Genomic DNA, 54836 nt, shown 5'->3' on the forward strand with positions numbered 1-54836 from the left:
CGGCAGCGAGCTCGGCGCTTTCGACGCTGGCGCCGAGCAGGAAACGCTCAGGCGCAGTCGGCGGGAAAGGCGTCGCCTGCGCGCCGTCGTAATTCGGGTCGGCGGCGAGATAGATATTGAGATCGGAAAGCTGGCTTGAAAAATCCGGCTTCCTGGCCGGATCGACGGCAAGCTGCAGGGCGCGCGTCGAGAGCGGAAAGCCGCCCGGCGCCTTGCCGACACCGAGATCGACACGGCCGGGCGCAAGCGACGCCAACAAATTGAAGGTCTCGGCAACCTTATAGGCGCTGTAGTGCTGTAGCATGACGCCGCCGGAGCCGATGCGGATCCTCGATGTCCTGGCGAGAAGATAGGCTATCAGCGCCTCCGGCGCGGAACTCGCCAGGTTGGACATGTTATGATGCTCGGCGACCCAGAAACGGTGATAACCGAGTTCCTCGGCCCGGGCGGCAATCTTTACCGTCGCCCGCAGCGCATCCGCGGCCGTCAGACCCTGTTCGATCGGGCTTTTGTCGAGAAGACTGAGGAGGTAGGTCATGGCACCACGATCCGATCCTTGGTTGCAAAGTTTAGTCTATAAAATCAGTAGACAAACTTCATTATAAGAAATGGCATTCTCTTTCGAACGCGTTGAGTGAAAAAAGCGGCCGCAGCCAGGATGGGGAATCGGATGCCGGGAATTGTTCCGCCACCATCGAAAGGCTTCTTTCAATCGACCACTTCATGGTCTATATTCTGGTCGAAATGGAGTAACCGCATGAAGCTGTCAGAACAGGTCAAACCGATCAGCTATCTCAAGGCGCATGCGCCGGAGATCATCCGGACGCTGAAGGATAATCCGCAACCGGTCGTCATTACGCTTCACGGAGAGGCGAAAGCCATCCTTCAGGACGTCGGCCAATACGAAGAAACCCAGGAGACACTGGCGCTCCTGAAGGTGTTGGCGCTCACCAACCGGCAAGTCGAGGACGGCAAACTGCGCCCTGCTGCGGAGTCCTTCGCGCGCATCCGCAAACGTCTGGCCGACAGCCAATCCTGATGCCATATCGTGTTCTTTTCGCCGAGGACGCGGAACGCGACATCGAGGATCTCTATCGCTTCATCGCTAGCCGCGACGGCGCCGAGACGGCGGACCGCATCCTGACGGAAATCGAGAGTGCCTGCGCCGAGCTTGAAGAATTCCCCGCCCGCGGAAATATTCCGAAGGAGTTGGCGGGGATCGGAATTTCCGAATATCGGGAACTGCACCATAAGCCGTGGCGCATGATCTATCGGATATTGGGCACGGATGTTGTCGTCTACTGCGTCGTAGACGGGCGTCGCGACATGCAGAGTTTTCTGGAGCGAAGGCTTATCCGCGCTTAGCCGCACGCTGCCCACACGGAGGCTGAACACTATCCAACCTTCCGCCCGGCCGGCGCATTTGCCCGCAGAAGCGCCATCAGCATCGGGCCGATCGCGAATTCTCCCTTTTCGCTTCGCCGCGTCAGGCCGCGAAGATAGCCACCGGCCGAATTAATGTGGCCGCCGCGCTCCAGGATGCATGCCATCACCGTCGCGGCATTTTCCGGACCCATCACATTGGCGGCCTCTTCGTAAGCCGACGGACTGACGCCCAGCATCGATCGAACTATGACGGCTGCGGCCATCAAATCGCGCCAGTTGCGGATTGCGCCATTCGGCCCATAGGCGAGGATTTCCGGGCAGGCCTGCAGAACCAGGCCGAGCGGGAAGGATTTCAGTCCGCCACCATCGTTGCGGCCGCCCGACTGCCGACTTTCCTCCTGCCGGCTCTGGGCTGCCTCCCCCTCCCCTCTTCCAGCGTCTCCGCCTCTCGCCCTTTGTCTTGCTCAGCCATCGCTCCCTGCTTCGTTTCGAAGCTTGGTTCAAGTTCAGAGGTAGATTCGGGGTTTGAATTCTGTATGTGACGCTCAATATAATTGGCATTGCCGCGCTGTTTTGTTGATTTAATCCGAATTTCCAATCGGTTAAGGATATCGGCCCGCAGAACCTCCAATTCATGCAGCAGCAATTCAAGCTGCGCTGCAGTCGGCGATCGCGGCAGGCCTTCGATCAGGTCCCGAAATTCGCCATAGAGGCCTTGCCAATCCCCAGGGATCTGTTCTTCGACGGCCGCTTCGATCAGTTTTGCAACGTCACGGCGGCAAAGAGTGATGCGTTCGCGCAGATGCTGGACGTGCAGCCGCTCGGCCATTACTGCGGCCGCAAGCTGTTCGATCTCCTCGGCACGGGCAAGCAGCGGCGCCAGCGAGAAGCCGAAAGCCTCGTTGACCTCCCCTGCCCTGTCTCTGCGGACATAACGCTTGCCGTTGGGGCTATCCTTGCGCAGCAGAAGGCCTGCCTCGACGAGCGCGGCAAGATGGCGCCGCACGGTCTGTTCGGCCATGCCATGCGTTCTGAGCGAAAGCTGGACATTCGACGGGAAGACGATCAAGCCGTTTTCCTGGGCCAGCTCGTTCTTCGGATAAAAGCTCAAAAGCGCGTTGAGCACGGCAAGCGCCCGATCGCCGATGCCGAGCAGCGGCTTTGCTTCGCACAGCGCGCGAAACAATTTCCACTTATCGACCGACTGATCCGGCTTGATCTCCCCGGCCATGACTTGATTTGCAAGCATCCCAAGCGTCATCGACCGTCGCCCGAAGGGCGTCGTCACATTCCCGGTTTCCATATCTTTCACCTCAACGAGGCAAAAGAAATCCACTCACCAAAACGGCGCCAAAAACTCTTGACAGCGATTCTCGGAAGTGCGATTCTCGGAGGTGTTCAAGACTACGAGGAAAGCTTCCGTGACGGTGACGTTCGGGGGCTTTTTTCTTTTGCGCGTTATCTCCTTATCCGGATTGTCAGCTGACAACCGGTCTAACTGCCTCATTTCCCCTGATTTTCCTCTTCGAACTCGACGGCGAGGCCTATCAACCGCTGAGCCAGGAATTCCGAAAACGCCGCCGACTTGACGGTAATACGAAAGGTTTTGCCGGAGCGGGCCACCAAAGCAAGCGGCGCGCCCCCTTGGGTCCGAAGCGTCTGCTCGGCCCGCTGCGGTGCGCTCTTCTCCTCCAGTGCCTTCCAGATGACGTCGAAGCGGCTGTTGGTCTCCAACGCGTCAAAACCGGCGGCACTGATTGCGGCCCGCGCCTTTTTCTGTCCGCCCGTTTCCCTGAATTTCTCGGCAAACGCCAACCAGCGTGGACGGCCGACCTTGGGGGCCGGCCCGATGGCGAGAATGAGCTCGGGGTCGATCGTCTGAGCCACCTGCAGGAGCCTTGACGTTTCCGGCTTGTCTGTCGCCAGCGCCTTGGCAATCATGTCGCGGCCGAAGCCATGTTCATCCATGCGGCGCGCAAACAGTGCCCGCTCGATAAAACTCAAGTCGACACGGGGGCCATTTTCCTGACCCTGTGCAAGGATCAGCTCTTCATCCGTGAGCTTTCGTACGACGGCCTTAACTCGAACCCCGATCTCTGCTGCCGCCCGCAGGCGCCTGTGCCCATAGGCGGCCTGGTAGTGCCCGGTCCTTGCCGGGTCCGGCCGCACCAGGATCGGAACCTGCTGTCCGCTTTCCTGGATAGACTGCTTCAATCGCTCGAACTCGGCATCCTTGTCGACCGGAATACGGTCGCGGATGAAGGACATTTCGACGGCAGCCGGATCGATCTCCAGCACCTTGTCGCCGGAGGCCAGCGATTCGCGCAACGCCTTGGCGGCGGCTGCTTCCTCTCCCAGCCGTCCAAGCGACAGGTTCATCGCCTTGACCGCTCCAGATGGCCGATGCGGCTGTTGCACACTCGGTACTTCCGGCCGCGTCGGCTCGACGGCGCCGACCATGCTCTTCAGGATGTCGCGTCCTTTTGGGCTCATGTCCTGCTCCATGCGCTGCGAATGAGTTGCTCGACCTCGGCATTGACGCTGTCGACGGATTCCACCCCGCGGTCATAGGTCTGGCGATGCATCGTCTCGCGTCCCGCCTCGTAGATTGTCTGCTTGGACAGGCCCGCATCCGAGACCGCTGTCGACTTGACCATCATCGAGGTCAGCACGCGCTCGCCGAACAGACTGCGCAGGAAGGCGACGATCTGCGCCTGCGGTCCATCATTGGCCTCATAGCGGGTGATCAGATAGCGCATCCAATCATAATCGAGATTGCCGCCTGCCTGCTTGACCACGGCCAGAAGGTCGGAGGTCATCGTCAGGAACTGGTTCATCGACGCCACGTCGAGCATCTGCGGATGGACGGTGATGAGGACGGAGGTGGCAGCGCAGAGAGCAGACAGTGTCAGGAAGCCGAGGGTCGGCGGGCAATCGATGATGACGACATCGTAGCTCTGCTCCAGCGAATGCAGCGCATTGCCGACCCGCATGAAGAACATGTCCTTGTCGTCGCGGTTGGTGTCGGCAAGCGCCTTTGGAGTATCGTGCTCGAACTCGTGCAGTTCGAGATTGCCGGGAATGAGATCGAGCCCCGGAAAATAGGTCTGGCGGACGATGTCGGCTACGTCGCGGCGCGTTTCGTCATATTTGATGGCACCGTAAAGCGTCTCGTTTTCGCCGACGTCGAATTCGGGCTGATATCCGAGCATCGCCGACATCGATGCCTGCGGATCGAGATCGACGGCGAGCACGCGGTAGCCGCGAAGAGCCAGGAACTGCGCCAGGTGGATGGATGTCGTCGTCTTGCCGGAGCCACCTTTAAAATTGGTGACGGCGATAACCTGGAGATGGTCGCCCGGCCGGCGCATCGGCAGATAGGAGGGTTTGGTGCGCCCGAGATGGTGGCGCATCGCATGAATTTCCTCAAGCGAGAACACCCGTCGACCGGCCGCCGTCTTTTCGGGATTGATGCTTTCCACCTGGGCGGCGAGGTGGCGAACATAGCTGTCGGTAACGCCGAGCAGCTTGGCAGTCTCGGTGCTGCTGAACCGCCGTAGCGATTTGCGGGCGTCGGGCGAAAACAACCGCTCGAACAGCACCTGCAATTGGCTGCTGAGCATCGTCGAGTCCTGCGCGATCGTCTCGTCGATCGAGACTCGACTCGCTCTCTTGGCTTTCTCAACAATCGCGGCCTTGGTCGGCATTCACGCAAATCCTGATAAATCGGGTCATTTTGCGCAAATGATCGTGAGTCTGCCGATTCCGTCAAGCGATTTCTTGGTTAGCCAATGGATAACAAACTGGATTCGACGAAAAAATCATATGGAATTCCGGAATCTTAGCTCAATTGTCAGCTGACAATGGCGGCCGTGTCCGCATCCATCACAGCCAGTCTTAAAGGATCGCAGCACATTTTCGATGCGACTCAGCATCGTTGTCGGCTCATCGAAGAGCACCTTCCGCTGCCTCGCGCCAACCGATCAGGCAATCCCATTTCTCATTTGTAGGCGGACGAACGATATAGATTTTCTGTTTCCAGCCCACGGACGGGTTCATTGCCGGAAGGCTTGTCATTTGCGTCCTGGGCTTCGGGATCGCGGCGTGACGGAGCAACGCCGAGCATTTGTTCCAGACGACCAGCATTGAGCGGAGCGCTTATTCCCTTGAAGTTCATGATCCATCTTTCGTCTGCGCATGGCTTGCGTGAAGCGCAGAGATAAGCGCAATTTGAACCCGCAGAGAACGGCCCGGCGGCGTTATCACCATCTTTTCCAACGCGAGGCAGGATAGGGGAGGGGAGGCCTCCGTCTTCCAAGCGCTGCCCCGAAGCGGCCGCGACGCTAGACATCCCGGTTCGCTTCTGCGCGCCGAGACCGAGGAGGGCCTTGCAGGCAAGGGCCCGACACGCGGAAGGCTGCATCTCTGCCGGCACCGGCGAACCGGCGCTGCCTCGGATCATGCGGCATCGCCAGAATTGCGAAGTGCCGGCTGCGGGTCTTACGACGGGCGAGCGCCGCTGCTGCGCGCTATCGGGGAAGGGGACGTCTAACCTGAATTTTCTCGCCGATCTAAGTCGGCTGAATACTGGGGGCAACTGGCGTTAAAGGGGTGGGAGTTTGTCTATCCGGAGATCCGATTACCGGCCAGGCCGGTAGATGACACCATTGCAATCACATGCCGCAGTTGAACGCGAATAGGGTTGCCGACATCCCGCGGCGGTCATCATCCGCGAAGATCACAACAGCGCATGGTAGGCGAATCAAGTTTCGGCGGGTATCATCGACAGTGCTAGTAACGATCGTGCGTTGGTATCGCAGACGTTGTTGCCAGCCCGGTCGACCAGATCTCACCTCCATGTTTCGCAAAGCGGCCATCCCTCCTAGCGGAACTTATTGGCGAGTTCGCTTCCGTCTACGGAATTCCTTCTTGTTTACCTGCTATTTACCATAATGCCCCACGGCGACGGTCGATCCCGCCTTCCTTGTGAGCCGGCACCGCACGAGGCCAGTTATTCCACTATCGCGCCTTGGATCCCTCGCGATTGGTAAAATGCGCGTTGCCCAACCCCGTGCCGATGGTCAGCACCGCCCATCTCGACACGTCGTTCATAAAAGGGATCTGCGACAATCCCTGCACAACGGCATCGTTGTGCATCATCACGAATGTGCTGTCGTCACCGATCTCAGGAATGGCCTTCATCAGTGCGGCCGGAAGGTTGAAGCTATCACTCTCCCAGTTTCCGGCCGGCAGGTTCTGTCCGCCACGTTCGATGGAGCCATCGGCTTTGATGATGCCGGGGCATGCGATCCCGATGATCGGCGCCGGCTTGAGATTGGCCTTCTCGGCCTTGCCGATCAGATCCCGTAACATTGCAACCAACTTCTCGATGGTGGCGGTGCGGCTTGGCTCATCGTCGGCATGACGCCAGATGGCGGATTCCCAGACGCTTGCATCCGCAAAATTCGGCACGTCGTCCTTTCCGAATTGAACGACGCCGGCGCGAACGTTCGTACCGCCGATATCGACGGCGAGGATCGCCTCGTGACCTTTGAACATCCAGCGCGGCATCAGGTGGACCGCACCGATCAATCCGGCCTCATCGGGGTGGTGAATGATCGGCACGACCTCGACGTCGATGCCGGCCGCCTTGAGAATAACCATCGTCCTGGCGATCGTCAGTTCGCCAAAGTGGCTCCGACGGAAGCCGCCGCCAACGACGATGCGCTCTGTCTTTCCCCAGCGTTTGTCCTTCAGAAACTTGCCTATCACATCGGCAAAGTCTTGCGCAAAATCCTCCACTGCCCCCATGACCAACGCCGCCGCCGCCAAATCATCGCCCTTCAAAATAGCGTCGATTTTTTTCTTGGAGAGTTTCTCCGTCGCGGTCTTGCCGATCGGGTCGTCTCCGACCTTGCGGATGCGTTTTCTCCAATCGTCGAGCTTCTGTTGGAACGTCTTTTTGTTTGCGTTGTCGCCAACGAAACCATCCTTGTCACGCAGTTCGTTGTTGTAGTCGTCGATCGTCACCAATGGCAGGTTTAACGCGCCATGTGCCAGCGGGGCATTGACCTCATCACGAGGATCGGAACTGCTTTTGGCCATCAATGTACCTTCTACGGCGCGAGTGCTCGAACGGGCGGCGAGTTACAACGCGGACGCGTCTCTGGATGTTCCGGAGTCTAAAAAATCACCTTGCCCTCGCCGGCTGGCGACCTAGCTTCAATGATTGCAGAATTTGGAGAATGCCGTGCAGGACGACGACGCTACTCAGGAAATGCTTTCACTGGTCTTGGAAGAGCCGGATCACTGGGCGATGTTTCTCGATATCGACGGGACGCTGCTCAATCTTGCGCCCACGCCGGATGCGATCGAGGTCCCAGAGGCGCTTCCCGGACAACTTCATCGCCTGTCGAACAAGCTTGGCGGTGCCCTGGCGCTGGTCACAGGACGATCGCTTGCCTATGCAGACGAGCTGTTCAAGCCCTTTGCATTTCCGACAGCAGGCCTGCACGGCGCGGAAATCAGGAACGCCGCTGGAATGCAGACGATCGAGGCGACACCTGAATTTCAGGCGCTGAAGCATGCGCTAACCGCGGAAGCCGAGCACTATCCTGGAGTCTTGATCGAGGATAAAGGTGCGGCCGTTGCCGCCCATTACCGGCTCGCGCCCGAATATGAAAAGGTGCTCGAAGACCGCATGCACTACTATGCGGAGCTCGCCGGGCCGAATTGGGCATTGCAGCTCGGCAAGATGGTATTCGAGCTGCGTCCGGCACGGTCGAGCAAGGGCGATGCGCTCGAGCGGTTTTTCCAGTCCGACCCGTTCAAGAACCGCTCCCCGATTACCATCGGCGATGATCTGACCGACGAGTCGATGTTTGCGGTCGCCAATGCGCGTGGCGGCGTTTCGGTGCGTGTCGGTGCGATCGGCGCCCCGAGCTGCGCCACGAGCCGGCTGTCCTCTTCTGCGCTGGTCCGAAATGTCATTGCTGCCTTGGCCGCCTGAGGTACGCTGGTGGACGATGTGCACGCGGATTGCTGTCGTCTTTACGCCGGCTCCGCGGCATTAATTGTCAAAAAAGTATCGGTTTGAGCCGGGAATCGTGGTGGCGGGCGTGACACGAGCCCATTACACTCCCCTTAACAATAAAGCCAAAAAGGGAATTTGGCGGGCGGCTTGGAACCGTCCTCGGAGGAGGAAACAATGGAACCTGACTTGGAAGTCATTCAGATCCGCCCGGGCGAATCTTTCGCAACGAAGGCGCATGGCTATCCCTACCATACGGTTCGTTGGCATTTTCACCCGGAATACGAACTTCATCTCGTCGTGGCGACAACAGGACGGTATTTCGTCGGCGACTTCATCGGCGAGTTCGAGCCTGGTAATCTTCTGCTTGCCGGGCCTAATCTTCCACATAACTGGATCAGCGATGTCCCGACGGGATCGAGCATCCCGCTTCGATGCCAGCTCATCCAGTTCAGCGAGAATTTCATCATCGACACGATGAAGGTGCTGGCCGAACTCGGCCCCTTCGAACCTGTTCTCGAAGCCTCCCGTCGCGGCGTGCTTTTCGGCGCCGAGACCAGCCGGCAGGTCGCACCTTTGATGAACGAGGTGCAGCAGGCGCAGGGTGTGCGCCGTATCGAGCTTTTCATGATGATCGTCGGCCTGCTCAGCCGGGCGCAAGATGCGCAGCTTCTCGCCAGCCCGAGCTATCTGCCCGATCCCTCCGGTTACATGTCGGCTGGCATCAACAAAGCGCTCGCCTATATCGGGGAACACCTGACCAAATCCTTCGACGAAGCCGATCTCGCAGCGATTGCTGGACAATCGACAGGCGCCTTTTCGCGCGGCTTTCGCCGCCATACCGGCATGTCGCTGGTGCAATATGTCAAACGCCTGCGCATCAACCTGGCCTGCCAGATACTGATGAGCGATGACCACGCATCGATCATCGATATCTGCTTCGAGGTCGGCTTCAACAATCTGTCTAACTTCAACCGGCAGTTTCTCGCGGAAAAAGGCATGACGCCTTCCCGTTTCCGACGGTTGTTGGGTGACAATATCAACGTGGCAAAGGCGGCCTAGAGGAGCCGAACGAGCACGTCCATGGGACGAGGAGGAGGAACGAAAACTGACACTGACTTGAACGCGGGCACGCGATGAGCGGCTTGTGATCGGAGATGCTTGTCCTCAAAAACGTCAAACCGCCGGGACAGGCGCGACCGTTCCTTCAGCCGAACGGCCACAGCAGAACAGTGCGATCACTACACAATTTTTTCAATGGGAGGAGATGGAAATGATGAAATTCTCAACACAGGCGGCAGGCGCCGCGGTATTTGTCCTGTCCTTGCTCGGCGGTACTTCCGCCTTTGCGCAAACCGCCGTTTCGGATGCGACAGTGGCATTCCTCATGCCCGACCAGGGCTCGACCCGCTACGAGGAGCACGACCACCCGGGCTTCGTCGCGGAAATGAAGAAACTTTGCGCGTCGTGCAAGGTTCTCTATCAGAACGCCGATGCCGATATCGCAAAACAGCAGCAACAGTTCAATTCGGCCATCACGCAAGGCGCCAAGGTCATCGTGCTGGACCCTGTGGATTCGGCGGCCGCCGCATCGCTCGTCCAGCTCGCACAGAGCCAGGGCGTCAAGGTCATTGCCTATGACCGTCCGATCCCGAAGGGGAAGGCCGATTTCTACGTCTCCTTCGACAACAAGGCGATCGGCAAGGCGATCGCGGAATCGCTCGTCCAGCATCTGAAGGCACAGAAGGTGCCGACCGAAGGCGGCGGCATTCTGCAGATCAACGGTTCACCGACCGATGCGGCTGCCGGGCTGATCAAGGACGGCATTCATGAGGGTCTGGCGAGCGGCGGATACAAGACCCTTGCCGAATTCGACACGCCCAACTGGCAGCCCGCGAACGCCCAGCAATGGGCGGGCGGGCAGATCACCCGCTTCGGCAAACAGATCGTCGGCGTGGTCGCTGCCAATGACGGCACCGGCGGCGGCGCCATCGCAGCTTTCAAGGCGGCGGGTGTGGATCCGGTGCCGCCGGTCACCGGCAATGATGCGACGATCGCTGCGCTGCAGCTGATCATAGCAGGGGATCAGTACAATACGATTTCCAAGCCGAGTGAAATCGTCGCCGCTGCCGCTGCCAACGTCGCCGTGAAGCTCCTGGCCGGAGAAACGATCAAGGCCGAAATGACGCTCTACGACACGCCCGCACAGCTCTTCGTACCGGCTGTCGTTACCGCCGAAAACCTCAAGGCCGAGATCATCGACAAGAAGATCAACACCGCCGAGGAGCTGTGCACCGGCCGCTATGCCGACGGCTGCAAGAAACTCGGCATCACCAAGTAATCGAGCCAAGGGAAAGCGCGGCCGGCCACCGGTCGCGCTTCCGATTTTCGCTTTTTCGAAAGGCCAGGCGATGTCTGAAACCTCTCATACTCCTGACCCTTCCCGTCAGCCTGTCCTCAGTCTGCGTGGAATATCGAAGAACTTTGGAGCAGTGTCGGCGCTCACCGATATCGAACTCGATGTGTATGCCGGCGAGGTCGTGGCGCTCGTGGGCGACAACGGCGCCGGCAAATCGACGCTTGTCAAGATCCTGGCCGGCGTGCACCAGCCAAGCTCGGGCACGATCTTCTTCGAAGACAAACCGGTCAACCTGTCGAGCCCGAGCGCCGCTCTCGACCTCGGCATCGCAACCGTCTTCCAGGATTTGGCGCTTTGCGAAAATCTGGACGTCGTCGCCAATATCTTTCTCGGCAAGGAGCTCAGCCCCTATCAGCTCGATGAAGTCAAGATGGAGATCGCCGCCTGGAAGCTCTTGAACGAGCTTTCGGCCCGCCTTCCGAGCGTGCGCGAACCCGTCGCCTCGCTCTCCGGCGGACAGCGCCAGACGGTAGCAATCGCCCGATCGCTGTTGCTCCAGCCGAAACTGATCATGCTCGACGAACCCACAGCAGCGCTCGGCGTCGCCCAGACCGCTGAAGTGCTTGACCTCATCGAGCGCGTGCGGGAACGCGGCCTCGCCGTCATCATGATCAGCCACAATATGGAGGATGTTCGCGCCGTCGCCGACCGTATTGTCGTCCTTCGGCTCGGACGCAACAACGGCACCATGCCGCCCGACGCATCCAACGAACAGCTCGTCAGCGCCATCACCGGCGCATCCAACAATTCCGTCTCCCGCCGCGCGATGCGCCGCAAGGCGCAAAGCCAACAAAACGAGGAGGGCAGGCCATGATGAAGACCATCCAGAATGAACCGGCAACACCTGCGCTCCTCGACCGACGTGACGAAAGAGTGCACCACGACGATAGCCTTGCCGGCTCGATCCGCGCCTTTGGGGATCGCATCCGCTCCGGCGATCTCGGTTCGCTGCCGGTCATTGTCGGCCTGGCGATCATCTGGACGGTGTTCCAGGCGCTCAATCCGGTGTTTCTCTCGAGCAGCAACCTTGTCAACATGCTGTTCGACTGCTCGACCGTCGGCGTCATCTCGCTGGGTATCGTCTGCATCCTGATGGTGGGTGAGATCGACCTTTCCGTCGGCTCCGTCAGCGGCTTCGCCTCGGCACTGGTCGGCGTCTTCTGGGTCAACCAGGGCTGGCCGGTGGTTTTGGCGATCCTCGCCGCCATGATTGCCGGCGCCCTGATCGGCTCGCTCTACGCGTTTCTCTTCAACCGCTTCGGCATGCCGAGCTTCGTGTCGACGCTGTCGGGGCTGCTCGCGGTTCTCGGCCTGCAGCTCTATATCCTCGGAGCAACCGGTTCGATCAATCTTCCCTATGGTTCCTGGCTCGTGAGTTTCGGCCAGATCATGGTCATGCCGGACCCGGTCGCCTATCTGCTGGTGGCCCTTGCCGGCATTGCCTTTTTCTTCTCCAGCTACCGCACCTCGGCGCGCCGGCGGGCGGCCGGCCTGTCGGCGAAATCGGCCGGCGGACTGCTTGTCCGCGCTGTCATCATCACCGTCGCCCTGGAAGCAGTCGCATTCTATCTCAACCAGTCGCGCGGCATTCCCTGGATGTTCGGTCTTTTCGTCGGGCTCGTCGCCGCCATGAACTATGCGCTGACGCGCACGAAATGGGGACGCTCGATGCATGCCGTCGGCGGCAACAGGGAGGCTGCCCGTCGTTCCGGCATCAACGTCTCGCGCATCTACACGAGCGCCTTCGTCATGTGCGCCCTGCTTGCTGCCACCGGCGGCGTTCTCTCCGCCGCGCGGCTGGCGACGGCAAGTCAACAGGCCGGCACGGGCGACGTCAATCTCAACGCCATCGCCGCAGCAGTCATCGGCGGCACGAGCCTGTTCGGCGGGCGCGGCAGCGCCTACTCAGCCCTTCTCGGCATCATCGTCATCCAGTCGATCGCCAGTGGGCTGACGCTTCTCGATCTGTCGTCATCGCTTCGATACATGATCACCGGCGCTGTCCTTGCCGTCGCCGTCATCGTCGACTCGCTGGCACGCCGATCGCGAATTTCGCACGGCCGAGCCTAAAGCAACCAGAAAGCAGAGGAAGAAAATGGGACAGGATCTGTCTGGAAAAGTCGCGGCTGTCACCGGAGCGGCGTCGGGTATCGGCCTTGAATGCGCCAAGACCATGCTTGCCGCGGGCGCTCGGGTCGTGCTGGTCGACCGAAATGAAGACGCCTTGAAGGAAATCTGCTCGAAACTCGACGCCAACGCCATTCCCTTGGTCATCGATCTCACCGATCCGAAAAGCGTCGAACGGATGATGCCTGAGATTCTGGAGAAAGCCGGCCAGCTGGACATCTTCCACGCCAATGCCGGCTCCTATATCGGCGGCGAGGTGCTGGGCGGCGACCCGGATGCCTGGGACCGGATGCTCAACCTGAACATCAACGCCGCCTTCCGTTCGGTGCATGCCGTTTTGCCGCATATGGTCGAGCGCAAGACCGGGGATATCATCCTGACGAGTTCCGTCGCCGGCATGATCCCCGTCGTCTGGGAGCCGATTTACACGGCCTCGAAACACGCGGTCCAGGCATTCGTCCACACGCTGAGGCGGCAGGTGGCCAAGCATGGCTTGCGCGTCGGCGCCGTCGCTCCAGGCCCCGTGGTCACGGCCCTCCTCAGCGATTGGCCGCAGGAGAAGTTGGACGAGGCGCTCGCCGCGGGTGGCCTGATGGAGGCGAACGAAGTGGCCGAAGCGGTGCTCTTCATGCTGACGCGTCCACGCAACATCACCATTCGCGATCTCGTCATCCTGCCGCAAAGCGCCGACATCTGACGAAGGTGCATCCGCCTTCAACACTCGCGAAACCCCACTCAAGAGGAAACGGCCATGATCTTCGACAGATTTCGCCTGAACGGACAGGTGGCACTGGTCACCGGCGGCACGCGCGGCATCGGGCTTGCGATCGCCGAGGCGCTCGGCGAGGCGGGCGCCAAGATCATCATCACGGGCCGAACCCGCAATGCAGCATCGGAAGACCGGCTCTTCAGGGCCGGCGTCGATTGCGATTTCATCGTCGCCGACCTGATGGAGGGAAGCGCTGCCGACGAACTCGTCACTGAGACCCTCTCACGGGCGGGACGACTCGACATCCTCGTCAACAATGCCGGCATCGCCATTCATGGCGACAGCGGCGAGTTTTCCGATGCCATCTGGCGCGAGATCATGACCGTCAATGTCGACGCCGTCTTTCGCGCCTGCCGCGCCGCACTCGCACCGATGCGCCGCCAGGGCGGCGGCGTCATCCTCAATATCGGCTCGATATCGGGCATCGTGTCCAACATTCCCCAAAACCAGGTCGCCTATAATACCTCCAAGGCGGCGGTCCACATGATGACGAAAAGCCTCGCCAGCGAAGTTGCCGCCGAGAATATCCGCGTCAACGCCATCGCCCCCGGCTACATCGAGACCGATCTGTCGCGCGGCGGCATCGACAATCCCGACTGGTTCCCGACCTGGCGCAGCATGACCCCGATGGGACGCGTCGGGCAGCCGGAGGAGGTGGCGGGTGCCGCATTGTTCCTCTGCTCGGCGGCGGCAAGTTATGTCACCGGCGAAGTGCTGGTTATCGACGGCGGTTATACGACGCGGTGAGACGCGAGCACTGGAGTTGGGGAGGGGTGGCACGCAATAGCTTGGTCGGCGGCGAGTTTCTCTCCTGCCGTCATATGGACAGCACATGCTCACGCCAGGCAATCAAGCATCCACTGGACTCCAAAGCGATCAGTGAGCTTACCATAATAGCTTCCCCATGGCTGGACGGCGAGCGGTGTCGTAATCTTGCCGCCCTCGGCCAGCCGTGCGAAGAGGCTGGCGGTACTGTCTCGGTCGTCCATGATCAGCATATGGGCGGAACCTCGCATCGGCTCGGCATCGTGATTGTCCGAGGCGAAGAACAGAATACCAGGTCCTTCGAAACGAGCGTGCATCACCATGCCCCGCATGGCTTCGCTGGCAACGGGCATCCCGTCTGCGCCGTGGCTCTCCAATTGCGTGACCCGGCCAAGCCCGCATTCGGCATAGAAGGCGAGCGCCTCTTCGCAACCGGTGGAAAAGAACAGATAGTTGGCAAGCTGCATGGTCTGGCTCCGTCAAGGCGCCGGACCGCGACGCCTGGTATCGCCGGCCCGGCATTGCATCAAGTCTGAGATTTCCGAGCGTCCACCGCGATCGTTACGAGGCGGCAACCGCACCCTGGATGGCGCCGACGAGATCGGCATTGTCATAGCTGCGGCCGGCGATACCCCAGGCCCCTTCAGGCGCGTAGACGATGTTCGACCATATATGCTCGCGCTTGAGCCGGCCTTCGGCGGCCTGTTCGATGACATCGGCTGCTTTTTCGAAGAAGGACCGTTTTGCTTCAGCGCTCACCAGCGCTATCTCGGGCAGCTTGAGCTCAACGAAGGCTGCAGCGATCGGCTCTCCCGCCGCAAGTACATGCTCCCGCGGCAGCACGTTGATCGTGCCGATAATATTGGCTGTCATGAAGCCATTGCCGGTCAAGCCGGCGGCATCGAGCAACGCGTCTGTCAATCCGGCAAAGGCCTGCGCCTGGGCCTCCTGTGAGAGCAGGCCTTCGGGTATGGTGAGCGTGATGGGCATCGCATGTCTCCTTGTTTGAACCGTGACCGTTTTTGATATATACCGGTCACTCTTTATGCATACACATCGATCACTCTCCTAGCAAGACATAAAGAGTGATCACTCTCAAAAGGGACATATATGCGATACAGTGCCGAACATAAGCAGGAGACCCGAACGCGCGTCATTGCCGCGGCTGGACAGGTTTTCAGAAAGGAAGGCTATGGCGGTGCGGGCATCGATGCCTTGACCAAGGCGGCAGGCGTGACCAACGGTGCTTTCTACGGACATTTCAAGTCCAAGGGCGAAGCCTTTCGCACCGCCGTGCTGACGGGCCTCGAAGAGCTGCGGCAAGGAATTGCGGCGCTAAGGGCCAGTCAACCAAAAGACTGGCTGACGACATTCGTCGGCTACTATCTCGGCTATAAAAGAACCTGCGATCTGGGCGAGAGCTGCGCTCTGCCGAGCCTTTCCCCCGACGTCATGCGAGCAGACGATGAAACACGAAGCGCCTATACGGCAGAACTCAAACGTCTCATCGAGGAAGTTGCGGTCGGCTTGCCTGAGAGTGAGATACCGGGTCAATCCAAAAGGCGCCGGGAAGATCAGGCGATCTTGCTGCTCGCCATGCTCAGTGGCGGTGTGACCCTCGCCCGCGCTGCTTCAGACCCGGCGCTGTCCAAACGCATTGCAGATGTCATCGCGCAGGCGGCAGTGACGACGATAGAGCCGGGAAACTGATCCAGTCGCTTGACGACATTCCCGTGCTCAGGGGATCGCTTTTCCGCGCAATGTCCCGATCAGTCTCTGGAACGTCAGCTCGGTCCCGGGATGGTGATTTCGAACTCGGTGCCGGCGCCGGTCGTCTGCAGCAGGCGGATCGTACCGCCATGGGAACTCAGCATGGCGCGGACGATACCGAGGCCCATGCCGGTACCGCCCTGCTCGCGGCGGGTCGAGAAGAACGGCTGAAAGATGCGTTGGCGATTTGCCTCGGAAATACCGCTGCCGTCGTCACGGACAAGAATGACGGCTGTTCGGGCATCGGCCGATATTCTGAGTTCCAACAGCGTGGCACCGTGCTGAAGAGCGTTTTCGGCAAGATTGGCAAAGACGATGCCGGCTGCCTCCTGGGGAAGAGCAACCGATATTTCCGTATCGCCGGCGCCGGAAATATTGAGAGCGGGAAATCGCCCGCGCAGTGAGGATATGATGTCCGTGACGCTGCTTCTGCCCTCGGCGACAGGCGTTTCCGCCTGCGCAAGTTCCCTCAGCCGCTGCAACAATGCATCGAGCCGGACGGCATCGGCGATGATGTTGTCGAGAAAGTGCAAACGCTGCGCCTTCGTCATCGGTCTTTCGGCATCGTCATCGCGCAAAAGCTCTGCCGCACCGCGGATGGCCGTCAGCGGCGATTTCAGTTCGTGGGAGACATGGGCGGCGAAGGAGCGAACATATTCGGTGCGATCGACCAGTTTTCCGGCGAGATCGAGGAAGCTTTGCGACAGGACGGCGATCTCGCGCGTTCCATAGCTTTCAAGCGGCTGGATTGCTCCCTTGCCGCCGCGGGCGATCTCTTCCGTCCGGGCGATCAAAGCGTCGATAGGCCCGGTGATGGTGCGCGTCAGCACATACGCAACGCCGAGCGTCAGCATGAAGGCGACGACGAGGGCGCCGATCTCCGCCGGTGCCATCCGGTTCGAACTCGCCTCCACGGCACGAAACCAGATGACGATCAGGATCGGCAGCGCCATGACAGCGAGAAGCACCACATAGACGATCAGCGCCAGCGTCGGCCGCCATTTCGTCCTGACTTTCGGTGCCGGCATCAGGCCTTCCTCCCGCTTTCGATGCCGAGTTTGAAGCCGATGCCGTGAACGGTTGCAATGATCGCGGAACCGCCGACCGCCAGGAACTTGGCCCTGATGTTGCGGATATGGCTGTCGATCGTCCGGTCAGCGACATAGGTTCCGGCGCCATAGGCCGCCTCCATCAGCTGTTCGCGGCTGAAGACCATATCGGGGCGTGCCAATAATGCGTCCAGGATTGCGAATTCGAGCGCTGTCATTGCGATGGTGCTCTCGCCAAACATGACCGTCCTGCCACGCCGATCCAGGCTGAGTTCACCGGCGACAAGGGTGGCGTGGCGTCTGTCAGGCCCCGCTTCATTGCTGCTGCGCTTCAAAATCGCCTTGACCCGCGCGATGAGTTCGCGCGGGCTGAACGGCTTGGTAACATAATCGTCTCCGCCGATTTCGAGACCCAGTACCCTGTCGATCTCCTCGTCACGCGCCGAAAGAAACAGGATCGGCAATCCCGACGTCTTGCGGATCTGGCGGCAGACTTCCAGGCCGTCCATGTCGGGCATGCCGATATCGAGGATGATGAGATCGATGTTGCCGCGGCGGAAGGCCGTCATCGCCTCGGTGCCGTTGCGGGCGGCCATCGATGCCAGGCCGGCGCGCTCAAGGGCGAAGCAAATCACGTCGCGGATATGAGGTTCGTCATCGATGACGAGAATGCGGGGCGCCATCACCAGTCCTGCATTGGTTTGTCGTGCCTGTTGTTATCGTTCTCGTTCTATCTTGCAATGGGAGCCAGAAGATAACTCTCCAGCCGCGCCGCCCGGAAGGTCCAGTTCCGCCAGTCCCGCCGGCGCATCTCAAAATTCCTGGCGAGGTAGTACCGAACTGTCGCAGCTTGGCTCCTCTGGTCGATCAGGTGATCCGGCAGCTTGAGGAGGTAGAGATCGAGCGCCGGAATGACGGAGGGACCGAGCGAGGAGAGATAATCGAGGTCGAGCGGCGGGCCTTGTTGGCTGATTTCCTGGCTGTGGGTGACATTGAAGCGGGCAATGACATCAGGGAAATCGATGAAGGCGCTGATGTAGAGCACCGCAATCAGGGAAGCGAGGTTCGCGGCGATCAGCCACTCGTTGGATCGGTTGAGCAGAATGCGCAGCAGGATCAAGACAAGGCCGATAGCGACGAGGCCCATCCAGAGACCGGCGGCGACGCGCAGTTCCGTCAGCGAATAGGCCTCGACGTAAAGCCCAAGCCGCAGCATCGAGGACAGGCAGAGAAGAATGTTCTGACCGATCCAGGCGTGGACGAGGCCGCGGATCAGCGAATTTTGATCGCCAGGCCCGCCGCGCCGCATGGCGACGAGAACAAAACCGGCGGCCAGAAGCGCCGTCGCAATCAGCGGATAGGCGCCGCGATGAGCGTATTCGGCATGGCTCATGTGATCGGGCAGGTCTGCGCCGCCCCAGAGATAGACGAGATCGAGAAGTGTCTGCACGGCAAAGAGCGCGTTGAAGAGGAGCAGCGACCGCAGTAGGGAGGCCTGGCCGAACGGTGCATTTCTGGTCGGCACGATGACGAACGCCCTGCTGGCTTGCAACCTCGCAGTGCGCCGCTTCAGCCGCGGCCGCAACATCGCCCAGACCACAGTAGCGATCATCATCCAGAAGCCGATCCGCCAAAGGTCGAGAAACTGCAGCAGAACGGCAAAACGGATACTGCGCAGCGCGATCTCGATAAGCGGGTTTGCAGCCGCAAAGAGGAACACGAAGACTGCGGCGAGAGCGAGCGGCATAATCCAGAGGCCGACGCCCTGCCAAACGACGGTGAAGGAGAAACGTTTGGCCGGCGTCTTAAGATATTTCCTAATATCGTCGGCAAGCCGCAAGGGAATGACAAGAGTGAAACGGAGAAACACCAGCGGCAGACCGGTCAGACTGCGAGGCATAAGCCTGGCGCCGACGAGAGCAACCGCTATCAGCGCGCTGAAGCAAAGGGCGATGCCGGTTAATGAGGGCGCCTCCAGCAGAGGTGCCGACGCCAGAGCCGAGAAACCAAACAGGAGAGCCATTGACGGCGCTCGGATCTTCCCGGCCGAAAGTAGAATGCCGGCGCAGACGGCGAGCGCAAACAGGAAAAGGTTTATCCCGGGCATCTGACCAAAGATCAGAAAATCAGCCAGCGCCACCAGCGCAAATAGCGTGGCAATCCGGCTACTGCCACGCCTGATGGGCATTGCTTCTGTCAGCGTGTCGGTTGTGTCCATTAGTGCTCCTCTCGTAGATGCCGCTTTTCGATCACGATGAGCATGGTTGTTGGGGTTTCCTCGGAGGCGGCCCCGCGAGGCCAGCTCGCCTCCGTCAGCCACCATCCGTCATTGCGGAGGCGATCCGGCAAAGCCGGACGGTGTGGCGCGAGGGAGATGTCGTTCTTGCTCATGGCGGAAGAATGCCGCGCCGGCTTGCAGATTTTGTGCAGAGAGTGAGCAGCAATTCAGGAAAATTGCTCGGACCTATGAGGTCTCGCCGCGGCCACCAGGTGCCTGATAGACAATATTTCCGGCGACGGCACCGACGTAATCAACGATCGCGCGCAGCGTATCCGGCCATAGTTCTGAACGGACCGCCGCCTGATAGACAGCATCAACGATATCGACATGATCCATATCAGCGCCGCTCGTTTTCACGATGATGGTTCCGCCAAATGCAACGATCGCACCATTTCGATTACTGCCTAAATGTCTAAGGAGAGGCAAGATAACGAGCGTCACCCGATCAGGCGATATCTTGCGCCGTCTCGTTCACCGAATGACCTGCCGGGATTTGTGAGGTTGAAGAAATCGGGAAGGACTCATCTGAACCTTGGCGCGCGCTTGGCATTGTGAAGCAATTCGGAGGCGGTCGCGAACGGCCCGAAGAGTTTGAGCAGCAGCGCTTGTTCCTCGGCATCTATGCGGTGACGAGCGCAGAACTCCGTCACGGACCAGACTTTCGTCAGATCGTCTGTTTCGACTTGCCTGGGTTCGATGTGTTCGGTCACGGCGTGTCCTCCGAACATCAAGACTACGCCACGCCGGCATTTATAAGAACTAGCTAAAAAGGATTATATACCGGCGTCCCGCCGGGCCTTGTATCAGAGTGGCGAATATGCGGACGCCCGCCGATTGCGCGGCGGGCGTCGTGTCTCACTGATCTATCGCTGCGGATCAAACACCGACGCCGTCGGGATGAGCATCCGTGCCGGTGATGTTGAGCGTCACCTTGGCAGTGTCCGTGTGGCCTTCGCCATCGGAGATCTTGTAGTAACGGAGAACTTCCGTGTACGTCTGACCTGCATCCAGATCGGAGGTCAGTTCATAGGTGAATGTGCCATCCGCCTTGACGTGGAACATGCCGTAGGTGCCGGCAACGTCGGTAACGGCGCCATCCTTGGCGTCTACCTGCTCGGTCAGGAACTGACGCAGGAACATCTTGCCGTTGTCGCCGGCAATGTCGTTGTCCAGAACGTTGCCGCCGATGGCGCTGCCTTCGGTGAAGCTGAAGGTATCGTCGACTGCGATCGGCTTGACTTGGGTTACGCCCTGGATGTTCAGGGTGAACAGGCCGACATCGGTATGACCGCTGCCGTCGGAGATCTTGTAGGAAACCTTCTCCTGGAACGATTCGCCGTTGGCGAAGCCGATCTTGGCAGCGTCGCTCAGGACATAGGTGTAGCTGCCGTCCGGCTTGACGAAGAAGGTGCCGTAATCGCCCTGGATTTGGGTAACCTGGCTGTTGCCGCTCTTGGCGCCTACGCTTGCGCCGTCGAAGGCGCGCAGGAACAAGTGGCCGTTGTCGGAGGAATCGTTGGAAAGCAGATTTCCGGAAATAACGTCGGTTTCTTGAAATGTTGCACTATCATCAGTTGCATGTATCGGCGAAGCCATTGCTCTCTCCTCAAAATGTTTATTAGCGGGTCAATTTCGACCTCAGCGAGCGGCTCCTTTAACAACCTATTAATACTACAAGTCAATGGCCTATTTAACGGAAGGTTAATTTCGATGGCGATCTTCGCGTTGCTTCCATTCTGGCGGAATAATGTCACTCCCGCGCAAAATTGAAGAAAATTCGGCAAAAACTATACCCGGCTAACTTGAATAAAATGGTACCGCGTATATCTGAAGGCGATTGGCGATGCCCTGCGCCAACCATCCGGGCTATCCGTTGCAATTGTGCTCGCTGAGCCCTATGTTGCTGATGTCCCCGATCCAAGCGGAAATCCAAGCCGTTGCCGGCTGCTGATTGAGACGCTTATGGATCGGCGCGCGCCTTAAGGCTGCGTGATGGGCAATCCCACAAACAATCGATAACGCCGGCCAAGGCCGGCAAAGGATTTCTTTTTGAACAACACACATACAGCCACCGCGGTTGCGGCGGCGAATCCGCGTGAGGATGACGAGGCTGTCCGCAATGCTCCCAAGAGCTGGAAGCCGTTTCCCTGCCTTCTCACCCGCCGCGAATTGCAGGTTCTGATCGCCGAACAGCTCGGCTGAGCGGCGATCGGGCCACCATCCCAAACAAGGAGAACTCGCAATGCAGGTACTCGTCAGAGACAACAATGTCGATCAAGCGCTCAGAGGCTTGAAAAAGAAAATGCAGCGCGAAGGGCTGTTCCGTGAAATGAAGGAACGGCGCGCCTATGAGAAGCCGTCCGAACGTCGCGTCAGGGAAAAGGCACAGGCGATCAGCCGACATCGCAAGGCTGCACGCAAGCAGATGCAGCGTGAAGGCCTGCTGCCCGGTCCGAAGCGGGCGGTGGCCGCCCGTTAACGGCTTTATCCCCACCAGCCTTCCCGGGCTTTGGCGGTTACATTCCCCTGAAAGGACAGACAATGGACGAACTCAATAGCCTCACCGTTTCGGAAGAACGCCTCGAGGATTGCCGCGATGTCGTGGAGCCGGATCTGCAGGATCTGATTCAACGCGCTCTGACATCGGGCTTTTCCCGGGAGGAAGTTCTCATCGCCGTCAGCGAACTGGTCGCCGAAGACTTCGCAATGGTCATGAAAACCCCAAGCGTCCATTGATCGATTGCGTGCCTCGATCACCTTGGGAATGGGCTCACTAGGGCCCGCCGCTGGGAACCTCGGCCGCGGCAGATGGTTACTTCGTCTCTTGCACAGATGGAGATGACGATGGCCAATCAAGACGATGCGACACGGGTATGGGAATTGATCGACAAGATCGGGTTTTGCATGCTGACGACCCGCAGCGGCGACGATCTGCGAGCCCGGCCGATGTCCGCCTATACCGCGCAGCTCGAGAATGCGATCTATTTCCTGACGGATGTCAGCAGTCACAAGGACGATGAAATCACTCGCTGGCCAAACGTGTGCCTCGCCTTTGCCGACACCAAGGGACAGAAATATGTTTCCGTATCGGGGACGGCCGAGGTGCAAAACGACCGGGAGAGAATCAGGGAATTATGGGCGACGCCGGCAAAGGCGTGGTGGGACAATCCCGACGATCCTTCCATCCGTATCCTCAAGATGACGCCGGCTTCGGCCGAATATTGGGACAGCCCGGGCACGATCATCAGCTATATCAAGATGGCGGCCGCAGCAGTCTCGAACAGCAAACCTGATATGGGCGACAATGCTGAGGTCAAACTCTAGCGCATCGTCGGCCACTAAACCCGCTTATAGCGCCGCATCTTTTAGACGCGCAAAGGATGCTGTAACACCCTGAATTGCTGCATCATTTTATCCCTAGATCGATTCCGGCTAAGGAATTATGCCGGAGCCGATGCCTTGACGAAATCGATAAATGCGCGGAGCGGCGCCGGTACCAGCCGACGCCCGGGGTAGTATAGAAACGGCCCGGAGAAGCGCTGCCACCACGGTTCGAGGATGGGCTCGAGCGCGCCACTGTCTATATGCGGGCGCAACCAGTCCTCGAAGAGGCAGACGATCCCTGTTCCTGATATCGCTGCATCGACAGCTAAATCGGTCGCTCCGCCGACCCGCACGATCAGCGGCCCCGTCGGATCGACCCGCACGATCTCGCCATCGCGTTCGAACTCCCACGGCGCCGTCATCGCGCCGCTGGCAAAGCGACCCAATAGACAGGCATGGCCGAGCAGCTCGCTCGGATGTTGCGGCCGGCCACGGCGATCGAGGTAGTCCGGGGAGGCTGCGATGGCAAAGCGCTGGACGCGTGGCCCGATCGGTATCGCGATCATATCCTGCTCCAATCGCTCGTCGTAGCGGATGCCGGCGTCGCAGCCGGCCGCGATCACGTCGACAAAGCTCTCGTCGGTGACCACTTCCAGCCGAATATCGGGATAGGCGGTGAGGAACGGTGGAACGATGGCGGGCAGCACCAGCCGCGCCGCGCTGACCGGCACATTGAGGCGCAAGGCACCGGCCGGCCTGTCGCGAAAACCGTTGACGACGTCGAGGGCAGACTCCACCTCGCTCAAAGCAGGGCCGAGCCGCTCCAGCAAGCCCTTGCCCGCTTCGGTCGGGACGACGCTGCGTGTCGTCCGGTTGAGCAGCCTGACGCCGAGCTGAGCCTCCAGGCGGCGCACCGCCTCGCTGAGGAAGGAGGCGCTGCTGCCGCTGACGCGCGCGCCTTCGCGAAAACCGCCGGCACGTGCCACGGCAACAAAGGCATTGAGATCACCCAGATCTGCTTTCATTGTTCGCCACTCCGCACAGCCTGTGCGGATTATAGCCAATTTTCACACGCGCCGACAATGCTTATCTTAGGCCTATCTTGGCGTCATCTCCTGAAAGGAATTTGGTCATGTCCACTATCGATCAGTCCGGCACGTTCATTCTCGGCGGCCGCAGCGTAAAGCGGCTTGGCTATGGCGCCATGCAGCTTGCCGGGCCTGGCGTGTTTGGCCCGCCCAAAGATCATGGCGCGGCCTTGGCCGTGCTGCGGGAGGCGGTCGCGAGCGGCGTAAACCACATCGACACCAGCGACTTCTATGGCCCGCACGTCACCAACCAGATTATCCGCGAAGCGCTGCATCCCTATCGCGACGATCTCACCATCGTCACCAAGATCGGCGCCCGGCGCGGCGCGGACGGATCGTGGATTCCGGCCTTCTCGCGCGAGGAGCTGACGGAGGCAGTACACGACAACCTCCGCAATCTCGGCCTCGATGTGCTTGATGTCGTCAATCTCAGGATCATGTTCGACGTGCACGGCCCGGCCGAAGGGTCGATCGAAGCGCCGCTGACAGTGCTCGCCGATCTTCAGCGGCAAGGCCTGGTGCGTCACGTCGGGCTGAGCAACGCCACATCCAAGCAGATCACCGAAGGGCGTGGGATCACCGAGATCGTCTGCGTGCAGAACCAGTACAATCTGGCGCATCGGGCCGACGATGCCCTGATCGACGATCTCGCGCGCGACGGCATCGCCTATGTGCCGTTCTTTCCGCTCGGCGGGTTCAGCCCGCTGCAGTCGTCCACCCTGTCCGATGTCGCCGCACGCCTTGAAGCCACGCCCATGCAGGTGGCGCTCGCCTGGCTGCTGCATCGCGCCGAAAATATCCTGCTGATCCCTGGCACTTCGTCCGTCGGCCATCTCAGGGAGAACCTCGCCACTGCCGCGCTCGTGCTGCCGGATGACGCCGCCTCGGAATTGAACCGCATGGCTGATGTCGCCGCCTAAAGGTCGCCGGCGACCCGACGCTACGCCACGCTCTTGCGCGGCGTAGCGTCGCAATCCCTACATCGATTCCGATTTAGGGAATTATGCGGTAGCCCGCCGCCTGTTGCGGCTATGCTTTCAATAGCGCTCCGGCACATACATTTCAGGCGGAACCGGCGCCCTGTTGTAATCGGCGTTACGGATGCGGTCCGGCAACTGGATCTCCGGTTTCGGAACATCCTCGTAAGGGATCTGCTCCAGAAGATGGGCGATGCAGTTCAAACGCGCCCGTTTCTTGTCTACGGCCTGTACCACCCACCAGGGTGCATCCTCCGTGTGGGTACGCGCCAGCATTTCTTCCTTGGCTTTGGTGTACTCCTCCCAATGGACACGGCTTTCCATATCCATCGGTGACAGCTTCCATTGCTTCAGCGGATCGTGGATACGCATATTGAAGCGGAACTCCTGCTCCTCGTCGGTGATCGAAAACCAGTATTTGATCAGCACGATTCCGGAGCGGACCAGCATGCGTTCGAATTCAGGCACCGAGCGAAAGAACTCCTCGAGTTCATCGGGGGTGCAGAACCCCATCACGCGCTCGACACCGGCGCGATTATACCAGCTTCGGTCGAAGAGCACGATCTCGCCACCGGTTGGAAGATGCGGGACATAACGCTGAAAATACCATTGATGGCGTTCCCGCTCGGTAGGGGCGGGCAGCGCGACCGTCCGGCAGACGCGCGGATTGAGCCGCTGGGTCACGCGCTTGATCGCGCCTCCCTTGCCGGCCGAATCCCGGCCTTCGAATAGCACCACCACCTTCAGCTTCTTATGCTGGACCCAATCCTGCAGCCGCACCAGTTCGTGCTGCAAGCGGAAAAGCTCCCGGAAGTAGATCTTTCGCTCGAGCGTCTGCTCCGCCGGTTCCGACATTCCTTCGGCGACAAGATCGTCGAGCCGATCTTCCTCCATCTGCATTTCCAGCTCTTCATCGAAGCTGTCGGCGATTTCGGCCTTTATCCGGTTGAGCTGGTCCTGATGTGTTCGCGACATGGGTTTCCCTTCCTGCTTTTGTTGACAGGAGCATGTCAGTGCGAAGTTTATATGACGACCACTGATCGAAGGCTGAAACGGTTTACCCGGGTCCCTCGTTCCAAGCGCGGCTACAGCCGTCCCGTCCGGTACTGGTCGACAAGATTCCGGCAGGCGCGGATCGTCAGGGCCATGACGGTGAGCGTCGTGCCGGCGACGCCGCTGCCGGGGAAGGCGCTGGCGTCGGTGACGATGAGGTTCGGGGCATCCCAGACCTGATTGTAGGGGTTGAGCACAGAAGCTTGCCGGGTTTCGCCCATGCGCGCGCCGCCCGTCTCATGGATTGCGGCGCCCATGCACATGGTCTTGCGGAACCATTTGCGGAACATGAAGCGGCTGAAGGCATCGGCTTCGGGAAAGGCACCCTTGCCCATTTCCTTGAGGCCGGTGGGCGAGCCGATGAATTCGAGGTCGCCGCCAATCTCCTCGATCATGGCGATCAACGTCTCCTCCTGCCTTTTGAGCAGTGCCTGCTCCTCCTCTTGCATGACGCAGCGGATATGCGGCACGGGAATGTTCCAGGCATCCTTGCGCCTCAGATCGAGCGTGATGCGGTTGTCGGCATAGGGCAGCATGCGGCCGAAACCGAAGAAGGCGAGACGCGCATCTCTGTCCCCGGAGACCGGCGCCCGGCCGACGCTTCCCTGGTAGTCGAAATCGCCGCGAGCGGCGTCGCCCTCGCCGAAGCGGGGAATGAAGATCCCGCCCGACGGATTGTAGAATGGGTCGGTCGGCGCGGAGTCGTCGGGCGCCCAACCCTTCGCCTTGGAAAAGGAGCCGAAGGCGAGGCACGGCAGCTGGTCCATGAAATAGCGACCGAGAGCGCCCGAGCTGTTGCCGAGCCCATCCGGATGTTTCGCCGAAGCCGAATTCAAGAGCAGCCGCACACTCTCTATCGGTGAGGCGGAAAGCACCACAGTCGCGGCGCGAGCCGTTGATACCGCGCCCGTGTTGCGATCGATGTATTCCGCGCCGGTGGCGCGGCCGGTCTTCTCGTCCGTGGTGATGCGGCGAACGACGGCGTCGTAGCGGATGGTCAGCTCACCCGTCGCCTTTGCTTCTCGCAGCGGTCGCGGCATCCGGTCGGCGTCAGGCGCGATGTAGCGCCAGGAGACGACGTGCCTTTCCGGCCAGCGGCTTTCAACCACCTGCTTGAAGATCTGTTCGGCAGGCGTCAGGCTTGCCGGCTTCGCATAGATGCCATCCGGCAGGGTGGCCACGTTGTCCTTGTTGCCGTAGAGCCCGAGATAGGCCTCGACCTCGTCGTAGAAAGGCACCAGCTCGTCATAGGAGACCGGCCAGTCCACGCCCTTTCCGGCGCGTGAGCGGATCTTGAAATCGTCGTCGGTCCAGCGCAGCAGCACCCGGCCGAAACTGTGGAGGCGCCCACCGCCCTGGCGGCCTCGGATCCAGAGGAAGGGTTCACCCTTCGGCGTCGTATAGGGGTTCTTGCGGTCGTTGACGAAGAAGTGGCTGAAGCGCTCGGTGAAAAAGGCTGCGCGCGCCTGGATCGGCTGGCCCTTGAGGGTGGCCCGCGCACGCTCCCAGATATTGATGCTGCTTGCCGGCGCCTTCTTGCGCGCGGGATCGAAATCCTTCGGCCCGACGGCGGGGCCGGCCTCGAGCAGCAGCACCGACAGCCCCTGTGCCGTCAGTTCCTTTACCGCAAAGGAACCCGCCGCGCCGGAGCCGATCACCAGCGCATCATAGACGATCTCAGACATGTCTTTTCAAATCCTGTCCTGGAGCAATCCTCAAAACGGCGCGAAACGCACCCGGAATTGCGGGAAAACAAAGGGATGGTGCGTCACAGCCGCGATCCGTCAGCGCCGAAGAGGGACGCCTTGGCGATATCGAGCCCGGGAGCCAGAGCATCGCCAGGCTGCAGCGTGACATCGCCCAAGAGCCGGAGCGAAAGGCTCTGGTCTGCCAAGTCGAACCAGACGACGGCGTCCGAACCCATCGGCTCGACGACGGAAACGCGACCGGGAATGGTGGGCAGGCCGCTGGTGGCGCCATCGAGCACAAGGTGTTCCGGGCGAAAGCCGAGCGTTGCCGGTCCTTCCGCCGCGTCCGCCCGGAAGGAATAACCGGAGAGATCGACAGTGAGCTCCTTGCTCCGGAAGACCGGAGCGCCGTTGCCGCGCTCGATCCGGCCCTCGACGAAATTCATCGCAGGAGCGCCGATGAAGCCGGCGACGAAGAGATTGATCGGGCGGCGGTAGATCTCGGCTGGCGCGGCGAGCTGCTGGATGACGCCGTCGCGCATGATGGCGATGCGGTCGGCCAGCGTCAGGGCCTCGACCTGGTCGTGGGTGACGTAAATCATGGTGTTGCCGAGGCGCTGGTGCAGTTTCTTGATCTCGACGCGCAATTCGTTGCGCAGCTTGGCATCGAGGTTCGACAGTGGTTCGTCGAACAGGAAGACATCCACTTCACGCACCAGCGCCCGGCCGATGGCGACGCGCTGGCGCTGACCGCCGGAAAGCTCGGCAGGACGCCGGTCGAGCAGCTTGTCGAGTTGGAGGAGGGCGGCGGTGCGGGCGACACGGGCCTCGATCTCGGCCTTCGGCAGGCGTGCGACGCGAAGGCCGAAGGAGAGGTTCTTGCGGACCGACATACGCGGATAGAGCGCGTAGGACTGGAAGACCATGCCGATGCCGCGGTCCTTCGGCTCCTCCCAGCTGACATTCTTGCCTGAGATCGAGACCTCGCCTGATGTAATGTCCTGGAGACCGGCAATGGCGTTCAGAAGCGTGGACTTGCCGCAGCCGGAAGGGCCGAGCAGCACCAGGAACTCCCGCGGCGCGATATCGATCGACATCTTCTCGATCACCGTATGGTCGCCATAGGCGATCTTCAGGTCCTTGACGGAGACGGCAGATTGCATGGAAGCGTTACCCCTTGACTGCGCCGGCCGCGATGCCGCGCACGAACCAGCGGCCGGACAGGAAATAGATGGCAAGCGGAACGATGGCGGTGAGGATCGTCGCCGCCATGTTCACGTTGTAGGTTCGCTCGCCCATCGTGGTGTTGACGATATTGTTGAGCTGCACGGTCATCGGCAGGTTGTCGCGCCCGGCAAAGACGAGACCGAGCAGAAAGTCGTTCCAGATGCCGGTGAACTGCAGCATGGAGACCACCACGACCATCGGCACGGCAATCGGCAGCATGATCTCGAAAAAGATGCGCCAGAAGCCCGCGCCGTCGACGCGCGCCGCTTTGCACAGCTCCTCCGGCACGCTGACGAAATAGTTGCGGAAGAGCAGCGTCACCAGCGGCAGGCCGAAGATGACATGCACAAGAATGATACCGGCGAGCGAATTATAGAGATCGATATTCGCCATCGCCCGGACCATCGGATAGAGGAAGATCTGGTAGGGGATGAGGCCGCCGGCCATCAGCAGGCCGAAGAGCAGGTTTGCCCCGCGCGGCCGCCAGAGCGACAGCGCATAGCCGTTGACGGCGCCGATGAAGACGGAGAGCGCGACCGAGGGGAGGGTGATCGCCACCGAATTCCAGAAGCCGCTGCGAATGCCGACGCAGACGGTTCCCATGCAGGCGCCCGACCAGGCGGTCACCCAGGCAGAGAAATCGAATGTGGCCGGCAGGGCAAAGATCTGCCCGAGCCGGATTTCGTCCATGGACTTCAGCGAGGTGACGACCATGGTGTAGAGCGGCAGAAGGAAGAAAAGTGCGGCGATGAAAAGGAAGGCATAGAGGCCGATGCGCCCGGCGGTGATTTGTGCCGGCTTCGGGCCGTTCGGATGAGGACGGGCCATCACGCAGCCCCCTTTGCTTTGTCACGCATGTGCATCGCATAGCGGAACGGGGCGACTGCGATGATCACGCCGAGGACAAGCACCGTCGCGCCTGCTGTCGCGAGGCCGAGGTTCTGGCGCCCGAACAGATTGTCCATGATGAATTTCGCCGGCACCTCTGTCGCATTGCCGGGACCGCCATTGGTCATGGCAACGACGATGTCATAGGTCTTGATCACGCCCATGGCGAGCAGCATGCCGGCCGCGGCCAGCGCCGGCCCGAGCTGGGGCAGGATGATCGAGACATAGATCCGCCAGACGGGAATGCCGTCGATCCGCGCCGCCTTCCATTGCTCGGCTTCGATGCCACGCATGCCGGCGAGCGCAATGACCATGACGAGCCCCGCGCCCTGCCACACGCCGGCAAGCACCAGCGCATAGATCGCCATGTCGCGATTGACCACCCAGTCGAGGACGAAGCTTTCCCAGCCGAGCGAACGCACGCTCGCCTGGATGCCGAGCGTCGGATTGAGCATCCATTGCCAGATCAGCCCGGTCACCACGAAGGACATGGCGTAGGGATAGAGGAATATGGTTCTGAAGGCGCTTTCGAAGCGGATCTTGCGATCCAGCGCCGCGGCCAGCAGGAAGCCGAGCAGCAAACAGCCTGCGACGTAAAGGACGCCGAAGATCAACACGTTTTGCAGCGATGCCAGCCACTTGGCGGAAGAGAGGAGCTTCGAATATTGCGCCAAGCCGACATAGGTCGAGGACGGAAAAAGCGTCGAATTGGTGAAGGACAGCCGGATCGACCACGCCATGGTGCCGATGAATACCACGACGGCGACGAACCATGTCGGCAAAAGGGCGATGGTCGCGGAAAGATTGGGCTTGCGTTTGATGGACATCGGCCAGTTCGTTGACGGGTGGAAAGCAGGGTTCGCACCACCGCGCGAGGCGGCGGCCGGCAGCCGTGGCGTCGACATCAGGCCGACGCCACCGGCGCTATGCTACTCGAAGACGGCGAAGAAATTCTCGGCCGCGGCGGCCGCATCATTCGAGCCGCCGCTCCAGTACTCGTCGACGAAGTCGTCGAGCGCGCCGACCTGCTGGGGCGTCAGCACAATCGCCTGATCCGGCACGATCGCACCCGCGGCCATCAGCTCGACACCCTTCTGGGCGCAGACGTCCAGTTTCGACTTGTCGACGTCGGAGCGCATCGGAACCGAACCCTTCTTGAGCGCGAACTCCACCTGGATAGCCGGGTCCATGACGACTTCGGCAAGAAGTTTCTGTGCTTTGTCGGTCTCAGCCTTGCCGGTCTTGGGGAACCAGAGGGCGTCGGCGATGTAGACCATGCCCTTCGACTCCGGCACGATCATGCAGCCATAGTCTTTGCCCGGCTCCTTGCCGGCAACGGTGAATTCGCCCTTGGCCCAGTCGCCCATGAACTGCACGCCGGCCTTGGCGGTGATCAGCATGGCGGTGGCGTCGTTCCAGTTGCGGCCGGCTGCACCCGCATCGACATAGCCACGCAGCTTGCCGAGGATTTCAAGGGCCTTCTTCACGCCTTCGACGGATGCCGGGCTCTTGTCCTTATCGACATAGATCTTCAGGAAACCGTCGATCCCCACCTGCGAGAGCAGGATCATGTTGAAGACCTTGGTTTGCTGCCAGGGCTGGCCGCCCCAGGCGACCGGAACGATGCCGGCAGTCTTCATCTTGTCGAGATCGGCAAAGAGCTCGTCCCAGGTTTTGGGCTCTTGCGAAATGCCGGCCTTCTCGAAGGCTTCCTTCGAATAGAAGATCCAGCTTTCACCATGGGCGCCGGTCGGCGCAAGATAGACCTTGCCGTCATAGGAGATCAGATCGTGGATCGATTTCGGCAGGGCGTCGGCCCATTTGCCGGAGGAGGCCACATCGTCGATGGGATTGAAAAGGCCCTGGTTGATGAAATCGGCGGCAGCGAGACCGATGACGCCCTGCTTGGCGCCGGGGGCGTCACCGGCGACGATACGGTTCTGGAAGGCGGCATCGGCCGCGCCGAAGCCGGCGATCGAGGAATCCTTCCAAACGCCGCCGCGCTTTTCGAACTCAGTCTTGATGACGTTGAGGGCGGCAGCTTCGCCGCCCGACGTCCAGGACGACATGATCTCGATCGTCGGCTTGTCCTCGGCATGAGCCGAGGCGAAGAGACCGGCGAATGCCACGCCGGCAAGAAAAAGCTTCATCATGTTCTTCATTGTTCCACCTCTTGAAAATGCCCTCTTTGCGGGGCGTTTTGTTGTCTTAGGAATGACTGTCAGCGATAGATCGGCAGGAGCGCCTGCCGGACGAGCGTGAGCCCGTTGGCGATGTCGCGGACGGGATCGGGCGCGGCATCGAGTTCGAGGATCGCCCAGCCTTCATAGGCCCGGTCGCGCAGCAGCCGAATCCAGGCCGGCCAATCGACCCGTCCGAGGCCGAAGCTGCAGAAATAGGGCTGGTGGCGTTCATGGATATGTTTGTCGATCGGCGTGTCGGCGGGCATGGGGCCGATCGCATCCTTCCAATGGGCGATGATCATGCGCTCGTGATGGCGATCGACGAGCTGGATTGGATCGGAGCCGGCAACGATGATATGGGCCGTGTCCGGGCACATATGCACATAGGCCGGGTCGGTCAAAAACATCATCAAGTCGACGTCGCGCGCGGCGGCAAAGATCGAGTGCGCCTCGGTGTGCAGCGCGAGCCGCACGCCCCTGGCATAGAGGGTCGCGCCGAGCCGATTCAGGAAATCGGCGATCACCTTGGCGCGGTCGAAATCGTAGAATTGCACCGGCTGGGCGCCGAGCGTCTGGCGTAGGGGCGCGCCGATCACCATGATGTCGCTGCCGCAGGCTTTCAGGAAATCGGCATATCGTTCCGCCTTGTCGATCAGCGCGCGCTGGGCCTCGGGCTCAGCAAAGTCGCCGGCCGCCTCCAGTTCCGCGAAGAAGCCGCTGCACAGCGTCAGGCCGCGTCTTGCCAGCTCGGCCGCGAAGGCGTCGACGGAACCGTAGGTCTTGATCGCGTCCTGCCAGTTGAAGGGAGAGAAGGTCAGCTCGACGCCGGTCACGCCGGAAGCCTGGACGCTGTCGAGTATCTTGTCCCAGAAGGCGCGTGGCTCGGCGCGGGCATAACCGACGATCGCATCATGGCTGTCGACGCCCCAGAAGCCGGGATGAAAGAATGTCACGAGATCGACGCCGAAGCGCAGCCTGTCGCCAGTAGCCATAACCTGTCCATTTCTCGAGGCATGACCTACCCGCGTGCGGAAGAGCAGTTCCGCATCCAATAAGCCATGGATTTTCAACGCATTAAGAAATGGCAATCGTTTGCCATGGCTAGATAATAGCCAAGCCGGTTTTTTAAGCAAGCGATTTTTGGCAAACGTTTGCTATAAATCGCTCCCTGCCTTAGAGTTGCAAATCGAAGCATCCGGGAGAATGAAGTAAACATGAACAAAAACAAGGATGTGGTGGGAGAGGAGCCATCGGGTGCATTGATGGCCGATGTCGCGCGGCTCGCCGGCGTTGCCATCTCGACAGTCAGCCGGGCGCTCGCCAATCCCGGACGGGTCAACGAGAAGACGCGCGCCAAGATCAATGCCGCAGCCAGGCAACTGGGCTACACCCCGAACGCCATGGCGCGCGGTCTCAGGGTCGGCAAATCCAACATCATCATGATCATCCTGCCGGGATCGCTCTACTATGGTGCTTCCCAGGTCATTCCGCAGGTGCTGCAGAGTATCAATAAATCGCTGATCCAGGGCGGCTACAACCTGATGATCGCCAACCTCGATCGCGATGAAGTTTCCGAACGGCATATTCTGGACCTCGCTTTCGGCGGCAGCGTGCGTGGAGCCATCATCCTGTCGTCGAAGCTTCCGGAGGTTGACGGGCGCTCGCTGGCCAATTCCGGCCTGCCGATCGTGTCGATGCTGCTCGACATGAGCGATGCCGGCCTGCAGAGCGTCGTGACGAACGACCGCGAAGCCGTGCGCGACGTCACGGCTGAACTGATCCGATTGGGTCATCGGCGGTTCTTCTATCTTGCGGGGCCTGAAGGCAATTATCACGATGTCGAGCGTTATGGCGGCGTGCTCGAGGCGCTTGAGGCGGCAGGATTGTCCGAGGACTCGGTGCATCGCTCGGGTGGTCATCTCGATTATCAGCATGGCTTCGACATTGGGGTCCAGGCGGCGGATGATTTCGCCGAGTTGACCGAGAAACCGACAGCCGTCATCGCGACCAGCGACGACATGGCCATTTCTTTTGTCAGCCGTATCCAGCGAACGGGCCTAAGCATTCCCGGTGACGTGTCCGTCGTCTCCTTCGACGGCTCCCCCGTCTGCGAATTCTGCTCTCCGCCGCTCTCGACGATCAAGCAGCCGGTGGAAGAAATGGGGCGCGCGGCCGTGGATCTCCTGCTCGACGCCATTGGCCAGAGGCAGAATACGGCGGCGGTTCGCACCGTCATCCGCAGCAGCCTGATCGTGCGGGAGAGCATCGCCGCTCCGAAGAGCTGGCGATGACGGTACAACCGGCCGCGCATCCCGTGCAGAAACGCCGACATTGTCAATTTGGACGCTGCAATTTGCATCCATTTAAGGCGTCTACATTGCTTGACCCTGCCAAGGATCGACAATGACGACACCGGTGCCGTCGAAATCTCTCACGTTTCGCGTGACCACGGTAAGATTGTGCACCAGTGCAGTGGCAGCAATCAACGCATCTGCCTCGTTGCGCCGGTCGGGAATATGCAGATGCGCGCAGCGCGTTGCGATGGCATCATCGATCGGCAGTATCCGGCCGGCGAACTGCGGACGCACGTGATCGTCCAGCCATGTACGCAGGCGTGAACCTTGCCGGGCATCGCGTCGTTGGACCGCAAGCACGCCCCGTTCCAATTCGAGAATGGTAATTGCAGAGAGATAGAAGTCAGAAGCGTTTGACGTTTCGATCCATGCCACGACTTCCGGGTCAGCCTTACCGTCACCAATCTTGCGCAGTTCGGAAATGACATTCGTATCCAGCAGATAGCTCAAGACAGGTCAACTCCGCGGGTTTTGATCTCGACCCGCGATGGCATGAAATTGATTTCCGACAGGCCCGGCATGGAAAGCCCATCGACCAGGCTTTGGCTCCTGCCGGAAAGACGCTGAAATTCCTCATATGTCAGAAGGACATGGGAAGGTTTGCCGCGGTCAGTGATGATGACTGGCCCTTTTCTGGCAGCTTTCTTCGCATTGCTGACGTCGTGATTGAGTTCACGGCTGGAAAGTGTCGTAATGGTCATGGCTGGCTGCCTCATGTAGGTATTTACCTACATATAGCACTGTCAGCCGTCAGAACAAGCATTGTCCCTTCATTGAATCCATTGCGGGGATTCTGCCGCTTCCGGCTGCCGGTCGCTGACGTTCGGCGATATGTCCTATAAGGCGCGAATTGCACTCCATCAAAACTTCGTCTGACCCCATCAACCGACGCGTCGTGCTACGAAAAATCACAACACCGAGCGACTTGAAACTTCGGGTCAGCGCGGTGGAATTTTGAAATTCCGAGCACGCATATGGACCTCTCGAAGATCAAGACGCTGATCGACTTTGTCGGACGATCGAACATTACCGAGCTGAGCGTGACGGAAAAGGACGTGACGGTTCGGATTTTCCGCATGTTGCCGGGTCAGGAGGCTGCTGCCGAGACCCAGCAAGAGGCAGGATCGACGACAAACCCTGCCCGGGATGCCGGCGCCGATACGCCTTCGAGGCCTGAGAAAACCGATGCGGTGAAGGCGCCGGTCTTCGGCGTTCTGCATCGGACCCCGGCGCCTGGGGAACCGCCATTCGTCACGATCGGTGACAAGGTGGAGGAGGGGCAGACGCTTTTCATCATCGAGGCAATGAAGGTCTTCAACACGATCGCCGCGCCGCGGGCAGGGCGCATTACACACCTCACCGAAGTCGACGACGGCGAGGTCGAGACCGGCGATCTGCTGGCGGAGATTGGCTGATGCCGGAAACGCCTGAACAATCCGCGACCGACCGCTTCGATACCGTTCTGATCGCCAACCGCGGCGAGATCGCAGCCCGCATTCAGCGCGCCTGCCGTGAGCTCGGCCTGAAGACGGTCGCCATCTGCTCCGAGGCCGACAGGCAAGCGCCTTACGGCAAGACCGCAGACAGTTTTCTGTGCATCGGCCCGTCGACCGCCGCCAAGAGCTACCTCAATCAGGATGCCATCCTTCTGGCGGCGCGTCTCGCCGGTGCGGGCGCCATCCATCCGGGTTATGGTTTTCTGTCGGAGAACGCCGCCTTCGCCGATGCCGTCGAAAAGGCCGGCCTGGTCTTCATTGGTCCGACCGCGTCGTCGATTGCCATTATGGGCGACAAGATCTCGGCAAAACGCGCGATGATGGCGGCCGGCGTCCCCTGCGTTCCCGGTCCGGACACCGCGCTGCCCGATGAGCCCGCCACGATCGAGCGCATAGCGCTGGAGATCGGATATCCCGTCATCATCAAGGCAGCCGGCGGCGGTGGCGGGCGCGGCATGCGCGTCGTGCCAAAGGCCGACGTGCTGCATGAAGCAATCGCTCTGACGCGAGAAGAGGCCCGCAAAGCCTTCGGCTCACCCTCGCTCTACATGGAGAAATTCTTAGAGCATCCGCGTCACATCGAGATACAGGTCATTTGCGACGATCACGGCAATGCCGTGTGGCTCGGACACCGGGATTGCTCGATGCAGCGCCGCCATCAGAAAGTGGTGGAGGAGGCGCCGGCGCCTGGGATCGAGCCCGACATCATCCAGCCAGTCGGTCTGGCTTGCGTACAAGCCTGCCTTCAGATCGGCTACCGGGGCGTCGGAACCTTCGAATTCCTCTATGAGGATGGCGCTTTCTATTTCATCGAGATGAACACGCGACTTCAGGTCGAGCATCCCGTCACCGAGCTGACCAGTGGTGTCGATATCGTCCAGGCGCAGATAAGGGCAGCTCAGGGTCACGTTCTGGATCTCACCCAAGGCGATGTGACATGCGAAGGCCATTCCTTCGAATGCCGCATCAATGCCGAGGACCCGGAAACCTTCCTGCCGTCGGCGGGTGTCGTCACCCATCTGGCCTTGCCGGCGGGACCGGGCATCCGCGTCGATACGCATATTCATGCCGGTTACAAGGTCTCGCCCTATTACGATTCTCTGATCGCCAAGCTGATCGTCCATGCGTCGACGCGTGCGGAAGCGATGGCAAGAATGCGCGAAGCGCTTGCCGGCACTGAGGTCGGGGGAATTTCTACCAATATCCCTTTCCTGCGCGCTCTGTTCGAGGACGGCGCATTCGCGCGCGGCGAGACGGATATCCATTATCTCGAACAATGGCTGAAGCTGCGGAGGGCGGCATGAGCGCGATCGATTTCAGCGATCCGGCGACCATCGCATTGCTCACCGAGGCGTTGACGGCCGCCGGTGTGGACGGCCTTGAAATCTCCCGACCGGGCGGACAGCTTCGCATCGTCGTCGCAGGAAAAGACGGCGCTCGGATCAGCTCGACCGGAGCGATGCCTCCTGCTCCCGTTTTGGCTCCCGGCTCCGCATCGGCCGTCGTGAAGGCGCCGATGGCAGGCCGCTTCTGTGTCGAGCATCCCACCTCCGCCACGCCGCAAAATCTGCCACGCTCCGTATCCGATGCGGATATCGTCGGCTTTGTCGGGGTAGGGCATATCCTGCTTCCCCTTCGCGCCGGTCGTTCCGGTGTTTTGACGAGGCTGCTCGCCGAGCCCGGCGCACTGGTCGGCTTCGGCGATCCTCTGTTCGAAATCGAGCTCCCATCATGATCGCCACGACGAACAGACATGCATCGCAACGCGAAATCGTTCCGGCCACCAAAAGCCAGGCGCGGGTTTCCTCGATCGGCGCCAGATCCTTCCTGCTCGAGGCGCCAGGCGACTTCGATCTCATCGCGCAGCGGCGGATCTGGGCTCTCTCCCAGACCGTGAAAGGCTGGCCGGACCTTGCGGAAAACATTCCGGGCATGACCAACCTGCTGGTGATCTTCAAGGAGACGCCCGAGGATCCGGATGCGGTGGTCGCCCGGCTGCTGCAGGCATGGGAGAATGCCCGCAGCATCGATCTCAAGGGCAAGACCATCGAGATTCCCGTCGATTATGGCGGCGAATATGCGACGGATCTTCCGGCCCTTTGCGATCTCTCGGGCTTGAGCGACCGCGAAGTCGTCCGCATCCATCATGAAGCGACCTACCGTGTCTTCGCCTTGGGCAGCGCTCCCGGTTTCGGTTATCTGCACGGTCTCGATCCGCGCATCTACATGCCGCGAAAGACCGTGCCATCACTGAAGATGCCGAAGGGCTGCGTCACCATCGGCGGCATGCAGACTGGCGTCGCCATGCTCACAGGTCCGAACGGCTGGAATTCCATCGGCTATGCGACGCTTGAGATGTTCGACCCCACATCGCCGACCCCCGCCACGATGGCGCCGGGAGATACGGTGCGGTTCCTGCCAGCAGGGATTGAGCTATGATCGAGATTCTGGAAAGCGGCCCGTTCAACACGGTGCAGGATCTTGGACGCCCCGGCTATCGCGACATCGGCGTATCGGCGAGCGGCGCGATGGATCCGCTTGCGGTCAGGATCGGCAACATTCTCGTCGGCAATGACGAAAGTGCCGCCGCGATAGAGGTGCAGACCTTCCCGTTCAGCCTGCGTTTCGAGCAGCGCGTGGTCTTTGCCGTGACCGGCGCCGACGGCAATCCTCATCTCGACGGATCGGAGCTGCTTCCCTGGTGCGCCCATGTCGCGGAGCCCGGACAGGTTCTCGAACTGAAACAGCCTCCACGGCTGGCGCGCTCCTATATCTCGGTCGGAGGCGGGCTGGATATCCCCGTTGTCATGGGCTCGCGAAGTACGTCGCTCCGCGGCGGTTTCGGCGGCAATGCCGGCCGGCCTCTGGCGAAGGCCGATCGGATCGCGGTCGGCGAGGATGCAGAGATCGCCATGCTGCCGGCCTCGGGTCTTGCCGTCGTCGAACCGGCCGTGGCGCTGCGCGATGTCTTCCCGGCTGCTGTCGACGGCACGCTGCCGATCCGCGCCCTGCCTGCCGGCGAGCATGATCTTTTCGCGAGAGATGGTGAAGCTTTCTGGAGCCAGACCTGGAGGATTTCCTCCCGAAGCGACCGGACCGGCTACCGGCTGTCAGGCGAGCCGATCACGCCGACAGCGTCCATCGAGATGCGCTCCCACGGCGTCGTGCCCGGCGTGATCCAGGTTCCGCCCGGCGGCGAACCGATCGTGCAGATGAGCGATGCCAACACTGCCGGCGGCTATCCCAAGATTGCCGGCGTGATCGAGTGCGACCTCTGGCGGCTCGGGCAAGCCCGCATCGGCGCCCGCCTGAGCTTCCTTCGCTCGACGCATGCCGAGGCGCGTGCGGTGGAGCAGGCTGTCGCCCGCTATGTTGACGACGTCAGGCAAACGTCCCGGATGGTCAAGCGCGCCCTGAAGGCGATGGCCTGATATGGGCGGCTTGCGGGAACACAAAGACATACCAGCCGTCAAAAGGAGGAACCGATGAAGATCGATCTGAATTCCGACATGGGCGAAGGATTTGGCCCCTACCGGCTGTGCGACGACGAAGCGATGATGAAACTCGTCTCGTCGGCCAACATCGCCTGCGGTTTCCACGGCGGCGACCCCGATACGATGGGGCGCATGGTCCGGCTCGCGAAACTGAACGGCGTCGGCATCGGCGCGCATCCGGGCTTGCCCGACCGGCTGGGGTTCGGCCGGCGCGAAATACCGTTTTCGGCAGACGAGCTTCGCCAGCAGATGCTCTATCAGATCGGCGCCCTGATGGCGATCGCCAAAGCCGAGGGTGTCACTGTCTCCCATATCAGCTTCCATGCAACCATGGGCAATATGGTCAACCGCGATCCTGTGCTGGCCGACCTGATGATGGATGCGATCGCCACCGTGGATGCCGGCCTCGTCGTTTTCGTCACTTCAGGCAGCGAGATTCAACAGGCGGCCAGACGCGCGCGCTTGAAGACGCTGGCGCTTTTCCTTGCGGACCGGGCTTATGATGCCGAGGGCAGACTTGTCGCGCGCGGGCTGCCTGGCGCCGTCATCAAGGACGAGGCCGCGGTGCGTGCGCGTGTCCGACAATTCCTGCTCGAAGGAACCGTCGAGACGATCGACAGAGCGGTGATCGCAATGCCGGCCCGCTCCATTCTCGTCCATAGCGACACACCCGGCGCCTTGGAGCTTGCCGGCATCGTGCGCGGCGAGATCGAAGCCACGGGTGCTACGCTCGCGCCTGCCGCCGAACTCGCCGACTGACGCAATCCTGATCGCCCAAGGGCGGTTTCCCATTTCAACCTCATCGAAGGACCATGTCGATGTCCGTCATCGCTGACCGCCTGAAAAACGTCTCCATATCCGCATCCGCCGCCATGACCCAGCGCGCCAGGGAACTGGCCGCCAAGGGGATCAAGGTCGTCAGCCTCTCGTCTGGCGAGCCGGATTTCCCCACTCCGGCCCACGCGATCGAGGCGGCCCATGCGGCAGCACTTGCCGGCGATACGAAATATCCTCCGATGGACGGGACCCCAGCGCTGAAGGCCGCCATGATCAGGAAGTTCAAACGGGATAACAATCTCGACTATGAGGCCAGCCAGATCGTCGTGTCGGGCGGCGGCAAGCAGGTGATTTTCAATGCCATGCTGGCGACCTGCAATCCGGGCGACGAGGTTGTCATTCCGACACCCTCCTGGGTCAGCTATGCGGATATCGTAAAATTCGCCGGCGGCGTCCCGGTCGCCGTCCCCTGCCACGAGCAGAACGGATTCAAGCTGCGTCCCGAGGATCTGGAGGCGGCGATCACGCCGCGCACCAAGTGGCTTTTCCTTAATTTTCCGAACAACCCGACCGGAGCCGCCTGCTCCCGGGCGGAGATGGCTGCCATTGCCGAGGTCATGCTGCGTCATCCCAATGTCTGGATCATGACCGACGATATTTACGAACACCTAGTCTATGACGACTTCCAGTTCTGCACGATCGCCGAAGTCGAGCCCAGGCTCTATGAGCGCGTCCTGACGATGAACGGCGTCTCCAAGGCTTACGCGATGACAGGCTGGCGGCTCGGCTTCTGCGCCGGGCCGAAAGACTTGATCGCCGCCGTCAGCAACGTCAACGGACAGAATGGCGGCGGCATCGCGACGCTGACGCAGGCTGCGGCGACCGCGGCGCTGGACGGGCCTCAGGATCTGTTGAAGGAGCGTGCGGCGATCTACAAGGAAAGACGCGACTTCGTTCTCGACAGATTGTCTGTGGTGGAAGGGCTGCGCTGCCATAGGCCCGAAGGCGCCTTCTACATCTACCCGAATATCTCGGGGCTGATCGGCAAGACCAGCAAGGGCGGACGAAGGATCGAGACCGACGTCGATTTCGTTATGGCGCTCGTGGAAGAGCATCATGTCGCGACCGTGCAAGGAGCGGCTTACGGAATGAGCCCCTTCTTTCGTATTTCCTACGCCACGAGCATGGAGAAACTCGGCGAAGGATGCGCGCGTATAGCCCAGTTTTGTAAGGATATGCGCTGATCGGCAGCGAGCTTTTAGTTTTTCAAGCGCGCCGTCAGCTCGAGGAGGATGTCCCGGACGGCGAGGGCCGGTTCCGATAGGGGATTCTGGTCGGAAACGCACAGCGACAGGGTTTCTTCGATCCGTGGCGAAACGAGCCGGCAGATCAGCGGCTCGCTCGATTCCGATACGATGCGGTCGGCGATGGCTTTCGGCATGATCGTCGCGCCGAGACCGCTGCCCACCGCCCGGGCGAGGGTACGGACGATCTCGACTTCCGCCACGACTTTCAAATTCGTGCGGGTGCGCGTGAAGGCGGTATCGACCGCGCGGCGAACGAAATTATAGGCCGGCGGCAACAGCAGCGGCATTCCGTCAAGAGTATTGACCGGAACGGGCTTCGCATCCGCTTCGATCGCAAAGTCCCGATGGGCGACAAGGAAAAACTCTTCGCTCAGGATCGGCTCGAAGCGGACACCCTTGATCGGTCCTGTTCCATGGAGAAGCGCCATCTCCAGCCTGCCGTTCATGATCATCTGGCTATAGGTCTGGCCGACGCTTTCGGTGAGGTGCAGCAGGATACCGGGATGCCGTTTCCGCGTCTCAGCCAGGAGGTCGACCGACAGCGTGGCGGCACTGCTGAAGGGCACGAGACCGACGGATACGCGCCCGGCAAGCGAATTGCCGGCTGCCGATGCATCCGCTTGCGCCTGCTCCATCTGCCGAAGGATAATTTGCGCATGGCGGTACACTGCATGTCCCGCATCGGTCATGCTGACGCCCTGCTGGCTGCGGATCAGCAGCTTGTGGCCGAAATGCTCCTCCAGTGCGGCAAGCTGCTGGCTGAGCGCTGGCTGGGCGATATGCAAAAGGTCCGCCGCTCGCGTGATGCTGCCGCTGTCGACGATCACGATGAAAGATTTGAGGCGTCTGATGTCCATGAGGATCGGGGTACCGTTCTGATGTGCGCGGCTTATATGTTTGCAGACACGCATTGCTTTTGCAACGCGACGCCGTCGCTGCTTTCCTCAGGCCCGGATGCCGCAAGGTGATGCCCGGCATCAGCTCTTTCTCTTCTTCAGCAGCCTGCGCCGGCTCCATAACCGTTGCTTATTGCTCCAGAGATAATCGGTCTTAGGCAAGGGGTTTAAGCTTCGCTACTGTCTCGATCAACAACAAGGGAACGACAATGCCATTCTCCGACTACAAGACCGCACTGGTGACCGGCGCATCTTCCGGTATCGGCGCAGCCGTGGTGGAGCGGTTCCGCCGGGAGAACATCGAGGTCCATGCGGTTGCCCGTAGCGCCGAAGCGTTGCAGCAGCTGGCCGCGCGGACGGGCTGCATCGCCCACGTCATCGACGTGACCGACCGTCAGGCCATGGCAGAGCTCACACGTCGGGTGGAGTTCGATATTCTCGTCAACAATGCCGGTGTCGACCGGCCGAAGAAATTCCTGGAAGCTGACGAGGGCGATATCGATCTCATCGTCGACGTCAATCTCCGGGCGGTTCTGCACAGCTGCCGGCTGGTCGTGCCCGGCATGGTGGCGCGGGACCGCGGACATGTCATCAACATCTCGTCGATTGCCGGCGCCTACAATTTCGGCGGCAACTCATCCTATCACGCCACCAAGGCAGGGGTGAGCATGCTGTCCAACCAGTTACGCGTCGACGCTTTCGGCAAGCGGGTACGGGTCACGGAAATCTGCCCCGGCCGGGTCGCCACTGACATTTTCAATCACGTCCATGGCGATGACCCCAGCATCCGCGAACGGTTCATCGACGGCTTCGAACTGCCGCAGGCGGCCGATATCGCCGACGCGATTGCCTTCGCCATAGCAGCCCCCGTCGCCGTCAACATCGGACATATGGAGATCACCCCGACGCTGCAGGTCATGGGCGGGCTGCAGACGGCAAAGCCCCAGCCTTCGGCGAAGCCGGACCAATCCGGGGAGCCAAACCCGTGAGCGGTTTCGACCTTTCGGCAATCCTCGGAAATCCGGAATATACCGCCATGCTGCTGCATGGCATCGAGATGACATTCATCATCTATGCCGGCTCCTGGTCTATGGCGATGGCGCTGGCACTTCTGCTGCTGGCGCTGCGTTTGTCACCCTTTCGTTTCGGCGATCCGTTAGTTGCCACTTACGTCTCTTACCACAGGAACGTCCCCACCCTGGTTCAGCTGATGCTGTGGTACTTCGGGATTTTCACGCTAATGCCGAGCGGAGTAGCCGAATGGCTGGCCGTCCATAATGCCGAGGCCATCTTTGCGGTGATCGGGCTCGGGCTTTGCCAGGCGGCCTACTTCAGCGAAGATCTTCGTTCGGGCGTGCGCTCGGTCAGCCCCGGCCAGATGCAGGCCGCCCGCGCGCTTGGCCACGGCTACGTCTCGGCGATGCGTTTCGTCATCATGCCGCAAGGCGTGCGCAACGCGCTGCCGCCGCTCATCAATCACAGCGTTTCCCTGTTCAAGAACAGCAGTCTCGCCGTCGTCATCGGAGCCTCGGAGCTGACGCATGCCGTCAAGGAAATCGAGAACCTCAGCTTCCGGACCTTCGAGATCTACCTGATCGGCACGGTTCTCTACCTCTTCTTCTCGCTCGTGATCATGAGCATCGGCGCCTATCTGTCGATGCGCGCTGATCCTGCCAGGAGCGCGCGCGCATGATCCACGACATGATCGCCATCGTCCAAGACTACTGGTTGCTGCTGCTGATTGGCCAATATCCGAACGGCCCGCTTGGCGGGCTCGCCAATACGCTGATCCTTTCGGCGCTCAGCATCGCTCTCGCCTTTCCGGTCAGCATCCTGTTCGCTTTAGCGCGGCTCTCCAGGTCGCCGCTGCTGCGCTGGCCGGTCACGGCACTGGTCTATTTCACCAGGGGCGTGCCGCTCTTGATGCTCATCCTGTGGAGCTATTTCCTCGTTCCGCTGCTGACCGGCGCTGATGTGCCGAGCTTCGTCACGATGCTGACGACGCTCGTGGTCTATCAAAGCGCGTTCCTGAGCGAAGTCGTCCGTGCCGGCATCGTTGCGCTCGGACCGGGCCAGATGGACGCAGGGCGTGCGCTTGGTCACGGTTATTTAGGTGCGATGCGCTTCATCATCCTGCCGCAGGCGCTCTACAACATGATCCCGAGCATCATCTCCACCTTCGTCTCGACGATCAAGGACACGACGCTCGGCTACGTGATCAACGTGCCGGACCTGACCTTTGCCGCAAGCCAGGTCAACAACCAGCTCCTGACGCAGCCTTTCCAGGTCTTCCTCATTCTGGCGATCGTCTACTTCGCCATCTGCTGGACGCTCACCTACTTCGCAAATCGCCTTGAGCGAAGCATCACGCGGCGGCGGGCGGGACTTTCCAACCTTCCTGCCGCCGCCTTGGTCGCGCCATCGAAAATCATATCGGAGCAGCTATGACCATGTCAGTTTCAGCACAGGAATTGCAGACGATCCGCCTTTCGCAGGTTTGCAAGAGCTACGGCGACTATCCGGTCCTGAAGGATATCGATGCGCAGGTCTCGCGCGGCGAAGTCGTGGTCATCTGCGGGCCGTCCGGTTCGGGAAAATCGACGCTGATCCGCACGATCAATCGCCTAGAGGAGATCAACAGCGGATCGATCACGCTCGACGGGCAAAACATCCACGCCGCCATGCGGGCAAAGGAACTCAATGCGCTGCGCAGCCGGATCGGCTTCGTGTTTCAGAACTTCAACCTGTTTCCGCACCTGTCGGTCGTCGAAAACGTCTCGATGTCGCCGATCCGGGTGAAAGGCGTGGCGCCGGATGTTGCTGAGGACAAGGCCCTCACGCTTCTCGATCGGGTCGGTCTGGCCGACAAGGCGCGGGCCTATCCCGGTCAGTTGTCGGGCGGCCAGCAGCAGCGGGTGGCAATCGCCCGCGCCCTTGCCATGGAACCGCCGGTGATGCTGTTCGACGAGCCGACCAGCGCGCTCGATCCTGAAATGGTCGGCGAAGTGCTGGCCGTCATGAAGAGCCTGGCGTCCGAAGGCATGACCATGCTGTGCGTCACCCACGAAATGGGTTTCGCGCGTGACGTCGCGGATCGGGTCTGGTTCATCGATGCCGGCCAGATCCTCGAAATGGCGACGCCTGAGGAATTTTTCAACAATCCAAGCCATCCCCGGGCGCAGCGATTCCTCGCTGATCTCAGGCATTGATACCAATCACCAAAAACAAAGGAGAACAGCAATGAACTGGAAATGCCTAACCCTCACCGTCGCATTTGCCGGCATGGCGGCGGCCTTGCCCGCACAAGCCGATCAGCTCGACAACATCATCTCGGCGAAAACCTTGCGCTGCGCGACGTTCGCCGACGTTCCTCCCTTCGCTTCGCCCGATCCGAAGACCCGCGAAATGGCCGGTTTCGACGTCGACCTCTGCGGCGCCATCGCCAAGGAGTTGGGCGTCAAGGCTGAAATCAAGCCAGTTTCGGTCGAGGCGCGCGTGCCCGAGGTCAAGCTTGGCCGCGTCGACATCACCGTTGCCAACCTCGCCTATACTCTGAGCCGCGCCGAGCAGATCCAGTTCAGCGATCCCTATTATCTCGCCAAGGAAATGCTGATCGTGCCGGCCGAAGATGCCGGCAAGAAGAAGGCCGACTATGCGGGCCAGCGCATCGCTTCGACCAAGGGTTCGACCTCCGAGATGTCGATCAAGCTCAACAAGTCCGACCCGCTGACCTTCCAGGATACCGCCTCTGCCTATCTCGCCGTCCAGCAGGGCAAGGCGCGCGGAATGGTGGCCAACACCATGACGACGACCAAGTTCGTCAATGAATCGAAGAGCAAGGGCAAGGAAATGCGGATGATCGAGGAGCCGATGCTGTATCAGCCGATCGGCATCGGCATGGCCAAGGATCAGCCGGCGCTGACCGCCAAGATCAACGAGATCCTTCGCAAGCTCGACGCATCGGGCGAGATCAACAAGATCTGGGACAAGTGGCTCGGCCCGGATACCGAATACAAGATGACGCGCACCGACAAGGTCGTATCGCTCTCCGAGCTGAAGTTCGACCCGATCCCGTAAGCCGACCGGCAGCGGCACCATCCAATGACGACATCCAAACGAAATCAGACGGCGGGACATGCCCGCCGTCGGCCAACGATGGGAGGCATCCGTGATCCATATTAAAGATATCGCCGAACGGCCAAGCAAAGCCGATATCGACGCCGTTTCCAAATTTTCACCCGCGACGATCCATGAGGCCCAAGGGCGCCGCGGAGCCCTTTCCTCCCGCCTCAAGCCCGTCGACTATCGCATGAAACTGTGCGGTCCGGCCTTCACGGTGAAATGCGCGCCGCGTGACAACATCATGCTGCAGCTCGCCATCAACTACGCAAAGCCGGGCGATATCATCGTCGTATCGGCAGGTGAGTACGAAGAGGCCGGATCCTTCGGCGATGTGCTTGCCAATGCCTGCCTTGCAAAGGGTATCGGCGGCCTCGTGACCGACACCGGCGTGCGCGACACGCTTCAGCTGAGGGAGCTTGGCTTCCCCGTCTTCTCGCTCAGCGTCTGCATCAAGGGGACGGTGAAGGAAACCATTGCGGCGGTGAACGACACGATCATCGTCGGCGGCGAAATCATCCATCCCGGCGACATCATCGCCGGCGATGCCGACGGCCTGGTGGTCGTGCGCCGCCAGGAAGCGCAGGACGTCGCCAGGCTGTCACAGGCCCGCGAAGATGCCGAGGCCGGCTATATCGCGGCGTATAAGCAAGGCAAATCGGTCATCGAGGTCAGCAATCTGGAACCGGTGCTGAAAGCCAAGGGCCTCGCCGTCGACATCTGAGACGGCACCGCAATAGCTATCAGCCTGGCACTTTACAAGGCGGCTGTCCTTTTCGGCCATCCGCATTATGCAAAAACGCTTCTAGGCAGGCGCCCCGCCTCCAAGATCGGCCTGGACACTATTATGGACACGTGTTCTATAAAATGGACAGACTGACGGGAGCACGCCATGCATCTTTCCATGTGGACTTACCCTTGGGATATCCAGGACCAGGGGCTCGACGCCTTTGCCGCCGAGCTTGACGGCCGCGCGGGCCTGAATACGGTCAGCCTGGCGACCTCCTATCACGCCGGCCGGTTCCTTCAGCCGCGCAGCCCGCGGCAGAAGGCCTATTTCCCCGAAGACGGGACGGTCTACTTCCGGGCGGATGAAAGCCTGTGGCGGGATAAGCTGATCCGGCCGCTGATGGCGGGGAATGTCACTGAGCGCGGCGACATGCTGGAAGTGCTCGTCAAGGGACGCGAGGCGACGGGTCTCAAGGTCTCCTGCTGGACGGTCTGCCTGCACAATACCCGTCTCGGTATGCTGCATCCCGATCATGTGACGCGAAACGCCTTCGGCAATCCCAACTATTACAATCTTTGCCCCTCCAGCCCGGCGGCGCGGGCCTATGCCGTCACCCTTGTTCGCGACATTACGACGAACTACCGGCCCGATATGATGGAACTCGAGAGCCCGAACTTCATGGGATTCGCGCACGAATACCATCACGAGAAAGACGGCGTCGGCCTGAACGCCGAAGATGATTTCCTGCTGTCGCTCTGCTTCTGCAACCATTGCTCGGCGCGTGCCGAAAAGGCCGGCGTGCCGGTCGAAGGCGCACGCCGGTCGGTGGCGCGCTTCATCGCGGAACTCTGCGAACGAGCTGTCCCGGAGCGACAATTCCCCGACTTCCCGGCAGCCGGCACCGATGCCTTTCGCGACCATCCCGATCTGCATGCCTACCTCACCTGGCGCAGCGAACCGGTGACCAGCCTGATCGGTGAGATCAAGGCGGCCGCCGATCCGGCGACACGCATCGTGCTCATCGACCTGAAGGACGGATGGCTCGGCGGCGTCGATCTCGCAGCCGTCGGCAAGTTCTGCGACGGCGCAATCCTCTGCTGTTACGACATGGAACCGGATGCCGTCGCCGATGTCATCCGGACCGGCCGGGCGGCAATCGGACCGGGAAAGTTTGTGGGCGTTGGCCTGCGCGTCTTCTATCCCGAAGTCAGCGGGCCGGCGGTGCTCGCCGCACGCGCCAAGGCTGCCGTCGACGCCGGCGCTGACGGCGTGAACTTCTACAATTACGGCCTGATACCGGCAAAGCGCCTCGACTGGGTCAAGGCAGCGGTCGACGCAATCACTTAAGCGGATCAGCGCTCCTCAGGATGCGATGGGTTCGGCGACCTGGATCAGGCAGTCGCCGGCCTGGCTGTCGCAGTGCAGCCTGTGGGAAATGACAATACCGCTCTCGGCAAAGCGCAGCTCTTCCTCCGGCTGCTCCAGACGCTCCAGATCATGATACCATCCGGCAAGCTCACCGGCGGCAACGATGGCGCCGAGGGCGACGGCGGGCTCGAACCAGCCTCTGCGGTTCGCATAGATGCCCTGGCTATGCCTAGATAGTGCCCGTCCACAAACGGTAAACCACTGAAATTATTGGAGGAATAGCGATATTGCGACGGGCAAAGCCCGGCGGTTTCAGGTATACTTTAGATCAAGCCATTGATTCTAAAGACAAACCCGCAACCGCCGGAGCCGACAATGCGCCAAGAACGCACCGTCCAAGCCAATATATTCGATCTTTTCGCCGAACACGAGATCGGCCGCGAGCTGAAAGCCATGTCGCAATGGCTGGATGAGCATCGTGATCTGCTCGGGCTGGTAGCGCAGGACCTGCGCCGCCACGGCGTCAAGGAGACCGGCCGCGAGGGCCTGCCGGCGGAGGCCGTGCTGCGTTGCGCCCTGCTCAAACAACACCGTCAGTTGAGTTATGAGGAGTTGGCCTTTCATCTGGAAGATTCCGCCTCGTTCCGGGCCTTTGCCCGGCTGCCGTGGGGGTGGAACCCGAAGAAGTCGGTCTTGCACAAGACGATCAGCGCGATCCGGGCCGGGACCTTTGAAGCGATCAATCGCGTGCTGTTGACGAGCGCCCGGCAGGACAAGGTGGAACGCGGCAAGGTCGTGCGCATCGACAGCACCGTCACTTCGGCGCTGATGCACGAACCGAGCGACAGTAGTCTTTTGTGGGACTGCGTGCGGGTGATGGTGCGGCTGTTGCAGCAGGCGGCTTCCTTGGGCAGCGCCATCTCATGGCACGATCACTGCCGCGCGGCGAAGAAGCGATCCCGGGCGATCCAATTTACCCGCGGTCGTCCGAAACGAGTTCAGCACTATCGCGCGCTGGTCAGGATCACGCGCACCACCTTGAGCTATCTCGAACAGGCGGCGGCGCAACTGCCCTTGGCGGCGGGCCCGGCGGTCGAACTCTGGCAGGCCCAACTCCGCCACTATAAGCCGCTGATCGAACGGATCATCGCCCAGACCGAGCGGCGGGTCCTGGCCGGCGAGGCGGTGCCGGCTGGCGACAAGCTGGTCAGTTTGTTCGAGCCGCATGCCGACATCATCGTCAAAGGCAGCCGCGACGTCGAGTATGGCCATAAGATCAATTTGACCACCGGCACAAGCGGGCTGATCCTCGACCTCGTCGTCGAAACCGGCAACCCGGCCGACAGCGAGCGCTTGCTGCCGATGCTGGAACGCCACATCGGCATCTGGGGCGAGGCGCCGCGTCAGGCGGCGGCCGACGGCGGCTATGCCAGCCGCGATAATTTGAGCCGAGCCAAAGCCTGGGGCATCTGCGACATGGCCTTCCACAAGAAGTGCGGCCTCAGGATCGAAGACATGGTCAAGAGCCGCTGGGTCTATCGCAAGCTGCGCAACTTCCGCGCCGGCATCGAGGCCGGCATCTCCTGCCTCAAACGCGCCTACGGCTTGGGGCGCTGCACCTGGCGTGGGCTCGACCACTTCAAGGCTTATGTCTGGTCCTCGGTGGTCGCATACAATCTCGCCCTCTTCGCCCGCCTCAGGCCGACCTGACATCCCATGTCGCCAGCCAAAACCGGACCGGCGTGACGCCGGCAGTTGCCAATGCGCGCATGTCCACCAGAAATCCTGGCCGCCGCAATTAGCACCCATGAGCCACACCGCATGGCTTCAAAGCGGCCACCAAGCGGAACCCAAGTGCGCTGCAAGCTCAAGAAAACCAGCGTTTATGGACGGAAACTAGATAGTGAAAGTAGCTGCAACGGTCCCGGCTCGGCGAGCGGCACGCGCGACAGGACCGGATGCTTCACGATGCCGAGTGTGACGAGCAGCCGGTCGATCGCCGCCGCCGTGAAACCCATTGTTGCAGGCGTCACGGTGCCGCCGCCGCCGAATTCGCCGGAAAGACCGATGGTCCCGGCCCTTGCCGCAGCCCCCATCGATGTCGGTGCGGTCGGCCCGTTATCGGCGATGAAGGCATGCGCGGCACCCATGGTGCGCATCAGTGAAGCCGACCGTTCGAAACGGCCGGCATCGGCCTGCCGCTCGATCAGCGTGCAGGGCAGGTGGGTCATGGAGGTGCCTCCCGAATGCAGGTCGAGCACGACGTCATGGCGGGGAAAGAGCTCGTGTTCGAGGAAACGAGCGAGGCGCGCCGTCGGCGACCCGCTGGGATCGCCGGGAAACGCCCGATTGAGGTTGCCGCCGTCGAAGGGCGAGCAGCGCTTGGCCGCCATCACCGCCGGCAGGTTCGCCATCGGCAGGATGGTGACGGCGCCGCGGATTTCGGCGACATCAAGCAGGCGCATCAGCCTGCCGAGCTGGAGTTCGCCCTCATACTCGTCGCCATGGTTGCCGGCCATCAGCAGCAAAGACGGCCCCTCGCCATTTTTCAGACGAAGGATCGGAATGTGGATCTGATAATAGGGCGACCGGTCGATCGAATAGGGAATGGCGAGGTGGCCGGCCTGCCGGCCCTCGCGCGAAAAGTCGATCGGATTGACGAGACCGCTGTGCATGATGTCTCCAGTGCGGGCAGTTGCGATGCCGTTATAGCGCCGCGCGTCTTTTTGAGACGCGCAAAGGACGCTGTAACACTTTCAACCTACGCATCGTGCTTTCCGAAAATCGAATCCGATTTTCGGGCCGATGCGCTAGAGCGCGGCGATCGCGGTCATTTCGACGCGCAGATCGGGATCGGCGAGACGAGCTTCCGTGCAGGCGCGGGCCGGCGGGTTTTCGATGTCGATCCAGTCATCATAGACGCTGTTCATCGCCTCGAAATCAACGATCGCCGGCAGGAAGACATTGACGGCGATCAGGCGCGAGCGGTCGATGCCGGCTTCTTTTAAAAGGGCGTCGATCTTGCCGAGCACGTCGCGGGTCTGATCCTTGATATCAGCCTTGCGATTTTCCGCGACCTGGCCGGCGATATAGACGAGACCGCCGTAGCTGACGGCTTGGCTCATACGCGAACCTTTCTGATAACGCTGGATCATGGCGGGTTTTCCTTTTCTTGCTTTTAGAGGGAGAGTTCAGCCGAAGCTGGTCAGATAGGCCGCCGTCACCGAATGGTCCGGGTCGAGGCCGTAGAGGATGGCATGCCGGTCAAGGCAGGTGCAGGGATGCGAGACGCCGCACTCGATGACGTCGCCGACCGCGACGTCGCTGCCGTCGGCAAGGGCCACGAAGGCGTGCTGATCGTTGAGACGAAACACCTCGGCACTTTCGAGATCGGCAAGACGCGCCCCATTGCGATAGAGCGCCAGCGGCCGCGGCAGGCCTTGGTCCATCGCCACGTCGCGCATGCCCATGCCGCAGATCGCAAGCCGCGGCTCCGGCCGGGAGAGGACCTCGGCCCAGACCCGCAGCGCCGGACGGAAAGCTGTGACCGCCGAGATCGTCTCACCGCCGATGCGGAAACCGCCGCGTGCATCGAGGCCGGCAAGGCCGCGCTCGTAGATGCCGTGATCGTGGAAGAAGATCGCGCCGCTGCGCAGCACCAGCCGGCAGGCGGGATCGGCCGCAACGGCAGCTGAAAGCCTGGCAATGACAAGGTCGAAAAAGACCGAACCGCCGGCCGTCACGAGGAGCGGCCGCTCCTTGCCGATGCGCGCGCGCAGCTTCGGCAAGAAATCCGATGTCACCGCCATCAGCGCGTCGATGCGACGCATCGTCTCGTCCGCATCGGCGGTCGCGGCCGCCCCCTCATAGGCGGCGATGCCGGTCAGCCTGAAGGACGGCGTCTCCACGGCAAGGATCGTGTCGAGAATTGCCTCGGCGGTGTCGCCGCTGCGGGCACCGGCACGGCCGGCACCGAACTCCACCAGCAGGCCGAGGGGCGGCAGATCGACACGCTCCTGCCAGGCGGAGCGAAGAGCCTCGACCAGCGCGGTCGAATCCACGAAAATATGAAGTTCCGCATCGGGATAGTGGCCAAGCAGGGCCGCGAGCCGGCGAGCGGCGGCGGCCCCGCCGATCTCGTTGGCGAGGATCAGCCGGCGCTGTCCCGCCTTGAGCAGGACGGCGGCCTGGCGGATATCGGCGACCGTCGTGCCCCAGGCACCTGCCGCCAGAAGTGCCTCCGACAGCGCCGTCGACATCGGTGTCTTGGCATGCGGGGCGATTTCGACGCCATGGCTCTTCACATAGGCCATCATCAGTTCGACATTGCCGGTGAAAGCCTGCCGGTCGAGCGAGATCAGCGGCAGGGCCATGCTGCCGTCATAGGGCTTCCATCCCTGCTTGCCGATTGCATCCAGCGCAAGCGGCGGATTGCCGGGCGGAAAGCCGCGCACCCGCTCGTCGATCAGCACATTTTCCGTCACGGTATGAAGGTCAGACATGGCAGCCCCTGCTGATCTCGGCCGGATCGGCGATGCCGAGCCGATAGGTGTCATTGGCGGTGGCAAAGAACAGGGCGCGCTGCTCGTCGTAAGAGAGCTCTGAGGCGACCGTGCGGAAAACCTGGTAGACCTCGTCGAAAGAGGCGTGCAAGCCCGCAACCGGAAAGTCGCTCGCGAACATGGCGCGGGCCGGGCCGAAACAATCGAGGCAATGCTCGATCACCGACCGCAGGCTTTCGAGCGTCCATTGGTTGTCGTAGGCGACGAGGTCGGAGATCTTCAGGCGCAAATTCGGCTCGCTACCGAGCGTCCGCAGGCCGCGGCGCCAGAGCGCCATGCCGTCCTCCGTCCGGTCGGCCGGGCTGCCGCCGTGGTTGAGCACAAAAAGGGTTTGCGGAAAAGCGCGCACCAGTTCGAGCGCCTCATTCATCTGCCAGGGATAGAGCATCAGATCGAAGACCAGCCCGAGCCGGGTGGCATGGGCAAGCCCCGCCCGCCAGGCGGGATCGCCCATGCGGTTCGGGCGCGGAGCAAAACTCTTGGCCGCGTCCGGATGCCAGCTCAGAATATCACGGATGCCGACGACATTCGGATTTGCCGCTTCCGCCTCGAGCAGACGCACGGCGTCCGGCCCGTCGAGGGGCACGCGCGCGATATAACGGTGCGCCACGCCGGAGCTGCGGTCGAGGCCATCCAGCCAGAGGCTCTCTTCCAGCGGGTAGACAACGGACCAGCCGGCCTCCACATGCACGGTTGCGATCACGTTCTGGCGGGCAGCATCGGCGCGATAATCGTCGATGCCGTAGTCGCGCAGGATCGGTGCGAGGCTTCCGAAAACCATCTCTTCGCCGGACCCCCGCGCCTTCTGCAGCCAGGGATGGCGTTGCAGGCTGAGGTCCCAGAGGTGGTGATGCGGGTCGATCACCGGCCCGTCATAGAGTTCCGTCATCGGCGCGCCTCGCGGCCGGAAACGAGCAGAAGGGCAAGGATCAGCGTGCCGAACATGATCGACCGCCAGCCGGGGGAAGCATTGACGACGGTGATCAGCGCCGTCGTCGTGACGAGCAGGATTGCCCCGGGAATGGTCCCGGCATAGGTGCCGCGGCCGCCGAGGATGGAGGTGCCGCCGAGCACGACAGCGGCGATCGAGGTCAGCAGATAGGGGTCGCCGATGCCGACATAACCTTGCCGGTTCATGCCGAGCACGAGAATGCCGGCAAGCCCTGCGAAAAAGCCCGACAGCGTATGGACGATCAGGGTGTTGCGCGTGACGCTGACGCCGGAAAGCCGGGCCGCCAGCGGGTTCGCCCCAAGCGCCAGGAAACGGGCGCCGATCGGCATGCGGTGGACGAGCAGCAGGACGACGATCGAGACGACGAGCCACAGAATGATGCCTGAGGGAATGCCGAGCGGCCGCGCCTGCCCGAGCAGAATGACCGCCGGGTTGCTGACGGTAACCGCGCTGCCGCCGGCGACGATCACGAGCAGGCCCTGCAGGAAGGTCGCCATGGCAAGCGTCATGATGATCGGAGGCACGCGAAGATAGGCAGCACCGGCGCCGTTCATCAGGCCGATGCCGGTGGCGATGGCAAGGGCCGCCGCGATGCCGGCGAGGCCGGTCGGATCCCAGGCGGGCGAGATCAGCGGCAGCAGGATCGCCGTGACGGTGATGACCGCGCCGACGGAAAGATCGATGCCGCCCATCAGGATGACGAGCGTCTGGCCGGCAGCGGCAATGCCGATCACCGCGGCGAGTTCGAGCAGGTAGC

Annotated in this window: 58 protein-coding genes and 4 pseudogenes (2 of these 62 only partly in view); 31 read left to right on the forward strand and 31 right to left on the reverse strand. The window is 61.2% G+C overall.

Translation table 11 applies throughout. From position 1 onward, the window contains the following. Positions 1 to 538, reverse strand: partial view of an LLM class flavin-dependent oxidoreductase gene (locus BA011_RS37595; RefSeq protein WP_065284556.1) — the 5' portion only. 455 nt of this gene lie to the left of the window's left edge; only the first 538 of its 993 coding nucleotides appear in the window; the start codon lies at positions 536 to 538; its stop codon lies beyond the left edge, outside the window. Positions 539 to 757: 219 nt separating this feature from the next. On the opposite strand from BA011_RS37595, the gene BA011_RS37600 reads away from it, so the two are divergent. Then, positions 758 to 1039, forward strand: coding sequence for a type II toxin-antitoxin system Phd/YefM family antitoxin (locus BA011_RS37600; RefSeq protein ID WP_065284557.1), 282 nt, complete (start codon positions 758 to 760; stop codon positions 1037 to 1039). Continuing rightward, a complete protein-coding gene (locus BA011_RS37605; RefSeq protein WP_065284558.1) occupies positions 1039 to 1365 on the forward strand; it encodes a type II toxin-antitoxin system RelE/ParE family toxin in 327 nt (108 codons plus the stop codon). The genes BA011_RS37600 and BA011_RS37605 overlap by 1 nt, the downstream gene beginning before the upstream one ends. A gap of 29 nt (positions 1366 to 1394) precedes the next feature. On the opposite strand, the pseudogene repC reads toward BA011_RS37605, so the two are convergent. The 5 genes and pseudogenes from repC to BA011_RS37625 form a co-directional block, all read right to left on the reverse strand. Next, positions 1395 to 2689, reverse strand: a pseudogene (repC, locus tag BA011_RS37610) (plasmid replication protein RepC). A gap of 200 nt (positions 2690 to 2889) precedes the next feature. Next, entirely contained in the window at positions 2890 to 3879 is a 990-nt protein-coding gene (gene repB / locus BA011_RS37615; protein WP_065284559.1) for a plasmid partitioning protein RepB, read from the reverse strand. Further along, the gene (gene repA, locus BA011_RS37620) at positions 3876 to 5093 is read right to left on the reverse strand and encodes a plasmid partitioning protein RepA (RefSeq protein WP_017958286.1); all 1218 of its coding nucleotides are present in this window, start codon (positions 5091 to 5093) and stop codon (positions 3876 to 3878) included. The genes repB and repA overlap by 4 nt, the downstream gene beginning before the upstream one ends. 293 nt (positions 5094 to 5386) lie before the next feature. Beyond that, a complete protein-coding gene (locus tag BA011_RS44740) occupies positions 5387 to 5563 on the reverse strand; it encodes a hypothetical protein (RefSeq protein WP_017958285.1) in 177 nt (58 codons plus the stop codon). A gap of 842 nt (positions 5564 to 6405) precedes the next feature. Further along, positions 6406 to 7491, reverse strand: coding sequence for an ROK family protein (locus BA011_RS37625; protein ID WP_065284560.1), 1086 nt, complete (start codon positions 7489 to 7491; stop codon positions 6406 to 6408). A gap of 124 nt (positions 7492 to 7615) precedes the next feature. Between BA011_RS37625 and otsB the strand changes: the two genes are divergently transcribed. The 7 genes from otsB to BA011_RS37660 all read left to right on the forward strand — a co-directional run bounded on the left by otsB (position 7616) and on the right by BA011_RS37660 (position 14478). Continuing rightward, positions 7616 to 8395 carry a trehalose-phosphatase gene (gene otsB / locus BA011_RS37630; protein ID WP_186806640.1) on the forward strand — a complete coding sequence of 260 codons (780 nt, stop codon included), beginning with the start codon at positions 7616 to 7618 and terminating at the stop codon, positions 8393 to 8395. A gap of 198 nt (positions 8396 to 8593) precedes the next feature. Next, positions 8594 to 9478: a helix-turn-helix domain-containing protein gene (locus BA011_RS37635; RefSeq protein ID WP_065284562.1), complete on the forward strand. Its 885-nt coding sequence runs from the start codon at positions 8594 to 8596 to the stop codon at positions 9476 to 9478. A 205-nt stretch (positions 9479 to 9683) separates the two neighbouring features. Further along, entirely contained in the window at positions 9684 to 10757 is a 1074-nt protein-coding gene (locus BA011_RS37640; RefSeq protein ID WP_020047782.1) for a sugar ABC transporter substrate-binding protein, read from the forward strand. Positions 10758 to 10827: 70 nt separating this feature from the next. Next, complete coding sequence (locus tag BA011_RS37645) at positions 10828 to 11649, forward strand: ATP-binding cassette domain-containing protein (protein WP_027667307.1); 822 nt, start codon at positions 10828 to 10830, stop codon at positions 11647 to 11649. After that, positions 11646 to 12905: a sugar ABC transporter permease gene (locus BA011_RS37650; RefSeq protein ID WP_065284563.1), complete on the forward strand. Its 1260-nt coding sequence runs from the start codon at positions 11646 to 11648 to the stop codon at positions 12903 to 12905. The genes BA011_RS37645 and BA011_RS37650 overlap by 4 nt, the downstream gene beginning before the upstream one ends. A gap of 25 nt (positions 12906 to 12930) precedes the next feature. Continuing rightward, positions 12931 to 13659: an SDR family oxidoreductase gene (locus BA011_RS37655; protein WP_020047785.1), complete on the forward strand. Its 729-nt coding sequence runs from the start codon at positions 12931 to 12933 to the stop codon at positions 13657 to 13659. Positions 13660 to 13713: 54 nt separating this feature from the next. Then, on the forward strand, positions 13714 to 14478 hold the full coding sequence (locus BA011_RS37660) for an SDR family NAD(P)-dependent oxidoreductase (RefSeq protein ID WP_065284564.1): 765 nt from the start codon (positions 13714 to 13716) through the stop codon (positions 14476 to 14478). Positions 14479 to 14567: 89 nt separating this feature from the next. Here BA011_RS37660 and BA011_RS37665 read toward each other — a convergent pair whose 3' ends face one another. Next, the gene (locus tag BA011_RS37665; protein ID WP_065284565.1) at positions 14568 to 14963 is read right to left on the reverse strand and encodes a VOC family protein; all 396 of its coding nucleotides are present in this window, start codon (positions 14961 to 14963) and stop codon (positions 14568 to 14570) included. Positions 14964 to 15057: 94 nt separating this feature from the next. After that, the gene (locus BA011_RS37670; RefSeq protein WP_065284566.1) at positions 15058 to 15486 is read right to left on the reverse strand and encodes a Tautomerase enzyme; all 429 of its coding nucleotides are present in this window, start codon (positions 15484 to 15486) and stop codon (positions 15058 to 15060) included. A 120-nt stretch (positions 15487 to 15606) separates the two neighbouring features. On the opposite strand from BA011_RS37670, the gene BA011_RS37675 reads away from it, so the two are divergent. Beyond that, positions 15607 to 16206: a TetR/AcrR family transcriptional regulator gene (locus BA011_RS37675; protein WP_065284567.1), complete on the forward strand. Its 600-nt coding sequence runs from the start codon at positions 15607 to 15609 to the stop codon at positions 16204 to 16206. A gap of 74 nt (positions 16207 to 16280) precedes the next feature. Here BA011_RS37675 and BA011_RS37680 read toward each other — a convergent pair whose 3' ends face one another. The 6 genes and pseudogenes from BA011_RS37680 to BA011_RS37700 form a co-directional block, all read right to left on the reverse strand. After that, positions 16281 to 17294 (reverse strand): sensor histidine kinase, encoded by a 1014-nt coding sequence (locus tag BA011_RS37680; protein WP_065284568.1) that lies wholly within the window; start codon positions 17292 to 17294, stop codon positions 16281 to 16283. Continuing rightward, the gene (locus tag BA011_RS37685; protein ID WP_065284569.1) at positions 17294 to 17998 is read right to left on the reverse strand and encodes a response regulator; all 705 of its coding nucleotides are present in this window, start codon (positions 17996 to 17998) and stop codon (positions 17294 to 17296) included. Before BA011_RS37685 ends, BA011_RS37680 begins: the two co-directional genes overlap by 1 nt. 47 nt (positions 17999 to 18045) lie before the next feature. Beyond that, positions 18046 to 19533, reverse strand: a complete 1488-nt coding sequence (locus tag BA011_RS37690; RefSeq protein ID WP_065284570.1) for a DUF4173 domain-containing protein — start codon at positions 19531 to 19533, stop codon at positions 18046 to 18048. A gap of 258 nt (positions 19534 to 19791) precedes the next feature. Continuing rightward, positions 19792 to 20037: pseudogene (locus BA011_RS43655) on the reverse strand (helix-turn-helix transcriptional regulator); the annotation flags it as partial. Positions 20038 to 20117: 80 nt separating this feature from the next. Further along, a complete protein-coding gene (locus tag BA011_RS37695) occupies positions 20118 to 20306 on the reverse strand; it encodes a hypothetical protein (protein WP_003555203.1) in 189 nt (62 codons plus the stop codon). 166 nt (positions 20307 to 20472) lie between these two features. Beyond that, positions 20473 to 21192: an Ig-like domain-containing protein gene (locus tag BA011_RS37700; RefSeq protein WP_065284571.1), complete on the reverse strand. Its 720-nt coding sequence runs from the start codon at positions 21190 to 21192 to the stop codon at positions 20473 to 20475. A gap of 453 nt (positions 21193 to 21645) precedes the next feature. On the opposite strand from BA011_RS37700, the gene BA011_RS44745 reads away from it, so the two are divergent. From BA011_RS44745 to BA011_RS37715, 4 genes are all read left to right on the forward strand, one after another. Further along, entirely contained in the window at positions 21646 to 21798 is a 153-nt protein-coding gene (locus BA011_RS44745; protein ID WP_186806636.1) for a hypothetical protein, read from the forward strand. A 40-nt stretch (positions 21799 to 21838) separates the two neighbouring features. Next, positions 21839 to 22075 carry a 30S ribosomal protein S21 gene (rpsU, locus tag BA011_RS37705; protein WP_065284572.1) on the forward strand — a complete coding sequence of 79 codons (237 nt, stop codon included), beginning with the start codon at positions 21839 to 21841 and terminating at the stop codon, positions 22073 to 22075. A gap of 62 nt (positions 22076 to 22137) precedes the next feature. After that, positions 22138 to 22332: a hypothetical protein gene (locus BA011_RS37710; protein ID WP_003538349.1), complete on the forward strand. Its 195-nt coding sequence runs from the start codon at positions 22138 to 22140 to the stop codon at positions 22330 to 22332. A 108-nt stretch (positions 22333 to 22440) separates the two neighbouring features. Then, positions 22441 to 22920 carry a pyridoxamine 5'-phosphate oxidase family protein gene (locus BA011_RS37715; protein WP_065284573.1) on the forward strand — a complete coding sequence of 160 codons (480 nt, stop codon included), beginning with the start codon at positions 22441 to 22443 and terminating at the stop codon, positions 22918 to 22920. Between the two features lie 116 nt (positions 22921 to 23036). Here BA011_RS37715 and BA011_RS37720 read toward each other — a convergent pair whose 3' ends face one another. After that, positions 23037 to 23945, reverse strand: coding sequence for a LysR family transcriptional regulator (locus BA011_RS37720; RefSeq protein WP_065284574.1), 909 nt, complete (start codon positions 23943 to 23945; stop codon positions 23037 to 23039). A 107-nt stretch (positions 23946 to 24052) separates the two neighbouring features. Here BA011_RS37720 and BA011_RS37725 point away from each other — a divergent pair, with 107 nt between their 5' ends. Beyond that, entirely contained in the window at positions 24053 to 24928 is an 876-nt protein-coding gene (locus BA011_RS37725; RefSeq protein ID WP_065284575.1) for an aldo/keto reductase family oxidoreductase, read from the forward strand. A 117-nt stretch (positions 24929 to 25045) separates the two neighbouring features. Here BA011_RS37725 and ppk2 read toward each other — a convergent pair whose 3' ends face one another. The 7 genes from ppk2 to BA011_RS37760 all read right to left on the reverse strand — a co-directional run bounded on the left by ppk2 (position 25046) and on the right by BA011_RS37760 (position 33016). Then, positions 25046 to 25960: a polyphosphate kinase 2 gene (gene ppk2 / locus BA011_RS37730; protein ID WP_065284576.1), complete on the reverse strand. Its 915-nt coding sequence runs from the start codon at positions 25958 to 25960 to the stop codon at positions 25046 to 25048. A gap of 110 nt (positions 25961 to 26070) precedes the next feature. Then, positions 26071 to 27723, reverse strand: a complete 1653-nt coding sequence (locus tag BA011_RS37735) for a GMC oxidoreductase (protein ID WP_065284577.1) — start codon at positions 27721 to 27723, stop codon at positions 26071 to 26073. 83 nt (positions 27724 to 27806) lie between these two features. Continuing rightward, positions 27807 to 28889 carry an ABC transporter ATP-binding protein gene (locus BA011_RS37740; protein WP_065284578.1) on the reverse strand — a complete coding sequence of 361 codons (1083 nt, stop codon included), beginning with the start codon at positions 28887 to 28889 and terminating at the stop codon, positions 27807 to 27809. A 7-nt stretch (positions 28890 to 28896) separates the two neighbouring features. Next, entirely contained in the window at positions 28897 to 29781 is an 885-nt protein-coding gene (locus BA011_RS37745) for a carbohydrate ABC transporter permease (protein ID WP_065284579.1), read from the reverse strand. Further along, positions 29781 to 30668 carry a carbohydrate ABC transporter permease gene (locus BA011_RS37750; protein ID WP_065284580.1) on the reverse strand — a complete coding sequence of 296 codons (888 nt, stop codon included), beginning with the start codon at positions 30666 to 30668 and terminating at the stop codon, positions 29781 to 29783. The genes BA011_RS37745 and BA011_RS37750 overlap by 1 nt, the downstream gene beginning before the upstream one ends. A 102-nt stretch (positions 30669 to 30770) precedes the next feature. Beyond that, on the reverse strand, positions 30771 to 32003 hold the full coding sequence (locus tag BA011_RS37755; protein WP_065284581.1) for an ABC transporter substrate-binding protein: 1233 nt from the start codon (positions 32001 to 32003) through the stop codon (positions 30771 to 30773). 59 nt (positions 32004 to 32062) lie between these two features. Beyond that, positions 32063 to 33016 (reverse strand): sugar phosphate isomerase/epimerase family protein, encoded by a 954-nt coding sequence (locus BA011_RS37760; protein ID WP_065284582.1) that lies wholly within the window; start codon positions 33014 to 33016, stop codon positions 32063 to 32065. A 222-nt stretch (positions 33017 to 33238) separates the two neighbouring features. On the opposite strand from BA011_RS37760, the gene BA011_RS37765 reads away from it, so the two are divergent. Next, the gene (locus BA011_RS37765; RefSeq protein WP_065284583.1) at positions 33239 to 34315 is read left to right on the forward strand and encodes a LacI family DNA-binding transcriptional regulator; all 1077 of its coding nucleotides are present in this window, start codon (positions 33239 to 33241) and stop codon (positions 34313 to 34315) included. 81 nt (positions 34316 to 34396) lie between these two features. On the opposite strand, the gene BA011_RS37770 is transcribed toward BA011_RS37765, so the two are convergent. Then, entirely contained in the window at positions 34397 to 34828 is a 432-nt protein-coding gene (locus BA011_RS37770) for a type II toxin-antitoxin system VapC family toxin (protein ID WP_065284584.1), read from the reverse strand. Beyond that, a complete protein-coding gene (locus BA011_RS37775; protein ID WP_033184308.1) occupies positions 34825 to 35079 on the reverse strand; it encodes a type II toxin-antitoxin system Phd/YefM family antitoxin in 255 nt (84 codons plus the stop codon). Before BA011_RS37775 ends, BA011_RS37770 begins: the two co-directional genes overlap by 4 nt. A gap of 273 nt (positions 35080 to 35352) precedes the next feature. Between BA011_RS37775 and BA011_RS37780 the strand changes: the two genes are divergently transcribed. Genes BA011_RS37780 through BA011_RS37810 form a run of 7 tightly spaced genes read left to right on the forward strand, consistent with a single transcriptional unit; the run spans position 35353 to position 41389 of the window. After that, positions 35353 to 35793: an acetyl-CoA carboxylase biotin carboxyl carrier protein gene (locus BA011_RS37780; RefSeq protein ID WP_065284585.1), complete on the forward strand. Its 441-nt coding sequence runs from the start codon at positions 35353 to 35355 to the stop codon at positions 35791 to 35793. Continuing rightward, positions 35793 to 37178 carry an acetyl-CoA carboxylase biotin carboxylase subunit gene (accC, locus tag BA011_RS37785; RefSeq protein WP_065284586.1) on the forward strand — a complete coding sequence of 462 codons (1386 nt, stop codon included), beginning with the start codon at positions 35793 to 35795 and terminating at the stop codon, positions 37176 to 37178. The genes BA011_RS37780 and accC overlap by 1 nt, the downstream gene beginning before the upstream one ends. Continuing rightward, positions 37175 to 37609: an acetyl-CoA carboxylase biotin carboxyl carrier protein gene (locus tag BA011_RS37790; protein ID WP_065284587.1), complete on the forward strand. Its 435-nt coding sequence runs from the start codon at positions 37175 to 37177 to the stop codon at positions 37607 to 37609. The genes accC and BA011_RS37790 overlap by 4 nt, the downstream gene beginning before the upstream one ends. Further along, the gene (gene pxpB / locus BA011_RS37795; protein WP_065284588.1) at positions 37606 to 38313 is read left to right on the forward strand and encodes a 5-oxoprolinase subunit PxpB; all 708 of its coding nucleotides are present in this window, start codon (positions 37606 to 37608) and stop codon (positions 38311 to 38313) included. The genes BA011_RS37790 and pxpB overlap by 4 nt, the downstream gene beginning before the upstream one ends. After that, a complete protein-coding gene (locus BA011_RS37800; RefSeq protein ID WP_065284589.1) occupies positions 38310 to 39305 on the forward strand; it encodes a biotin-dependent carboxyltransferase family protein in 996 nt (331 codons plus the stop codon). The genes pxpB and BA011_RS37800 overlap by 4 nt, the downstream gene beginning before the upstream one ends. A gap of 54 nt (positions 39306 to 39359) precedes the next feature. After that, the gene (locus BA011_RS37805) at positions 39360 to 40127 is read left to right on the forward strand and encodes a 5-oxoprolinase subunit PxpA (RefSeq protein ID WP_065284590.1); all 768 of its coding nucleotides are present in this window, start codon (positions 39360 to 39362) and stop codon (positions 40125 to 40127) included. A gap of 59 nt (positions 40128 to 40186) precedes the next feature. Next, a complete protein-coding gene (locus BA011_RS37810) occupies positions 40187 to 41389 on the forward strand; it encodes a pyridoxal phosphate-dependent aminotransferase (protein ID WP_065284667.1) in 1203 nt (400 codons plus the stop codon). A gap of 14 nt (positions 41390 to 41403) precedes the next feature. On the opposite strand, the gene nac is transcribed toward BA011_RS37810, so the two are convergent. Then, entirely contained in the window at positions 41404 to 42363 is a 960-nt protein-coding gene (gene nac / locus BA011_RS37815) for a nitrogen assimilation transcriptional regulator NAC (protein WP_151343778.1), read from the reverse strand. A 194-nt stretch (positions 42364 to 42557) separates the two neighbouring features. Between nac and BA011_RS37820 the strand changes: the two genes are divergently transcribed. The 7 genes from BA011_RS37820 (at position 42558) to BA011_RS37850 (ending at position 48544) form a co-directional block, all read left to right on the forward strand. Beyond that, entirely contained in the window at positions 42558 to 43337 is a 780-nt protein-coding gene (locus BA011_RS37820; protein ID WP_065284591.1) for an SDR family oxidoreductase, read from the forward strand. Beyond that, a complete protein-coding gene (locus BA011_RS37825; protein WP_062940438.1) occupies positions 43334 to 44041 on the forward strand; it encodes an amino acid ABC transporter permease in 708 nt (235 codons plus the stop codon). Before BA011_RS37820 ends, BA011_RS37825 begins: the two co-directional genes overlap by 4 nt. Beyond that, positions 44038 to 44796 carry an amino acid ABC transporter permease gene (locus tag BA011_RS37830; RefSeq protein ID WP_062940437.1) on the forward strand — a complete coding sequence of 253 codons (759 nt, stop codon included), beginning with the start codon at positions 44038 to 44040 and terminating at the stop codon, positions 44794 to 44796. Before BA011_RS37825 ends, BA011_RS37830 begins: the two co-directional genes overlap by 4 nt. Continuing rightward, a complete protein-coding gene (locus tag BA011_RS37835; RefSeq protein ID WP_027667342.1) occupies positions 44793 to 45557 on the forward strand; it encodes an amino acid ABC transporter ATP-binding protein in 765 nt (254 codons plus the stop codon). The genes BA011_RS37830 and BA011_RS37835 overlap by 4 nt, the downstream gene beginning before the upstream one ends. Positions 45558 to 45588: 31 nt before the next feature. Continuing rightward, positions 45589 to 46425, forward strand: coding sequence for an ABC transporter substrate-binding protein (locus BA011_RS37840; protein ID WP_065284592.1), 837 nt, complete (start codon positions 45589 to 45591; stop codon positions 46423 to 46425). A 91-nt stretch (positions 46426 to 46516) separates the two neighbouring features. Further along, entirely contained in the window at positions 46517 to 47191 is a 675-nt protein-coding gene (locus BA011_RS37845) for a 4-carboxy-4-hydroxy-2-oxoadipate aldolase/oxaloacetate decarboxylase (RefSeq protein WP_065284668.1), read from the forward strand. 168 nt (positions 47192 to 47359) lie between these two features. Further along, on the forward strand, positions 47360 to 48544 hold the full coding sequence (locus BA011_RS37850) for a hypothetical protein (RefSeq protein ID WP_065284593.1): 1185 nt from the start codon (positions 47360 to 47362) through the stop codon (positions 48542 to 48544). 15 nt (positions 48545 to 48559) lie between these two features. On the opposite strand, the pseudogene BA011_RS43665 reads toward BA011_RS37850, so the two are convergent. After that, a pseudogene (locus BA011_RS43665) lies at positions 48560 to 48805 on the reverse strand (deacylase); the annotation flags it as partial. Positions 48806 to 48940: 135 nt separating this feature from the next. Between BA011_RS43665 and BA011_RS37855 the strand changes: the two are divergent. Beyond that, the gene (locus tag BA011_RS37855) at positions 48941 to 50275 is read left to right on the forward strand and encodes an ISNCY family transposase (RefSeq protein ID WP_065280293.1); all 1335 of its coding nucleotides are present in this window, start codon (positions 48941 to 48943) and stop codon (positions 50273 to 50275) included. Positions 50276 to 50463: 188 nt separating this feature from the next. On the opposite strand, the pseudogene BA011_RS37860 reads toward BA011_RS37855, so the two are convergent. From BA011_RS37860 to BA011_RS37880, 5 genes and pseudogenes are all read right to left on the reverse strand, one after another. After that, positions 50464 to 51240 (reverse strand): annotated as a pseudogene (locus tag BA011_RS37860) (succinylglutamate desuccinylase/aspartoacylase family protein); the annotation flags it as partial. A 135-nt stretch (positions 51241 to 51375) separates the two neighbouring features. Beyond that, complete coding sequence (locus tag BA011_RS37865; protein WP_018246876.1) at positions 51376 to 51720, reverse strand: RidA family protein; 345 nt, start codon at positions 51718 to 51720, stop codon at positions 51376 to 51378. Positions 51721 to 51756: 36 nt separating this feature from the next. Continuing rightward, positions 51757 to 53067, reverse strand: coding sequence for an alanine racemase (locus BA011_RS37870; RefSeq protein ID WP_065284594.1), 1311 nt, complete (start codon positions 53065 to 53067; stop codon positions 51757 to 51759). Then, the gene (locus tag BA011_RS37875; protein ID WP_065284595.1) at positions 53060 to 54016 is read right to left on the reverse strand and encodes an amidohydrolase family protein; all 957 of its coding nucleotides are present in this window, start codon (positions 54014 to 54016) and stop codon (positions 53060 to 53062) included. Before BA011_RS37875 ends, BA011_RS37870 begins: the two co-directional genes overlap by 8 nt. Beyond that, positions 54013 to 54836: the 3' portion of an ABC transporter permease gene (locus BA011_RS37880; RefSeq protein ID WP_065284669.1), read on the reverse strand. 118 nt of this gene lie beyond the right edge of the window; 824 of the gene's 942 nt are visible here — the last part of the coding sequence; the start codon falls outside the window, past its right edge — the gene reads right to left on this strand; it ends in the stop codon at positions 54013 to 54015. Before BA011_RS37880 ends, BA011_RS37875 begins: the two co-directional genes overlap by 4 nt.

This window comes from Rhizobium leguminosarum, from assembly GCF_001679785.1.
GTDB classification, from domain to species: Bacteria; Pseudomonadota; Alphaproteobacteria; order Rhizobiales; family Rhizobiaceae; genus Rhizobium; species Rhizobium leguminosarum_R.

What these genes read in the sequence shown, in the direction of transcription:
- BA011_RS37600 (WP_065284557.1), top strand. Translation starts at nt 758, where the DNA reads ATGAAGCTGTCAGAACAGGTCAAACCGATCAGCTATCTCAAGGCGCAT.
- BA011_RS37605 (WP_065284558.1), top strand. Translation starts at nt 1,039, where the DNA reads ATGCCATATCGTGTTCTTTTCGCCGAGGACGCGGAACGCGACATCGAG.
- repB (WP_065284559.1), bottom strand. Translation starts at nt 3,879, where the DNA reads ATGAGCCCAAAAGGACGCGACATCCTGAAGAGCATGGTCGGCGCCGTC.
- repA (WP_017958286.1), bottom strand. Translation starts at nt 5,093, where the DNA reads ATGCCGACCAAGGCCGCGATTGTTGAGAAAGCCAAGAGAGCGAGTCGA.
- BA011_RS44740 (WP_017958285.1), bottom strand. Translation starts at nt 5,563, where the DNA reads ATGAACTTCAAGGGAATAAGCGCTCCGCTCAATGCTGGTCGTCTGGAA.
- BA011_RS37625 (WP_065284560.1), bottom strand. Translation starts at nt 7,491, where the DNA reads ATGGCCAAAAGCAGTTCCGATCCTCGTGATGAGGTCAATGCCCCGCTG.
- BA011_RS37635 (WP_065284562.1), top strand. Translation starts at nt 8,594, where the DNA reads ATGGAACCTGACTTGGAAGTCATTCAGATCCGCCCGGGCGAATCTTTC.
- BA011_RS37640 (WP_020047782.1), top strand. Translation starts at nt 9,684, where the DNA reads ATGGAAATGATGAAATTCTCAACACAGGCGGCAGGCGCCGCGGTATTT.
- BA011_RS37645 (WP_027667307.1), top strand. Translation starts at nt 10,828, where the DNA reads ATGTCTGAAACCTCTCATACTCCTGACCCTTCCCGTCAGCCTGTCCTC.
- BA011_RS37650 (WP_065284563.1), top strand. Translation starts at nt 11,646, where the DNA reads ATGATGAAGACCATCCAGAATGAACCGGCAACACCTGCGCTCCTCGAC.
- BA011_RS37655 (WP_020047785.1), top strand. Translation starts at nt 12,931, where the DNA reads ATGGGACAGGATCTGTCTGGAAAAGTCGCGGCTGTCACCGGAGCGGCG.
- BA011_RS37660 (WP_065284564.1), top strand. Translation starts at nt 13,714, where the DNA reads ATGATCTTCGACAGATTTCGCCTGAACGGACAGGTGGCACTGGTCACC.
- BA011_RS37665 (WP_065284565.1), bottom strand. Translation starts at nt 14,963, where the DNA reads ATGCAGCTTGCCAACTATCTGTTCTTTTCCACCGGTTGCGAAGAGGCG.
- BA011_RS37670 (WP_065284566.1), bottom strand. Translation starts at nt 15,486, where the DNA reads ATGCCCATCACGCTCACCATACCCGAAGGCCTGCTCTCACAGGAGGCC.
- BA011_RS37675 (WP_065284567.1), top strand. Translation starts at nt 15,607, where the DNA reads ATGCGATACAGTGCCGAACATAAGCAGGAGACCCGAACGCGCGTCATT.
- BA011_RS37680 (WP_065284568.1), bottom strand. Translation starts at nt 17,294, where the DNA reads ATGCCGGCACCGAAAGTCAGGACGAAATGGCGGCCGACGCTGGCGCTG.
- BA011_RS37685 (WP_065284569.1), bottom strand. Translation starts at nt 17,998, where the DNA reads ATGGCGCCCCGCATTCTCGTCATCGATGACGAACCTCATATCCGCGAC.
- BA011_RS37690 (WP_065284570.1), bottom strand. Translation starts at nt 19,533, where the DNA reads ATGGACACAACCGACACGCTGACAGAAGCAATGCCCATCAGGCGTGGC.
- BA011_RS37700 (WP_065284571.1), bottom strand. Translation starts at nt 21,192, where the DNA reads ATGGCTTCGCCGATACATGCAACTGATGATAGTGCAACATTTCAAGAA.
- rpsU (WP_065284572.1), top strand. Translation starts at nt 21,839, where the DNA reads ATGCAGGTACTCGTCAGAGACAACAATGTCGATCAAGCGCTCAGAGGC.
- BA011_RS37710 (WP_003538349.1), top strand. Translation starts at nt 22,138, where the DNA reads ATGGACGAACTCAATAGCCTCACCGTTTCGGAAGAACGCCTCGAGGAT.
- BA011_RS37715 (WP_065284573.1), top strand. Translation starts at nt 22,441, where the DNA reads ATGGCCAATCAAGACGATGCGACACGGGTATGGGAATTGATCGACAAG.
- BA011_RS37720 (WP_065284574.1), bottom strand. Translation starts at nt 23,945, where the DNA reads ATGAAAGCAGATCTGGGTGATCTCAATGCCTTTGTTGCCGTGGCACGT.
- BA011_RS37725 (WP_065284575.1), top strand. Translation starts at nt 24,053, where the DNA reads ATGTCCACTATCGATCAGTCCGGCACGTTCATTCTCGGCGGCCGCAGC.
- ppk2 (WP_065284576.1), bottom strand. Translation starts at nt 25,960, where the DNA reads ATGTCGCGAACACATCAGGACCAGCTCAACCGGATAAAGGCCGAAATC.
- BA011_RS37735 (WP_065284577.1), bottom strand. Translation starts at nt 27,723, where the DNA reads ATGTCTGAGATCGTCTATGATGCGCTGGTGATCGGCTCCGGCGCGGCG.
- BA011_RS37740 (WP_065284578.1), bottom strand. Translation starts at nt 28,889, where the DNA reads ATGCAATCTGCCGTCTCCGTCAAGGACCTGAAGATCGCCTATGGCGAC.
- BA011_RS37745 (WP_065284579.1), bottom strand. Translation starts at nt 29,781, where the DNA reads ATGGCCCGTCCTCATCCGAACGGCCCGAAGCCGGCACAAATCACCGCC.
- BA011_RS37750 (WP_065284580.1), bottom strand. Translation starts at nt 30,668, where the DNA reads ATGTCCATCAAACGCAAGCCCAATCTTTCCGCGACCATCGCCCTTTTG.
- BA011_RS37755 (WP_065284581.1), bottom strand. Translation starts at nt 32,003, where the DNA reads ATGAAGAACATGATGAAGCTTTTTCTTGCCGGCGTGGCATTCGCCGGT.
- BA011_RS37760 (WP_065284582.1), bottom strand. Translation starts at nt 33,016, where the DNA reads ATGGCTACTGGCGACAGGCTGCGCTTCGGCGTCGATCTCGTGACATTC.
- BA011_RS37765 (WP_065284583.1), top strand. Translation starts at nt 33,239, where the DNA reads ATGAACAAAAACAAGGATGTGGTGGGAGAGGAGCCATCGGGTGCATTG.
- BA011_RS37775 (WP_033184308.1), bottom strand. Translation starts at nt 35,079, where the DNA reads ATGACCATTACGACACTTTCCAGCCGTGAACTCAATCACGACGTCAGC.
- BA011_RS37780 (WP_065284585.1), top strand. Translation starts at nt 35,353, where the DNA reads ATGGACCTCTCGAAGATCAAGACGCTGATCGACTTTGTCGGACGATCG.
- accC (WP_065284586.1), top strand. Translation starts at nt 35,793, where the DNA reads ATGCCGGAAACGCCTGAACAATCCGCGACCGACCGCTTCGATACCGTT.
- BA011_RS37790 (WP_065284587.1), top strand. Translation starts at nt 37,175, where the DNA reads ATGAGCGCGATCGATTTCAGCGATCCGGCGACCATCGCATTGCTCACC.
- pxpB (WP_065284588.1), top strand. Translation starts at nt 37,606, where the DNA reads ATGATCGCCACGACGAACAGACATGCATCGCAACGCGAAATCGTTCCG.
- BA011_RS37800 (WP_065284589.1), top strand. Translation starts at nt 38,310, where the DNA reads ATGATCGAGATTCTGGAAAGCGGCCCGTTCAACACGGTGCAGGATCTT.
- BA011_RS37805 (WP_065284590.1), top strand. Translation starts at nt 39,360, where the DNA reads ATGAAGATCGATCTGAATTCCGACATGGGCGAAGGATTTGGCCCCTAC.
- BA011_RS37810 (WP_065284667.1), top strand. Translation starts at nt 40,187, where the DNA reads ATGTCCGTCATCGCTGACCGCCTGAAAAACGTCTCCATATCCGCATCC.
- nac (WP_151343778.1), bottom strand. Translation starts at nt 42,363, where the DNA reads ATGCGTGTCTGCAAACATATAAGCCGCGCACATCAGAACGGTACCCCG.
- BA011_RS37820 (WP_065284591.1), top strand. Translation starts at nt 42,558, where the DNA reads ATGCCATTCTCCGACTACAAGACCGCACTGGTGACCGGCGCATCTTCC.
- BA011_RS37830 (WP_062940437.1), top strand. Translation starts at nt 44,038, where the DNA reads ATGATCCACGACATGATCGCCATCGTCCAAGACTACTGGTTGCTGCTG.
- BA011_RS37835 (WP_027667342.1), top strand. Translation starts at nt 44,793, where the DNA reads ATGACCATGTCAGTTTCAGCACAGGAATTGCAGACGATCCGCCTTTCG.
- BA011_RS37840 (WP_065284592.1), top strand. Translation starts at nt 45,589, where the DNA reads ATGAACTGGAAATGCCTAACCCTCACCGTCGCATTTGCCGGCATGGCG.
- BA011_RS37850 (WP_065284593.1), top strand. Translation starts at nt 47,360, where the DNA reads ATGCATCTTTCCATGTGGACTTACCCTTGGGATATCCAGGACCAGGGG.
- BA011_RS37855 (WP_065280293.1), top strand. Translation starts at nt 48,941, where the DNA reads ATGCGCCAAGAACGCACCGTCCAAGCCAATATATTCGATCTTTTCGCC.
- BA011_RS37865 (WP_018246876.1), bottom strand. Translation starts at nt 51,720, where the DNA reads ATGATCCAGCGTTATCAGAAAGGTTCGCGTATGAGCCAAGCCGTCAGC.
- BA011_RS37870 (WP_065284594.1), bottom strand. Translation starts at nt 53,067, where the DNA reads ATGTCTGACCTTCATACCGTGACGGAAAATGTGCTGATCGACGAGCGG.
- BA011_RS37875 (WP_065284595.1), bottom strand. Translation starts at nt 54,016, where the DNA reads ATGACGGAACTCTATGACGGGCCGGTGATCGACCCGCATCACCACCTC.